Source organism: Citrobacter sp. LST-B2, assembly GCF_057983045.1.
Genome location: NZ_CP192598.1, coordinates 2,417,288 through 2,474,958, shown reverse-complemented (window position 1 = coordinate 2,474,958; position 57,671 = coordinate 2,417,288). Strand labels below are relative to the sequence as shown.

General features: G+C 53.2%; 51 protein-coding genes and 1 pseudogene (2 of these 52 running past the window's edge). 20 read left to right on the top strand and 32 right to left on the bottom strand.

Annotated features, from left to right (window positions below; genetic code table 11):
• The 6 genes from catA to ACQ0PY_RS11845 all read left to right on the top strand — a co-directional run.
• Positions 1 to 210, top strand: partial view of a catechol 1,2-dioxygenase gene (catA, locus tag ACQ0PY_RS11870; RefSeq protein ID WP_043000681.1) — the 3' portion only. 717 nt of this gene lie to the left of the window's left edge; only the last 210 of its 927 coding nucleotides appear in the window; its start codon lies beyond the left edge, outside the window; its stop codon occupies positions 208 to 210.
• A gap of 122 nt (positions 211 to 332) precedes the next feature.
• Positions 333 to 1,721: a Rieske 2Fe-2S domain-containing protein gene (locus ACQ0PY_RS11865; RefSeq protein ID WP_109740243.1), complete on the top strand. Its 1,389-nt coding sequence runs from the start codon at positions 333 to 335 to the stop codon at positions 1,719 to 1,721.
• On the top strand, positions 1,715 to 2,200 hold the full coding sequence (gene benB / locus ACQ0PY_RS11860; protein ID WP_044328245.1) for a benzoate 1,2-dioxygenase small subunit: 486 nt from the start codon (positions 1,715 to 1,717) through the stop codon (positions 2,198 to 2,200). Before ACQ0PY_RS11865 ends, benB begins: the two co-directional genes overlap by 7 nt.
• Before the next feature lie 9 nt (positions 2,201 to 2,209).
• Complete coding sequence (benC, locus tag ACQ0PY_RS11855) at positions 2,210 to 3,226, top strand: benzoate 1,2-dioxygenase electron transfer component BenC (RefSeq protein WP_061070112.1); 1,017 nt, start codon at positions 2,210 to 2,212, stop codon at positions 3,224 to 3,226.
• A 9-nt stretch (positions 3,227 to 3,235) separates the two neighbouring features.
• Entirely contained in the window at positions 3,236 to 4,009 is a 774-nt protein-coding gene (locus tag ACQ0PY_RS11850) for a 1,6-dihydroxycyclohexa-2,4-diene-1-carboxylate dehydrogenase (protein WP_043000685.1), read from the top strand.
• Between the two features lie 211 nt (positions 4,010 to 4,220).
• Positions 4,221 to 5,708: an MFS transporter gene (locus tag ACQ0PY_RS11845; protein WP_109740242.1), complete on the top strand. Its 1,488-nt coding sequence runs from the start codon at positions 4,221 to 4,223 to the stop codon at positions 5,706 to 5,708.
• A gap of 1 nt (position 5,709) precedes the next feature.
• Here ACQ0PY_RS11845 and ACQ0PY_RS11840 read toward each other — a convergent pair whose 3' ends face one another.
• From ACQ0PY_RS11840 to yddG, 3 genes are all read right to left on the bottom strand, one after another.
• Positions 5,710 to 6,150 (bottom strand): GFA family protein, encoded by a 441-nt coding sequence (locus ACQ0PY_RS11840; RefSeq protein ID WP_043000687.1) that lies wholly within the window; start codon positions 6,148 to 6,150, stop codon positions 5,710 to 5,712.
• Positions 6,151 to 6,237: 87 nt separating this feature from the next.
• Positions 6,238 to 7,314 (bottom strand): porin OmpC, encoded by a 1,077-nt coding sequence (gene ompC, locus ACQ0PY_RS11835; protein WP_044257932.1) that lies wholly within the window; start codon positions 7,312 to 7,314, stop codon positions 6,238 to 6,240.
• A gap of 546 nt (positions 7,315 to 7,860) precedes the next feature.
• Positions 7,861 to 8,742 carry an aromatic amino acid efflux DMT transporter YddG gene (yddG, locus tag ACQ0PY_RS11830; protein ID WP_044257934.1) on the bottom strand — a complete coding sequence of 294 codons (882 nt, stop codon included), beginning with the start codon at positions 8,740 to 8,742 and terminating at the stop codon, positions 7,861 to 7,863.
• A 235-nt stretch (positions 8,743 to 8,977) separates the two neighbouring features.
• Between yddG and fdnG the strand changes: the two genes are divergently transcribed.
• The 4 genes from fdnG (at position 8,978) to ACQ0PY_RS11810 (ending at position 14,301) form a co-directional block, all read left to right on the top strand.
• Complete coding sequence (gene fdnG / locus ACQ0PY_RS11825; RefSeq protein ID WP_109740241.1) at positions 8,978 to 12,025, top strand: formate dehydrogenase-N subunit alpha; 3,048 nt, start codon at positions 8,978 to 8,980, stop codon at positions 12,023 to 12,025.
• 13 nt (positions 12,026 to 12,038) lie between these two features.
• Positions 12,039 to 12,923: a formate dehydrogenase subunit beta gene (gene fdxH / locus ACQ0PY_RS11820; RefSeq protein WP_043000690.1), complete on the top strand. Its 885-nt coding sequence runs from the start codon at positions 12,039 to 12,041 to the stop codon at positions 12,921 to 12,923.
• On the top strand, positions 12,916 to 13,572 hold the full coding sequence (gene fdnI / locus ACQ0PY_RS11815; protein ID WP_043000691.1) for a formate dehydrogenase-N subunit gamma: 657 nt from the start codon (positions 12,916 to 12,918) through the stop codon (positions 13,570 to 13,572). The genes fdxH and fdnI overlap by 8 nt, the downstream gene beginning before the upstream one ends.
• A gap of 126 nt (positions 13,573 to 13,698) precedes the next feature.
• Positions 13,699 to 14,301: an inorganic diphosphatase gene (locus tag ACQ0PY_RS11810; protein ID WP_109740240.1), complete on the top strand. Its 603-nt coding sequence runs from the start codon at positions 13,699 to 13,701 to the stop codon at positions 14,299 to 14,301.
• Positions 14,302 to 14,345: 44 nt separating this feature from the next.
• Here the strand turns inward: ACQ0PY_RS11810 and ACQ0PY_RS11805 are convergent, their stop codons facing one another.
• The 5 genes from ACQ0PY_RS11805 to sra form a co-directional block, all read right to left on the bottom strand.
• Positions 14,346 to 14,630 (bottom strand): HigA family addiction module antitoxin, encoded by a 285-nt coding sequence (locus ACQ0PY_RS11805; protein WP_043000693.1) that lies wholly within the window; start codon positions 14,628 to 14,630, stop codon positions 14,346 to 14,348.
• Positions 14,630 to 14,908 carry a type II toxin-antitoxin system RelE/ParE family toxin gene (locus tag ACQ0PY_RS11800; RefSeq protein ID WP_044267611.1) on the bottom strand — a complete coding sequence of 93 codons (279 nt, stop codon included), beginning with the start codon at positions 14,906 to 14,908 and terminating at the stop codon, positions 14,630 to 14,632. The genes ACQ0PY_RS11805 and ACQ0PY_RS11800 overlap by 1 nt, the downstream gene beginning before the upstream one ends.
• Positions 14,909 to 15,087: 179 nt before the next feature.
• On the bottom strand, positions 15,088 to 16,803 hold the full coding sequence (locus ACQ0PY_RS11795; protein WP_109740239.1) for an ABC-F family ATP-binding cassette domain-containing protein: 1,716 nt from the start codon (positions 16,801 to 16,803) through the stop codon (positions 15,088 to 15,090).
• Positions 16,804 to 17,111: 308 nt separating this feature from the next.
• Entirely contained in the window at positions 17,112 to 18,809 is a 1,698-nt protein-coding gene (gene maeA / locus ACQ0PY_RS11790; RefSeq protein ID WP_044257943.1) for a malate dehydrogenase, read from the bottom strand.
• 171 nt (positions 18,810 to 18,980) lie between these two features.
• A complete protein-coding gene (sra, locus tag ACQ0PY_RS11785; RefSeq protein ID WP_042319017.1) occupies positions 18,981 to 19,124 on the bottom strand; it encodes a stationary-phase-induced ribosome-associated protein in 144 nt (47 codons plus the stop codon).
• 227 nt (positions 19,125 to 19,351) lie between these two features.
• Here sra and osmC point away from each other — a divergent pair, with 227 nt between their 5' ends.
• On the top strand, positions 19,352 to 19,783 hold the full coding sequence (gene osmC, locus ACQ0PY_RS11780) for a peroxiredoxin OsmC (protein WP_043000697.1): 432 nt from the start codon (positions 19,352 to 19,354) through the stop codon (positions 19,781 to 19,783).
• 75 nt (positions 19,784 to 19,858) lie between these two features.
• Here osmC and ACQ0PY_RS11775 read toward each other — a convergent pair whose 3' ends face one another.
• Genes ACQ0PY_RS11775 through ACQ0PY_RS11745 form a run of 7 tightly spaced genes read right to left on the bottom strand, consistent with a single transcriptional unit; the run spans position 19,859 to position 26,746 of the window.
• Positions 19,859 to 20,782, bottom strand: a complete 924-nt coding sequence (locus tag ACQ0PY_RS11775; RefSeq protein ID WP_043000698.1) for an oligopeptide/dipeptide ABC transporter ATP-binding protein — start codon at positions 20,780 to 20,782, stop codon at positions 19,859 to 19,861.
• Positions 20,775 to 21,761, bottom strand: coding sequence for an ABC transporter ATP-binding protein (locus ACQ0PY_RS11770; protein WP_044257945.1), 987 nt, complete (start codon positions 21,759 to 21,761; stop codon positions 20,775 to 20,777). The genes ACQ0PY_RS11775 and ACQ0PY_RS11770 overlap by 8 nt, the downstream gene beginning before the upstream one ends.
• Entirely contained in the window at positions 21,761 to 22,648 is an 888-nt protein-coding gene (gene ddpC / locus ACQ0PY_RS11765; RefSeq protein ID WP_044267615.1) for a D,D-dipeptide ABC transporter permease, read from the bottom strand. The genes ACQ0PY_RS11770 and ddpC overlap by 1 nt, the downstream gene beginning before the upstream one ends.
• Positions 22,645 to 23,667, bottom strand: a complete 1,023-nt coding sequence (locus ACQ0PY_RS11760; protein WP_044257946.1) for an ABC transporter permease — start codon at positions 23,665 to 23,667, stop codon at positions 22,645 to 22,647. Before ACQ0PY_RS11760 ends, ddpC begins: the two co-directional genes overlap by 4 nt.
• Positions 23,668 to 23,711: 44 nt before the next feature.
• The gene (locus ACQ0PY_RS11755; protein ID WP_109740238.1) at positions 23,712 to 25,262 is read right to left on the bottom strand and encodes an ABC transporter substrate-binding protein; all 1,551 of its coding nucleotides are present in this window, start codon (positions 25,260 to 25,262) and stop codon (positions 23,712 to 23,714) included.
• A 15-nt stretch (positions 25,263 to 25,277) separates the two neighbouring features.
• Positions 25,278 to 25,865, bottom strand: a complete 588-nt coding sequence (gene ddpX / locus ACQ0PY_RS11750) for a D-alanyl-D-alanine dipeptidase (RefSeq protein ID WP_044267621.1) — start codon at positions 25,863 to 25,865, stop codon at positions 25,278 to 25,280.
• A gap of 14 nt (positions 25,866 to 25,879) precedes the next feature.
• Positions 25,880 to 26,746, bottom strand: a complete 867-nt coding sequence (locus tag ACQ0PY_RS11745; RefSeq protein WP_044267623.1) for a MurR/RpiR family transcriptional regulator — start codon at positions 26,744 to 26,746, stop codon at positions 25,880 to 25,882.
• A 402-nt stretch (positions 26,747 to 27,148) separates the two neighbouring features.
• On the opposite strand from ACQ0PY_RS11745, the gene hdeB reads away from it, so the two are divergent.
• Together hdeB and ACQ0PY_RS11735 are read left to right on the top strand one after the other, a co-directional pair.
• The gene (hdeB, locus tag ACQ0PY_RS11740) at positions 27,149 to 27,478 is read left to right on the top strand and encodes an acid-activated periplasmic chaperone HdeB (RefSeq protein ID WP_043000705.1); all 330 of its coding nucleotides are present in this window, start codon (positions 27,149 to 27,151) and stop codon (positions 27,476 to 27,478) included.
• A gap of 157 nt (positions 27,479 to 27,635) precedes the next feature.
• Complete coding sequence (locus ACQ0PY_RS11735; RefSeq protein ID WP_044267627.1) at positions 27,636 to 29,567, top strand: methyl-accepting chemotaxis protein; 1,932 nt, start codon at positions 27,636 to 27,638, stop codon at positions 29,565 to 29,567.
• A gap of 51 nt (positions 29,568 to 29,618) precedes the next feature.
• Here the strand turns inward: ACQ0PY_RS11735 and dosP are convergent, their stop codons facing one another.
• The 3 genes from dosP to ACQ0PY_RS11720 form a co-directional block, all read right to left on the bottom strand.
• Positions 29,619 to 32,024, bottom strand: a complete 2,406-nt coding sequence (dosP, locus tag ACQ0PY_RS11730; RefSeq protein ID WP_043000707.1) for an oxygen-sensing cyclic-di-GMP phosphodiesterase DosP — start codon at positions 32,022 to 32,024, stop codon at positions 29,619 to 29,621.
• A gap of 26 nt (positions 32,025 to 32,050) precedes the next feature.
• Positions 32,051 to 33,433, bottom strand: a complete 1,383-nt coding sequence (locus ACQ0PY_RS11725) for a diguanylate cyclase (RefSeq protein WP_044268086.1) — start codon at positions 33,431 to 33,433, stop codon at positions 32,051 to 32,053.
• A gap of 636 nt (positions 33,434 to 34,069) precedes the next feature.
• A complete protein-coding gene (locus ACQ0PY_RS11720) occupies positions 34,070 to 35,398 on the bottom strand; it encodes a glycoside hydrolase family 10-like protein (RefSeq protein WP_044268084.1) in 1,329 nt (442 codons plus the stop codon).
• A gap of 680 nt (positions 35,399 to 36,078) precedes the next feature.
• Between ACQ0PY_RS11720 and ACQ0PY_RS11715 the strand changes: the two are divergent.
• A pseudogene (locus ACQ0PY_RS11715) lies at positions 36,079 to 36,555 on the top strand (trans-aconitate 2-methyltransferase); the annotation flags it as partial.
• Positions 36,556 to 36,557: 2 nt separating this feature from the next.
• Here ACQ0PY_RS11715 and ACQ0PY_RS11710 read toward each other — a convergent pair.
• From ACQ0PY_RS11710 to sad, 10 genes are all read right to left on the bottom strand, one after another.
• Positions 36,558 to 36,983 carry a CaiF/GrlA family transcriptional regulator gene (locus ACQ0PY_RS11710; RefSeq protein ID WP_081048547.1) on the bottom strand — a complete coding sequence of 142 codons (426 nt, stop codon included), beginning with the start codon at positions 36,981 to 36,983 and terminating at the stop codon, positions 36,558 to 36,560.
• A 321-nt stretch (positions 36,984 to 37,304) separates the two neighbouring features.
• On the bottom strand, positions 37,305 to 40,088 hold the full coding sequence (locus tag ACQ0PY_RS11705) for an autotransporter outer membrane beta-barrel domain-containing protein (protein WP_109740236.1): 2,784 nt from the start codon (positions 40,086 to 40,088) through the stop codon (positions 37,305 to 37,307).
• Positions 40,089 to 40,311: 223 nt separating this feature from the next.
• A complete protein-coding gene (locus ACQ0PY_RS11700) occupies positions 40,312 to 41,226 on the bottom strand; it encodes a bestrophin family protein (RefSeq protein WP_043000713.1) in 915 nt (304 codons plus the stop codon).
• Positions 41,227 to 41,432: 206 nt separating this feature from the next.
• On the bottom strand, positions 41,433 to 42,884 hold the full coding sequence (locus ACQ0PY_RS11695; RefSeq protein ID WP_044258894.1) for a tagaturonate reductase: 1,452 nt from the start codon (positions 42,882 to 42,884) through the stop codon (positions 41,433 to 41,435).
• 106 nt (positions 42,885 to 42,990) lie between these two features.
• Complete coding sequence (locus tag ACQ0PY_RS11690; RefSeq protein ID WP_099434141.1) at positions 42,991 to 43,518, bottom strand: GNAT family N-acetyltransferase; 528 nt, start codon at positions 43,516 to 43,518, stop codon at positions 42,991 to 42,993.
• A 74-nt stretch (positions 43,519 to 43,592) separates the two neighbouring features.
• Positions 43,593 to 45,029: a sensor domain-containing diguanylate cyclase gene (locus ACQ0PY_RS11685; RefSeq protein ID WP_044258890.1), complete on the bottom strand. Its 1,437-nt coding sequence runs from the start codon at positions 45,027 to 45,029 to the stop codon at positions 43,593 to 43,595.
• 183 nt (positions 45,030 to 45,212) lie between these two features.
• Entirely contained in the window at positions 45,213 to 45,572 is a 360-nt protein-coding gene (locus tag ACQ0PY_RS11680; RefSeq protein WP_043000716.1) for a DUF4186 domain-containing protein, read from the bottom strand.
• Positions 45,572 to 46,498: a glutaminase B gene (gene glsB / locus ACQ0PY_RS11675; RefSeq protein ID WP_043000717.1), complete on the bottom strand. Its 927-nt coding sequence runs from the start codon at positions 46,496 to 46,498 to the stop codon at positions 45,572 to 45,574. The genes ACQ0PY_RS11680 and glsB overlap by 1 nt, the downstream gene beginning before the upstream one ends.
• 63 nt (positions 46,499 to 46,561) lie before the next feature.
• A complete protein-coding gene (locus tag ACQ0PY_RS11670) occupies positions 46,562 to 48,151 on the bottom strand; it encodes a methyl-accepting chemotaxis protein (RefSeq protein WP_109740234.1) in 1,590 nt (529 codons plus the stop codon).
• Between the two features lie 101 nt (positions 48,152 to 48,252).
• On the bottom strand, positions 48,253 to 49,641 hold the full coding sequence (sad, locus tag ACQ0PY_RS11665) for a succinate-semialdehyde dehydrogenase (RefSeq protein ID WP_109740233.1): 1,389 nt from the start codon (positions 49,639 to 49,641) through the stop codon (positions 48,253 to 48,255).
• A gap of 99 nt (positions 49,642 to 49,740) precedes the next feature.
• Here sad and ptrR point away from each other — a divergent pair, with 99 nt between their 5' ends.
• The gene (gene ptrR / locus ACQ0PY_RS11660; RefSeq protein WP_044258879.1) at positions 49,741 to 50,601 is read left to right on the top strand and encodes a putrescine utilization regulator PtrR; all 861 of its coding nucleotides are present in this window, start codon (positions 49,741 to 49,743) and stop codon (positions 50,599 to 50,601) included.
• A 93-nt stretch (positions 50,602 to 50,694) separates the two neighbouring features.
• The gene (locus ACQ0PY_RS11655; protein ID WP_043000721.1) at positions 50,695 to 51,891 is read left to right on the top strand and encodes a sugar transporter; all 1,197 of its coding nucleotides are present in this window, start codon (positions 50,695 to 50,697) and stop codon (positions 51,889 to 51,891) included.
• A gap of 34 nt (positions 51,892 to 51,925) precedes the next feature.
• Here ACQ0PY_RS11655 and ACQ0PY_RS11650 read toward each other — a convergent pair whose 3' ends face one another.
• Complete coding sequence (locus ACQ0PY_RS11650; protein WP_043000722.1) at positions 51,926 to 52,588, bottom strand: MarC family NAAT transporter; 663 nt, start codon at positions 52,586 to 52,588, stop codon at positions 51,926 to 51,928.
• 259 nt (positions 52,589 to 52,847) lie between these two features.
• Between ACQ0PY_RS11650 and marR the strand changes: the two genes are divergently transcribed.
• The 3 genes from marR to marB are packed head-to-tail and all read left to right on the top strand — an operon-like array spanning position 52,848 to position 53,934.
• A complete protein-coding gene (marR, locus tag ACQ0PY_RS11645) occupies positions 52,848 to 53,282 on the top strand; it encodes a multiple antibiotic resistance transcriptional regulator MarR (RefSeq protein WP_043000723.1) in 435 nt (144 codons plus the stop codon).
• A gap of 19 nt (positions 53,283 to 53,301) precedes the next feature.
• Complete coding sequence (gene marA / locus ACQ0PY_RS11640) at positions 53,302 to 53,682, top strand: MDR efflux pump AcrAB transcriptional activator MarA (protein WP_139155862.1); 381 nt, start codon at positions 53,302 to 53,304, stop codon at positions 53,680 to 53,682.
• A gap of 33 nt (positions 53,683 to 53,715) precedes the next feature.
• Positions 53,716 to 53,934 (top strand): multiple antibiotic resistance protein MarB, encoded by a 219-nt coding sequence (gene marB / locus ACQ0PY_RS11635; RefSeq protein ID WP_043000725.1) that lies wholly within the window; start codon positions 53,716 to 53,718, stop codon positions 53,932 to 53,934.
• A 105-nt stretch (positions 53,935 to 54,039) separates the two neighbouring features.
• On the opposite strand, the gene ACQ0PY_RS11630 is transcribed toward marB, so the two are convergent.
• On the bottom strand, positions 54,040 to 54,393 hold the full coding sequence (locus ACQ0PY_RS11630) for a nuclear transport factor 2 family protein (protein ID WP_044258874.1): 354 nt from the start codon (positions 54,391 to 54,393) through the stop codon (positions 54,040 to 54,042).
• Positions 54,394 to 54,666: 273 nt separating this feature from the next.
• Entirely contained in the window at positions 54,667 to 55,569 is a 903-nt protein-coding gene (eamA, locus tag ACQ0PY_RS11625; RefSeq protein ID WP_043000727.1) for an O-acetylserine/cysteine exporter, read from the bottom strand.
• A gap of 196 nt (positions 55,570 to 55,765) precedes the next feature.
• On the opposite strand from eamA, the gene ydeE reads away from it, so the two are divergent.
• Entirely contained in the window at positions 55,766 to 56,953 is a 1,188-nt protein-coding gene (gene ydeE, locus ACQ0PY_RS11620) for an efflux MFS transporter YdeE (RefSeq protein WP_043000728.1), read from the top strand.
• A gap of 35 nt (positions 56,954 to 56,988) precedes the next feature.
• On the opposite strand, the gene urtE is transcribed toward ydeE, so the two are convergent.
• Positions 56,989 to 57,671: the 3' portion of an urea ABC transporter ATP-binding subunit UrtE gene (gene urtE / locus ACQ0PY_RS11615; protein ID WP_043000729.1), read on the bottom strand. It continues 16 nt past the right edge of the window; 683 of the gene's 699 nt are visible here — the last part of the coding sequence; its start codon lies off the right edge, out of view — the gene reads right to left on this strand; its stop codon occupies positions 56,989 to 56,991.

Genomic DNA, 57,671 nt, shown 5'->3' with positions numbered 1-57,671 from the left:
CTGAACGGTGACCAGTATCTGTGGGATGATTTCGCCTTCGCTACCCGTGATGGTCTGATTGCCGACCCGGTGAAAATCAGCGATCCGGCGTTGATTCAGCAACGCGACCTTGCCGGTGAACATACAGAAGTTTGTTTCGACTTTACGCTGTGCGCGGCGCAACGTGCTGAAGAAGAACAACGAATTACCCGACTGCGCGCTCAGGAATAATACGCGACGCCTGTCTGACCCATACTGTTTTATACCCTACATAATTTGAGCGCAGCCAACGCAACTGCCACTTAAAGTATGACGGGTATATACATCCTGAATTATGCAGGAGGGATACACTCATGCAAAAAACGCTCTCGGCATTAAAAGATAAAATCACGCAGGCTCTGATTGTGGATCGTGATAATCATATTTATCGCTGCCATCGTTCGATATTTACCGATGAGCAGTTATTTAATCTGGAACTCAAACATATCTTCGAAGGGAACTGGGTATTTCTGGCGCATGAAAGTCAGATCCCGGAACCCGGTGATTATTTTACGCTGACCCTGGGACGTCAACCGGTCATTATTACCCGCGATAAAAAGAACGAACTGCATGCGCTTATTAATAGCTGTGCGCATCGTGGCGCGATGTTATGTCGACGAAAGACGGGAAATAAAAACTCCTTTACCTGTCCGTTTCACGGCTGGACCTTCAGTAATAACGGCAAACTGTTGAAGGCGAAAGATGAAAGTACCGGTGGTTATCCGGAGACATTCAGGTATGACGGGTCGCACGATCTGAAATCGCTTCCGCGCTTTGCCTCGTATCGCGGATTTCTGTTCGGTAGTCTGAGTGAAGATGTGCTGCCGCTGGAAACCTACCTCGGCGAGACAATCAAAATTATCGATCTGATGGTCGATCAGGCTCCCGAGGGGCTGGAAGTCCTGAAAGGTTCGTCCAGCTATGTCTATGAAGGCAACTGGAAACTGGGGGCGGAAAACGGGGCCGACGGCTATCACGTCAGCGTGGTGCACTGGAATTATGCCTCAACCATGTCGCGCCGTAATTACGAAGCGGAAGGCACGCGGACGGTGGATGCCAACGGCTGGTCTAAGAGTCTCGGCGGTGGTTACGGGTTTGAACACGGTCATATGCTGCTGTGGACGCGGGCGATGAACCCTGAAGTCCGCCCGGTTTACGATCATCGTGAGCGGTTAAAGGCGGAATTTGGTGAAAATCGTGCCGACCAGATGGTCAATGAGACACGGAATTTGTGTCTCTATCCCAACGTGTACCTGATGGATCAGTTTTCCACGCAGATCCGCGTGATTCGCCCCATCGCGGTCGATAAAACCGAAGTGACGATCTGGTGCTTTGCGCCTAAAGGCGAATCTGACCAGGCTCGCGCGCTACGCATTCGCCAGTATGAGGATTTCTTTAACGTCAGCGGGATGGGAACCCCCGACGATCTGGAAGAGTTCAGCGCCTGCCAGCGCGGCTATCTGGGAGAAAATCTGGCGTGGAGCGATCTCAGTCGCGGCGCGCTGCACTGGGTAGATGGTCCGGATGAACATGCGCAACAGGCAGGATTCAGACCGCTGTTGAGTGGTGTGAAGTCCGAAGATGAGGCGCTCTACATCGCTCATCATCATCACTGGCAAAACCTGATGCTCGCAGCGGTGGAAAAAGAACAGCAGCAATATGAACAGTCGATTACGCAACGCGTGGAGGTGGGCGGATGTTAACGCTTGAACAGGTTCGCCAGTTTCTCTACTACGAAGCGCGGTTGCTGGACGATCGCCAGTGGGACGCGTGGCTCAACTGCTATAGCCCGAAGGTAGTCTTCTGGATGCCCGCCTGGGGCGATGATGATAAAACCACCCGCGACCCACAGCGGGAGATTTCGCTTATCTATTATCCCAACCGGGACGGACTGGAAGATCGGGTGTACCGCATCAAAACCGAACGTTCCGGCGCCAGCACCCCGGAGCCGCGTACCACGCATATGATCAGCAACATCGAACTGCTGGGCGAGAAAGAAGGCGGCATCGAGGTGCGCTACAACTGGGTCACTTACAGCCACCGTTATCAGCATACCGATGCCTACTTCGGCACCACACACTGCACGCTGGTTGAACAGGACGGCCAGCCGCAAATCACGCGGAAAACTGTGCGACTCAATAACGACTATATCCGTCAGGTGATTGACGTTTACCATATTTAAGAGGTGCTTATGAGTTTTACAATTGCCCTCAATTTTGAGGACGGCATCACCCGTTTTATTCAATGCAACGCCGGTGAAAAGGTGCTGGATGCCGCTTACCGGCAGAAGGTGAACCTGCCGATGGATTGCTCCGACGGCGTTTGCGGCACCTGTAAATGCCACTGCGCCAGCGGCGATTACGCGCTGGGAGAGGACTTTCTGGAAGAGGCGCTGAGCGAGGATGAAGCCACTGCACGACAGGTGCTGACCTGCCAGATGATCCCCGCCAGCGACTGTGTCATTGACGTGCCGGTCGCTGCGGCACAGTGTAAAACCAGCATCACGACGACGCATGCAGATGTGCTGGCGATCAATGCGCTCTCTGACACCGCGATTGAACTGATCGTACGCCCGGATACCGCGCTCCATTTTCTCTCCGGGCAGTACATCAACATTCAGGTTCCGGGGACGACGCAGCAGCGTGCCTACTCATTCAGTTCGCTGCCGGGCAGTAACGAAGGACGCTTTCTGATCCGTAATGTGCCCGGTGGGTTGATGAGTCAGTGGCTGACCCAGCGCGGACAACCCGGTGATACCGTTACGCTTAGCGGTCCGATGGGCAATTTTTATCTGCGCCACGGCGAACGCCCGGTGCTGATGCTGGCTGGCGGTACCGGACTGGCCCCGATGCTGTCCATGCTGGAAACGCTCGCTGCGCAGGGGAGCCAGCGTCAGATCTCGTTACTGTATGGCGTGACCTATGATGTCGACCTGGTCAAAACCGACGCGCTGGACGCCTTTCAGCAGAAACTGGCTGACTTCCGCTGGTTACCGGTTGTCGCCGACGCGCAAAGTGGTTGTCCACAGCGCGGGTTTGTCACCGATCATCTTAGCGAGGCGATGCTCAATCAGGGCGATGTGGATATTTATCTTTGTGGTCCGCCGCCGATGGTCAATGCCATCACCACGGCGTTACGCGAGCGAGGCATTACGCCAGCCGGATTCTGGTACGAAAAATTTATCGCCAGCCAGAGTGCGGCGGCGTAAGGAGCCTCTATGCGATTTAACGATAAAGTTGTGGCCATTACCGGCGCGGCGCAGGGAATTGGTCGCCAGACCGCTATTCAGGCCGCGCAAGAAGGGGCGCGGCTGTTGCTTATCGATCGTTCCCGCCATGTCCATGAACTGGCGGCAACGCTGGCGTCGGGTGGGTGTCAGGTGCTGGCGCTGGAAGCGGACCTGGAACAATGGGAAAGCACCGAACAGGTTTTTGCCGCAGGCGTCGCGCATTTTGGACAACTGGACGTGCTGGTCAATAACGTCGGCGGGACTATCTGGGCCCGACCGTTTGCCGAATACCAGCCGGATCAGATTGAGAAAGAGATCCGTCGTTCGCTGTTTCCGACGCTGTGGGGCTGCCGCGCAGCGCTCCCATGGATGCTGAAACAGGGGCGCGGCAGTATTGTGAATATCTCTTCTGTTGCCACAGGCGGGGTAAACCGCGTGCCATATTCAGCCGCGAAGGGCGGCGTCAACGCGCTAACACGATCGATTGCAATGGAATACAGCGGCTGCGGTATTCGCATCAATGCGGTGGCACCCGGAGGGACCGACGCCCCGGCGCGTCTCGTTCCGCGTAATGACGAAACGCCGTCCGCCCAGGAGCAGGCGTGGTATCAGCAGGTGATTGATCAGACCATCGACAGCAGTCTGATGCACCGCTATGGCACGCTGGCGGAGCAGGCGAATGCGATCCTGTTCCTCGCCAGCGATGACGCCAGCTATATTACCGGCATCATCTTACCGGTTGCCGGAGGCGATCTCGGCTGATGTTGTTCTACCCGTAAGCCGACACGGGAGGTCGGCTTGCTGTTTTATTCCGCTGGATTGCCATCATTCACCGACGTCAAAATCATTCACAGATTCAATAACCCTCATCTTCGATAATCACGTAGCTGAACAAAAAGTTGGACATATGTTCAATTTTTCGTAGGATCGTGGAAGCTGGACATGTGTCCAGTTTGTATTTACAGGGAGCTTTATGTTTCGTCAGTGGTTAACGTTAGTGATTATTGTGCTGGTCTACATTCCTGTTGCGATTGATGCAACGGTGCTGCACGTTGCCGCACCCACGCTGAGTATGACGCTGGGTGCCAGTGGCAACGAGCTGTTGTGGATCATTGATATTTACTCGCTGGTGATGGCAGGGATGGTACTACCGATGGGCGCGCTCGGCGATCGCATCGGCTTTAAGCGCCTGCTGATCCTCGGCGGGACGCTGTTCGGTCTCGCATCACTGGCTGCCGCCTTTGCCCACACCGCCAGCTGGCTGATCGCCACTCGGGCCATTCTGGCAATTGGCGCGGCGATGATCGTACCGGCGACGCTGGCCGGGATCCGCGCCACCTTCTCGCAAGCACGCCATCGCAACATGGCGCTTGGCGTCTGGGCGGCGGTGGGGTCTGGCGGGGCGGCATTCGGCCCACTGGTGGGCGGCATGCTGCTTGAGCACTTCTATTGGGGCTCAGTGTTCTTAATCAATGTGCCGATTGTACTTGTCGTGGTGGCGCTCACCGCGCGCTATGTTCCGCGTCAGGCCGGACGTCGCGATCAGTCGCTCAATCTGGGACATGCCATTATGCTGATTGTCGCGATTCTGCTGCTGGTTTACAGCGCGAAAACGGCGCTGAAAGGGCACATAGCTACCGGCGTTATCGCGCTGGCGCTGGTGAGCGGCGCACTGTTGCTGGCGCAGTTTGTCCGCATTCAGCTGGCGGCGAGTCGTCCCATGATTGATATGCGCCTGTTCACCCATCGTATTATCTTAAGCGGCGTGGTGATGGCGATGACAGCGATGATTACACTGGTCGGTTTTGAGCTGTTAATGGCGCAGGAATTGCAGTTTGTTCATGGCTTAACGCCGTATCAGGCTGGATTGTTTATGCTGCCAGTGATGCTGGCCAGTGGGTTTAGCGGCCCGATTGCCGGGATGCTGGTATCACGACTGGGGCTGCGGAAAGTGGCAACCGGCGGAATGGCGCTAAGCGCATTGAGTTTCTATGGCCTGGCGGCAACGGATTTCAGTACCCAGCAAATTCAGGCCTGGATGTTAATGGCGCTACTGGGATTCAGTGCCGCCAGCGCGCTGTTGGCCTCAACGGCGGCGATCATGGCGGCGGCGCCAGCCGAGAAAGCGGCAGCGGCCGGGGCGATCGAAACGATGGCCTATGAGCTTGGGGCGGGGCTGGGAATTGCTGTCTTTGGTCTGTTGCTCAGCCGCAGTTTCTCTGCGTCGATTGCTCTTCCTGACGGTCTGAACGCCGGAGAAATGGAACGTGCCTCGTCTTCAATGGGTGAAGCGGTACAACTGGCGCAGTCGCTTCCCTCGGCATTGGCGGATCCTGTTCTGCTGGCCGCGAAGCAGGCTTTTACCTGGTCGCATAGCGTGGCATTAAGCAGCGCCGGGAGCATGCTGATTTTGCTGGCAGTTGGCATGTGGTTCAGTCTGGCGAAGGCCGCACGCGAGTAACTCAGTAGGTGAACTGGCAGCGGTTGTCCAGTTCTTCCACTTCCTTGCCGCTCAGACGAGCGTACTGACCCGTCAGCCGCCAGAATGCGGGTTGCGTTTCGGTATAAATCTCAGCGGCGAGGATCAGACGACGACGATCGACCTCGTTAAATTCGAGCAACGTCCAGGGAATGAAGTAGCGCTCAGTGTCGGTCAACTTGATCCACAGCGGACATCCACAGCCGGAACAAAAATACCGTTCCCCGCGTGGCGACGATGCAAAATGCGCCGGGTCGGATGCATCGGCATCCATCATCGGCTGCCCACAGGCTTCCAGATACATCGCGATCCCACCGGACCATTTCTGGCAAATCGTACAGTGACAGGCGTAGACATCGAGGGACTCGAGGTCGACGGTGAAATGGCTCTGCCCGCAGAGACAACGTCCTGTATAGGTTTGCACGGCATTCTCCTTATGACCGATTCGATTTAGGGGGAAAAAAAACCAGCCCATCGTGGGCTGGCTTTTGTACAGCTCAATTCTAAAAAATTAGAACTGATAGGTCAGGCCAACGGCAACGATGTCGTCAGTGCCTACACCAGCAGCACGAGTAAAGTTGCTTTCGTCGATCAGGTTGATTTTGTAATCAACATAGGTAGACATGTTTTTGTTGAAGTAGTAGGTTGCGCCAACATCAACGTATTCAACCAGATCCTGGTCGCCCCATGCACCCAGGTCTTTACCTTTGGATTTCAGGTAAGCCAGGGACGGACGCAGACCGAAGTCGAACTGATACTGAGCAACAACTTCAAAGTTCTGAGTTTTGTTCGCGATGTGATCATCACCGAACGGCGTCATGTTACGAGTTTCAGAGTAGGTAGTTGCCAGGTAGATGTTGTTTGCATCATATTTCAGGCCTGCAGCCCACACTTCAGCGTTGTCGCCGGAAGCATTCAGGCTGTTGTTACCGTAGGCAACCTGGTCATCAGTACGGTCAGATTTCGCATAAGCGGCGCTTGCTGCAAAACCTTCGTACTCATAGCTGGTGGACAGACCGAAGCCGTCACCGTTCGCTTTAACTTCGTCGCCACGATCGTTTTTACCCTGATACTGCAGGGCAAAGTTCCAGCCTTCAACCAGACCGAAGAAGTCGGTGTTACGGTAGGTTGCAACGCCAGTGGTACGGGCAGTCATGAAGTTGTCAGTCTGGGTCCAGGTGTCACCACCGAACTCAGGCAGAACGTCGGTCCATGCGCCAACGTCGTAAGCAACGCCATAGTTACGGCCATAATCGAAAGAACCGAACTCAGCAAATTTCAGACCAGCAAACGCCAGACGAGTTTTGTTGCCTTTGTTGCCATTCGCTTCGTCGTTGTTGCCTTTGAATTCATATTCCCACTGGCCGAAACCGGTCAGCTGATCGTTAATCTGCGTTTCACCTTTGAAACCCAGACGTGCATAAGTTTTGTCGCCATCATCGCCGTCATTGTCGGAGAAGTAGTGCAGAGCGGTCACTTTACCGTACAGATCCAGTTTGTTGCCGTCTTTGTTATACACTTCTGCCGCATTCACGACGCCTGCTGCCAACAGGCTAGTCACTGCCACTGCAACTAATTTAAGTTTCATTGTTAACAATCCTTATAATTTTCTTGGTGTGATTCCTGAACCATTGTCGATCGAATCATTTAATCAATGGCAAGCTATTTTTAAATTACGCAGCAGTATCAATTCAATAATAAGTTTCATGTAATTGCAGATTATTTCTATTTGTGTGATCCAGATCGCCTTAAGTCAAATCTGAGTCGCAGATATTCTTAGAAATTACCTTTCATGCAATATTTTCACAGGGGACTATATACGCGGAATTGGTTATTAATTGAGGTAGTTAACAATGTGTACTATATACGGATTAATAATTGTCACACAATGTAACTCACTGTCTTATTAGCGTCTTGTTAGCATAAATTTAACATAAAGTTAAAGAGTTAACGCTCTTACCAAAGATGAAATAAATAAATCCGATTCCATTGATTAATACAGTTATGGTTGAGTGGGTAGAAAAATAAAATAAGAATTTTCTAACAAAAAATGAATATCCTAAAAATAAACGAGTGACGATTTGTCGCGCGAAGGTGAAGTCCGGGCCAGAAAGCGTACCAACCCGGTAGAGTGTTATGCGCGGCGTGTGGCCCACCAGCAGAGCAGAGAACCGATGCAGACCATAATGGCTCCCTGCCAGAAAGAGAACGATAGCGGGGCGCTCAGCAGCACGGCTGCCAGCGCAGATGACAGCACCGGTGTGAAATACGAACCAACCGCCATGATGGTGACATTCCCGTGCAAAATTCCCACGTTCCAGGCCGCATAGGCAAAGCCCAACGTCAGGGCGGCAGAGACCAGTTTTATCACCACCGGTGTACTGAACACCATTTCAGGTTGCGGCGTCAGAAAATAGTGGACCCACAAACTGAGTGCGGTCAGTAAAACAAAAACCGTGATGCCATTAAATCCACGCGCATATTTATTGGTTACGGTACAGTAGGTCGCCCAGATAAATGCCCCAAGAAAGGCGAGAAAATAGCTCAATGGACTGCTGGTGATATTGCTGATAATTTCCCCTGGATTCAGACCATTTTCGCCCCCCAGCACCCAACAAATACCGGTTATCGCGAGCAGTAATCCAGGAACGATTATCCAGCTGGTTTTTTGACCATTAAACAAAATCGCGAATAAAATAGTCAGACTTGGCCATAAATAATTAACCATACCGACCTCAATCGCCTGATGACGTGTGGCGGCATAGCCCAACGATAACGCCAGACATATTTCATAACTGACAAACAGCACACTACCGGCGATTAAATAACCAACAGGAAAACGACGGATAGTGGGAAATCCCACGGTAAATATCAGTAACAGTCCACTTAATGAATAAATTGCCGCCGCACCACCGACTGGCCCAAGTCCTTCACTGACGCCGCGAATCAGACCTACCATGGTGCTCCACAGCACAATGGCTATAAGTCCAATCAGCGTTGCTTTTTGTTTCGTCATTCCGTTTGCCGTTTCCCATGCCTTATCTAAAAAGAAGTCGAAATATATAGCACTTTTTTAGCGAAATTATCCAGGTGAATCCGAAGAGGGGTTACCACCTTAGTGGTATACAAAACCGACAATTGGGGCTATTTAGTAGCGGAACCGTTTCGTTATTGATTTGACTCAAAAAAAATATGGGTATTGCTGTTAGTTTCCTCGGCGACATGACAACTCTGGAAAAAGAGGGAAAGCAATGAACGTCAGCCGCAGAAAGTTTTTTAAAATCTGCGCGGGCGGTATGGCTGGAACAACGGTTGCTGCGCTGGGATTTACGCCCAAAATGGCACTGGCTCAATCGCGAAATTATAAACTGTTGCGCGCGAAAGAGATCCGAAACACCTGCACATACTGTTCCGTAGGTTGCGGGCTATTAATGTATAGCCTGGGAGATGGAGCAAAAAACGCCAAAGAAGCGCTTTATCATATTGAAGGTGATCCGGATCATCCGGTCAGCCGTGGCGCATTGTGTCCGAAGGGCGCCGGTCTGCTGGATTACATTCATAGCGAAAACCGTCTGCGCTACCCGGAATACCGTGCACCCGGCTCCGACAAATGGCAACGCATTAGCTGGGATGAAGCACTGACCCGCATTGCAAAACTGATGAAAGCCGACCGCGACGCCAACTTTATCGAGAAAAATGAACAGGGCGTAACGGTAAACCGCTGGCTTTCCACGGGGATGCTCTGCGCCTCCGCCGCCAGTAATGAAACCGGCATGCTGACGCAAAAATTTGTGCGCTCACTCGGCATGCTGGCAGTAGACAACCAGGCGCGCGTCTGACACGGACCAACGGTAGCAAGTCTTGCTCCAACATTTGGTCGCGGTGCGATGACCAACCACTGGGTTGATATCAAAAACGCCAACGTCGTGATGGTGATGGGCGGTAACGCCGCTGAAGCCCATCCAGTGGGTTTCCGCTGGGCGATGGAAGCGAAGAACAACAATGACGCCACGCTGATTGTTGTCGATCCCCGTTTTACCCGTACCGCCTCGGTTGCGGATATTTATGCGCCGATTCGCTCCGGCACGGACATTACGTTCCTGTCCGGTGTGCTGCGGTATCTGATTGAAAATAACAAAATTAACGCCGAATATGTCAGGCATTACACCAACGCCAGCCTGCTGGTACGGGATGATTTTACCTTTGATGACGGTTTATTCAGCGGTTATGACGCGAAAAAACGGCAGTACGATAAGTCGTCCTGGAACTACCAGTTCGATGAAAACGGCTATGCCAAACGCGATGACACTCTGTCGCATCCGCGCTGTGTATGGAATTTGCTGAAACAGCACGTTTCCCGCTATACGCCGGACGTCGTCGAGAACATTTGCGGGACGCCGAAGGCTGACTTCCTGAAAGTGTGTGACGTGCTGGCCTCCACCAGTGCGGCGGATCGTACAACCACGTTCCTGTATGCGCTGGGCTGGACCCAACATACGGTCGGGGCGCAGAACATCCGCACGATGGCGATGATCCAGCTGTTGCTCGGCAACATGGGGATGGCCGGCGGCGGCGTGAACGCCCTGCGTGGTCACTCGAATATTCAGGGGCTGACTGACCTCGGACTGCTTTCCACCAGTCTGCCTGGTTATCTGACGCTGCCGTCGGAAAAGCAGAGCGACTGGCAGACCTGGCTGAACGCCAACACGCCGAAAGCCACGCTGGCGGATCAGGTGAACTACTGGAGCAACTATCCGAAGTTTGCCGTCAGCCTGATGAAAGCGTTCTACGGCGATGATGCGCAGAAAGAGAATGACTGGGGCTTTAACTGGTTGCCGAAATGGGATCAGGCCTACGACGTCATAAAATACTTCAACATGATGGATAGCGGGAAAGTCACCGGCTACATCTGTCAGGGCTTCAACCCGGTTGCGTCCTTCCCGGACAAAAACAAAGTGGTTCGCAGCCTGAGCAAGCTGAAGTACATGGTGGTGATCGATCCGCTGGTGACTGAAACCTCAACCTTCTGGCAGAACCACGGCGAGTCGAACGATGTCGATCCGGCGTCCATTCAGACGGAAGTGTTCCGCCTGCCATCCACCTGTTTTGCTGAAGAAGATGGCTCCATTGCCAACTCCGGGCGTTGGCTACAGTGGCACTGGAAAGGTCAGGATGCACCGGGTGAAGCGCGTAACGACGGTGAAATTCTGGCCGGGCTTTTCCATCGTCTGCGCGAAATGTATCGCACAGAAGGTGGTAAAGGTGTGGAACCGCTGCTGAAAATGCGCTGGGACTACAAACAGCCGGATCACCCAGAGTCAGAAGAAGTGGCGAAAGAGAACAACGGCTACGCGTTAGCCGATCTCTATGACGCCAACGGCGTGCTGATTGCGAAGAAAGGGCAACTGCTCACCAGCTTCGCGCAACTGCGTGATGATGGTACGACCTCGTCTTCCTGCTGGATCTACACCGGTAGCTGGACGGAGAAGGGCAACCAGATGGCCAACCGCGATAATGCCGACCCATCAGGGCTGGGCAACACGTTGGGTTGGGCATGGGCATGGCCGCTGAACCGTCGCGTGCTCTATAACCGTGCCTCAGCGGATATCAACGGTAAGCCGTGGGATGCGAAACGCATGCTGATCCAGTGGGACGGTGCGAAATGGACGGGTAACGATATCCCGGACTTCAACACCGCGCCTCCGGGCAGCGCAACCGGCCCGTTTATCATGCAGCCCGAAGGATTGGGGCGCTTGTTTGCCCTTGATAAACTGGCGGAAGGCCCGTTCCCTGAACACTACGAACCAATGGAAACGCCGCTGGGTACTAACCCGCTGCATCCGAACGTGGTGTCCAGCCCGGTCGTGCGCATCTATGAAGATGACGTCTTGCGCTTAGGGAAGAAGGACGCGTTCCCGTATGTCGGAACGACCTATCGTCTGACCGAACACTTCCACACCTGGACCAAGCACGCGCTGTTGAACGCTATCGCGCAGCCGGAACAGTTTGTGGAGATCAGCGAAACGCTGGCCGCCGCCAAAGGCATTGGCAACGGTGACTACGTGAAGGTAAGCAGCAAGCGCGGATTCATTCGTGCGGTTGCGGTGGTGACACGTCGTCTGCGTACGCTGCACGTCAACGGTCAGGAGGTTGAAACCGTCGGGATCCCGCTGCACTGGGGCTTTGAAGGGGTGGCGCGTAAAGGCTATATCGCCAACACCCTGACGCCAAACGTCGGTGACTCAAACTCGCAAACGCCGGAGTACAAAGCGTTTTTAGTTAACATCGAGAAGGCGTAAGGGGGGCGAGCATATGTCTTTGGAAACGCAGGACATCATCAAACGGTCCGCAACAAACACGATTACGCCGCCACCGCAGGCGCGTGATTACAAAGCCGAGGTCGCCAAGCTCATTGACGTCTCCTCCTGTGTGGGCTGCAAAGCCTGCCAGGTGGCTTGCTCTGAGTGGAACGATATCCGTGACGAGGTAGGACATTGTGTCGGGGTGTACGACAACCCCGCCGATCTCAGCGCCAAGTCCTGGACGGTGATGCGTTTTAGCGAAACCGAACAGAACGGCAAACTGGAATGGCTGATTCGTAAAGACGGCTGCATGCACTGTGAAGATCCGGGCTGCCTGAAGGCCTGCCCATCTGCGGGTGCAATCATCCAGTATGCCAACGGGATTGTCGATTTTCAGTCCGAGCACTGCATTGGCTGCGGCTACTGCATCGCCGGGTGTCCGTTTAATATTCCGCGCCTTAATAAAGAGGACAACCGCGTCTATAAATGTACACTCTGCGTCGATCGCGTCAGCGTGGGTCAGGAACCGGCCTGTGTCAAAACCTGTCCGACCGGGGCGATTCATTTCGGCACCAAACAAGAGATGCTGGAAATGGGCGAGCAGCGCGTCGCGAAGCTAAAAGCGCGCGGCTACGAACATGCTGGTGTCTATAATCCGCAGGGCGTTGGCGGTACGCATGTGATGTATGTCCTGCATCACGCGGATCAGCCGGAGCTCTACCACGGTTTACCGAACGAGCCGAAAGTCGACACCTCTATCAATCTGTGGAAAGGGGCGCTGAAGCCACTGGCGGCCGCCGGATTTATCGCCACCTTTGCCGGGCTGATCTATCACTACATCGGTATAGGTCCGAACAAAGAAGTGGACGATGACGAGGAGGACCATCATGAGTAAATCGAAAATGATTGTGCGCACGAAGTTCATCGATCGCGCCTGTCACTGGACGGTGGTGATTTGCTTCTTCCTGGTCGCGCTGTCGGGGATTTCATTTTTCTTCCCGACGCTGCAATGGCTGACGCAAACCTTCGGTACGCCGCAGATGGGACGCATTTTGCACCCGTTCTTTGGCGTGGCGATCTTTATCGCGCTGATGTTCATGTTTGTCCGCTTCGTTCACCACAACATCCCGGACAAGAAAGACATACCGTGGCTGAAAAACATTGTCGAAGTGCTGAAAGGCAACGAACACAAAGTGGCGGATGTCGGCAAATATAATGCCGGGCAGAAGATGATGTTCTGGTCGATCATGAGCATGATTTTTGTGCTGCTGGTGACCGGCGTGATTATCTGGCGTCCGTATTTCGCGCAGTATTTCCCGATGCAGGTGGTGCGTTACAGCCTGCTGATCCACGCAGCGGCAGGGATCATTTTGATCCACGCCATCCTCATTCATATGTACATGGCATTCTGGGTGAAAGGATCGATTAAAGGGATGGTTGAAGGGAAGGTGAGTCGCCGCTGGGCGAAGAAGCACCACCCGCGCTGGTACCGTGATATCGAGAAAGCAGAAGCGAAAAAAGAGAGTGAAGAAGGGCTAAACTAATTCCTTTTTCAGCAGATGAAGGCGCTACGCAGGTAGCGCCTTTTTTTTGCCATAAAAACGTCATGATCCTGTCATTAGCTAAACGTAACGTGTTGTCTTCACTAATAACCGAAGAGTTAACCAACAATGCATCTGGTCAAAAAATTGCTCGCTGTGAGCGTACTTCTTTCCGCGTCAGTTCAGGCGCAGAACATCCTCGAATTCCCACAGCCGGAGAACAATCCGGAAGAATTTTACGCCGTGACGGAAATCCCGGCAGGCGGGATCATTAAATATGAAACCGACGCCAATACCGGCTTTATCGTTGCAGACCGCTTTCAGTCGATGCCGGTGGCCTATCCGGCAAACTACGGTTCGCTGACCCAGTCGCTGGCAGGTGATGGCGATCCACTGGATGTGATTTTCTATACCCGCGCGCCGATGGCTCCGGGTACGCTGATCAAACTGCGTGCGATTGGCGTACTGAAAATGATTGATGGCGGCGAGAAGGATGACAAAATTGTGGCGGTTCCCGCCAGCAAAATTGATCCTACGTATGACAATATCATGGAACTGGCCGACCTGCCGAAAATCGAAGTTCAGCGCCTGGAATCGTTCTTCCGCGTCTACAAAGAATTACCGGAAGGACGCAAGAAAGTGGAGCTGAACGGCTTTAACGACGCGGCGACCGCAAAGCAGGAAATCAAACAGGCATGGGACGCCTGGAAAGCGAAAAAACCACAGCAATAAGCGATTTTGCCGGACGGGGTTTACCCGTCCGGCTGTCAACGCGATTACTGCACCGCCAGACGGCGCAGGCGGGACACGTCCACGCTTTTTTGCGCTTGTGCCAGACTCCAGGTATTTTGCAGATTTAGCCACATTTCCGGGGAGCTGCCGATCACCACCGAGAGTTTGATCGCCATTTCCGGGGTGAGTGCCGCTTTGCCCGTGAGTAAACGGCTGGCGGTTGAGGGCGCAATCTCCATTGCTCTGGCAAATTCACGCAAACTGACGTTCAGTTCGTCCAGCGCTTCCTGAATGATATCCCCTGGGCGGGGATGATTCGCCATTTTCATTAATGATAATCCTCGTCATCCAGAATATACGCATCGCCATTGACGAATTCGAACGTCATACGCCAGTTGCCTGAAACCGATATTGACCAGACGCCATCACGATCGCCGCTCAGAGGATGCAGCCGATAACCGGGCATGTTGATATCGTTCACGCAGCCTGCGGCGTCAATCACGGCGAGGCGGTGTCGCAAACGTTTGACGTGCTTTGCCAGCACGCCTGACGTTTTACCGTGAAGAAACAGGTCGCGTAATCCCTTGTGCCTGAAATTTATGATCATCCTTTTCACCTCGTTCCTTCATGAGGAACATTAGCATTGTGTTCCGTTCGGCGCAACAATTTTCGCCATCGCGTGTGCGATTGTGTGGCGAAATGAACAAAGAGAAAAGGAGAGGGGATGAATACTGGAAAGCGCCACGCAAATTGCCCGGCAAACCTCACGTTGCCGGGCATTGAGGGTTAAAGACGCGCGGTGATGTCGTCTATCTCTTTACGCCACTGAGCCTGCAACTGCGGTTTCTGGTGTCTCGGTTTTCGCGCCAGATCCTCAGCCAGACGCTGTTCGAGTACGAGCAGTTTTTCCAGCAGTTGCTCCTCATCAACCAGCTCCGCGACCAGTGAAGCATTATCCTCCAACACCGCTGGTAAGTGTTCTGTTGCGGACTGTCGGATACGGGCATTGATGGCGTCGACATCGTGCCATTCGCTGAGCTCGCCGTCGTCAACAAACCAAAACCGATTACAGCTCTGGCTGATGAGTTGCCGATCGTGACTGACCAGCAGCACGCCGCCTTCAAAGGTTTGCAGGGTCTGTGCCAGCGCCTCTTTACCTTCCATATCCAGATGGTTGGTCGGTTCATCCAGCATCAGCAGGCTATAGCGCGCCAGCGACAGACCGACAAACAGCAGACGAGAGCGCTCGCCACCGCTTAACGTACTGACCGATTGCGCGTGGCGTATCCACGGGAATCCCGCGCTAATTAGCGCCATTTTACGGATATCCGGCTGCGGGGCGAACGGTTCCAGGGCGTCAAACAGCGACGCGTCATCCGGTAATTGATGCAGCGTTTGATCGTAGTAGCCCAGCGTCACGCGAGGGTGGAGGCGCAGCGAATCTGATTCCTGTTCGGTCTGATAATGTTGCCAGATCAGTTTTAACAGCGACGATTTACCGCAACCGTTGCGCCCGACAATCGCCACCCGATCGCCGCTCTTCAAACGGATGCCCGCAATGGTAAACAGCGTCGGCGCCTCCGGGGCAGGCGTGACCGACAACTGAGACAGTTCCAGCAGACGGTCTGCCCGCAGCGCGTCTCCGCGCAATGTTAGTGACCACTGACTTCCTGCCGTCAGATCCGTTTGCACCTCCTTCAGACGTAATACCTGCTTTTCCATTTGCTTCGCTTTGCGCGACAGATCTTCGTTATCATACACCCGGCCCCAGGTGGCCAGTCGTTTCGCACTGGCGGTGATGCGATCGATCTCTTTTTGTTCCGCCTTATGGCGCAACACGTCGCTGGCGTCGCGTTCAAGCAGTGCCTGGCGTGCCGCGCTACAGGGCAATGCAAAGGCGTGTAGGGTACGATCGCGCAAGATCCACGTGCCGTTTGTGATCGCGTCGAGCAGTTGCGGATCGTGAGACACGACCACAAAACTGCCGGACCAGTTCTGTAGAAACTGCTCCAGCCACAGTAACGTCGGTAAATCCAGGTGGTTTCCCGGTTCGTCAAGCAGCAGCAGATCAGGCTGGCGCATCAGCGCGCGGGCCAGCAGTAAACGTGTATGCTGACCGCCACTCAAGGTTTGTGCCGTTAATTGCCGATCCTGGACACTGAAGCCCATTTGCGCGAGTAACGCCTCGACCTGCCAGAGCTGGCTGGCCCGTTCATGTTCAGGAAGTTGTGCCAGAACGGCTTCCTGTAACGTCAGCGGCAGGATCTCGTCGGGCAGGTGCTGTTCGACACGCGCAAGATGACAGTGGTTCGCCAGCGCCAGGGTGCCGCCAGTCGGGACAATCGAACCGTCGAGAACTTTCAGCAGCGTGCTTTTGCCGCAGCCGTTGTAGCCGATAAGCCCAATGCGATCGCCTTTTTTCAGGGTAAACGTCAGATCGTCGAAAAGCGTGCCGAACGCGGTATCAACGTACAGGGATTGTGCGGTTAGTAATGTGCTCATTGTTGCTTACTCAAGAGTTACAGGCGTCAAAACGCCTCGTCAAACATCGCTGACGATAACCCGGTAAGCCCGAGAGAAGGGGAATTCAGAAGTTAGCTTCGCTCAAGCAGAAGTTATCGCAGCACGATACCGATAACGCTTGAGCACTGGCGATCGCCAAAAGCATGTGAAGCGATGAAGCGTTCACAGTACAACATAAGTATCCTCCTTTTATTTATCCGAATGTTAATCGATGGCGAAAGTGTAATCGCAAGTGATGAGACAGCGCAAGCCTGAAGGCCCGGCAGCGCGTGCTACCGGGCAGTTCGTCAGATAGACGTACGACGATAGTCGCGATATTCCGCCTGCCAGAAGTTCTCTTCGATAGCCTGCAACAGCGCTTCAGCGGAGGTTTTCACCGCCACACCCTGTTGCTGCGCCATCTTCCCGACGGCAAACGCAATGGCGCGCGAGACGGTCTGAATGTCTTTCAGTTCAGGCAACACCAGACCTTCACCGTTAAGCACCAGCGGCGAGTACTGGGCCAGCGTTTCACTGGCGGACATCAGCATCTCATCGGTAATGCGGGAGGCGCCGGAAGCAATCACACCCAGCCCAATCCCCGGGAAAATATAGGCATTGTTACACTGGGCGATGGGATAGACTTTGTCTTTCCAGACCACCGGCATAAACGGGCTACCGGTAGCGACCAGCGCGTTGCCTTCGGTCCAGGCGATGATGTCCTGCGGCGTCGCTTCCACACGCGAGGTGGGGTTAGACAGCGGCATCACGATCGGACGCGGGCAATGCTTGTGCATTTCGCGGATGATTTCTTCGGTGAACAGACCGGTTTGCCCGGAAACCCCAATCAGAATATCAGGCTTAACGTTACGGACCACATCAAGCAGCGACAGCACTTCGTTGTCGCTGTCCCACGCCTGCAGATTTTCACGCTTCTGCACCAGTTTGGTCTGGAAGGAGAGCAGATTCGGCATCTGGTCAGTCAGCAGGCCAAAGCGATCCACCATGAAGACTCTCTCACGCGCGGCTTCTTCACTTAATCCTTCCCGCTGGATTTGAGCAATGATCTGTTCGGCGATACCGCAACCAGCGGAACCCGCGCCAAGGAAAACAATTTTCTGTTCGCTAAGCTGGCTGCCTGCCGCCCGGCTGGCGGCGATCAGCGTACCGACGGTCACCGCGGCGGTGCCCTGAATGTCGTCGTTGAACGAACAGATTTCGTCGCGATAGCGGTTAAGCAGCGGCATGGCGTTTTTCTGCGCGAAGTCTTCAAACTGCAGCAGAACGTCCGGCCAGCGATGCTTAACGGCCTGAATGAATTCATCGACAAACGCATAGTATTCGTCGTCGGTGATGCGCGGATTGCGCCAGCCCATGTATAACGGATCGTTGAGCAGTTGCGGGTTGTTGGTTCCCACATCCAGCACGACGGGCAGGGTGTAGGCCGGGCTGATGCCGCCACAGGCGGTATACAGCGAAAGCTTACCGATGGGAATACCCATCCCGCCGATCCCCTGATCGCCAAGACCAAGAATTCGCTCACCGTCGGTGACCACAATCACTTTGATGTTGTGGTTGGGGACGTTTTGCAGGATGTCATCCATGTTGTGGCGGTTCTGGTAGGAGATGAACACGCCGCGCGCGCGACGATAAATCTCGGAGAAACGTTCACAGGCCGCACCTACCGTTGGGGTATAGATCACTGGCATCATCTCATCGAGATGGTTGTTAACCAGTCGGTAGAACAGGGTTTCGTTGGTATCCTGGATATTGCGCAGGTAGATATGCTTGTCGATTTCCGTTTTGAATCCCTGATACTGGATCCAGGCACGTTCTGCCTGTTCTTCAATCGACTCAACCACTTCCGGCAGTAACCCCAGCAGGTTGAAGTTACGGCGCTCTTCCATGCTGAATGCACTGCCTTTATTCAGTAAGGGGAATTCCAGCAATACAGGGCCAGCGTAAGGAATATAAAGGGAACGCAGTTTTTTACTTTTGGTTTCCATGTCACTCACTCTTTTTTTGAATATCCGTCCCTGGCACTTTTTATAATATGTTGCCATTCCGCCAGGGCATCGGGCACAGAGTATAAAGCATCGTGCATGAATTAAGGCTTTTGTAAGCAAAAACACCATCGCGTTTGCGATGGTGTTTATCGTCATATTCGGACTGTGCGGTTACTTTTTGCTGTCTGCGTGGCGTTTTCTGCCGGTAGGGTTGTTCACCACGCTGGATTTATCACCTTCAGTCACCACTTTGCGCTGATTGGAGATTTTATGGTCCAGTCCAAGAATATGACGGGCCTGACGGTTCGATTTCATTCTAACTCCTTTATCCTGTTACTGGTTTCAAGGATGAGTCCATATGACTGCGGACGAAATATAACCCTTAAGGTCGACGGTACCGATGGATACCGACCTGATTGATAGTCGGACATTTAATCGGAAAGGTCAATGTGTAAGCAGGGAATTAAGAAGTCTCTGCTAACGGCCACGAAATCGGGTGAGCGTCCTATACTTGTTATCCCGACGACAATAAGGAGCGAACGATGACAATCCATAAGAAAGGTCAGGCACACTGGGAAGGCGACATCAAACGCGGAAAAGGCACCGTTTCGACGGAAAGCGGCGTGCTGAACCAGCAGCCTTATGGTTTCAATACCCGTTTTGAAGGGGCGAAAGGCACCAATCCGGAAGAGTTGATCGGCGCAGCGCATGCTGCCTGTTTCTCTATGGCGCTTTCATTGATGCTTGGTGAGGCGGGCTTTACGCCGGAGGCTATCGACACCACGGCTGACGTGTCGCTGGACAAAGTTGATGCCGGTTTTGCGATTACCAAAATCGCGCTGCACAGCGAAGTGAACGTGCCGGGAATCGATGCCGCCACCTTCGACGGTATTATTCAGAAAGCGAAAGCCGGCTGCCCGGTGTCGCAGGTGCTGAAAGCTGAAATCACCCTCGATTATCAACTGAAGTCGTAACGGCAGTATTGCCCGGTCGCGCGATGGTGACCGGGCATAAATACGTTGAATTCGGCCTACGATTCCCGGGCATTATCAGGCACGCCAACAACGTACGTCAGTTCCCGCATCAAGCCTGCGCAGCGCCTGTCGAGTTTCGCAGCCGTGGGTCGCCAACGGGCACCGGTCGCGAAAAAAACAGCCCGTCGGCAGTACCCGGTTGCCAGGTAATTCCGTTTTGCGAATTACCCGTTCTTCAGCCAACGGCACGCCGGTTTTTGGCACGGAATCCAGCAGCAGACGGGTATAAGGATGTGCCGGGGTGGAGAGCACCTGCGCGGTATCGCCGAGTTCGACGATTTGCCCGAGGTACATCACTGCCACCCGGTCGCTCATATGGCGTACAACCGAGACATTATGTGAGATAAGAATGTAGGTCAGATTGCGACTGGCCTGCAACGCAACCAGCAGATTCAGGATCTGCGCCTGGACGGAAATATCCAGCGCGGAGGTCGGCTCATCCAGCACGATCACATCCGGTTCTGACGACAGTGCCCGGGCAATCGCGATACGCTGGCGCTGTCCGCCAGAGAAAGCGTGCGGCAGACGATCGAGATATTCCGGACGTATCCCGACCTGGCTGGCTAAGGTTGCCGCCAGCGCCCGTCGCTCCCGTTCACTGCTGCGTGTTTGAATCCACACCGGTTCGGTGATAATTCGCCACACCGGCAGACGTGGATCCAGTGAGGAGAGCGGGTCCTGAAATACCATCTGCATTTCGGTCGACGATGAATCCTGTTGATACTGCCCCTGGCTGGGCTTTAGCATTCCCATAAGCAACTGCGCCAGTGTGCTTTTCCCACAGCCGGATTCACCGACAATCCCCAGCGTTTCGCCCCGGCGGATCTGTAAATCCATGCCGTTGAGCGCATGCACGCGTTCGGTGACCCGTCCCAGCCAGTTTTTCTTCGCCGGGAAATTGACGTGCACATCGTGTAAAGCCAGTAACGTTTCAGACATGAGGATTCTCCAGATGAGGATACCAGCAGGCCGAGTGCTGGTCGCCAGCGCCATGTGGGCTCATAGCGGGTACCGTTTCACAAAGCGGGCCCGCGGCAAAGCAGCGATCCCGGAACGCGCAGCCGCGCGGCAGACGGGTGAGATCCGGTACGGTGCCAGGGATCGCCGGCAGCGGCTGGCGTGCTTCTCCCTGCTCCGGCGCGCATTTCAGCAGGCCAATCGAATAGGGATGGGTAGGATGGTGGATCACGGCATCGGTCTGACCACTTTCAATCACGCTGCCGGCATACATCACGTACAGCCGATCGCACAGTTGCGATACCACCGCCATGTCATGACTGATAAATAGCACGGCCGTACCGCTGGCGCGGGCCTTGTGTTTCAGCAGGCGCAGCACCTGCAACTGTACGGTGACATCCAGCGCAGTGGTAGGTTCATCAGCGATGATCAGCGCCGGTTCGCAGGAGAAGGCAAGGGCGATCATTACCCGCTGACGCATGCCGCCTGAAAGCTCAAACGGAAAGCGGGTCATCACGCCAGCGGCGTCGGGGATCTGCATCTCCTCCAGCAGGGTAATCGCCTTTTCCCTGGCCTGCGCACGGCTCACCGTCTGATGATGGCGAATCACTTCCACCATCTGCTGGCCGATACGTCGCGTCGGGTTGAGGGCCGTCATCGGCTCCTGGAAGATCATCGCCACGCGCGCGCCGCGCCATTGACGCATTTGTTTCTCGCTGGCGTTCAGCACATCTTCGCCCAGTAGCGAGACGCGCCCCTGATGAATGCGGTAGCTGCCTTCCGGCAGCAGGCGCATGGTGAGCATTGCGGTGACTGACTTCCCTGAACCCGATTCACCCACCACGCCAACAATCTCGCCGCGTTGAATGCGCAGCGACACATGGCTCAGGGCGTGAACGTCGGCCTTGTATCCCGGAAAACTCAAGTGTAAATCGTCTATTTCCAGCACCGGTTGAGTCATTACTGTTTTCCTCCTGCTTTCGGATCCAATAAATCACGGATCCCATCACCGAACAGGTTAAAACCGACGGCCGTGATCAGGATGGCGGCGCCAGGGAAAGCGCAATACCACCACTGATCGAGAACGTAATTACGGCCAATCGCGACCATCGCGCCCCATTCGGCGCTCGGTTGCTGAGCGCCAAGCCCGATAAAGCCCAGCGTGGCCGCCATCAGAATGGCGCTGCCAATATCCAGCGATGCCTGCACAATCAGCGGCGGCAACGAGTTACGCAGGATGTGCCAGCTAATCAAATGCCAGCGGGAAGCGCCATACGTGCGGGCGGCCTGAACATAGGTAAACTGGCGCACGACCAGCGTTTGTCCCCGCGCCAGACGCACGTAAAAGGGAATACGTACAATGGCAATCGCCAGCATCGCGTTAAACAAGCTCGGCCCGAGCGCTGCGGCCAGCGCCATCGTCAGCACCAGCGAGGGGATCGACAGCATAATATCCATCATCCGCATGATGATGGCGTCAGCGCGACCGCCCATGACGCCGGACAGGCAGCCGAGCAGTGAGCCAATACCGCCTGCAATCCCGACCACCACCAGCCCGGCGACAATCGACTGCTGGCTGCCCACCAGCACGCGGCTGAACAGGTCGCGTCCAACCTCATCGGTTCCGAACCAGTGCGCCGCCGTTGGCGGCAGCAGCCGCGCACTTAAATCGATTGCATTCGGATCGTAAGGCGTAATCCACGGCGACAGCACCATCAACAACAGCATCAGGACAATAATCACACCGCCAATCATCGTCAGCGGACTGCTTTTCATCAGCCAGAGCAGTCTGGCCCAGTCAATGTGCCGACGCGTCACGCGTACCGGCGTCTCTTCGGTTAACATCATTCAGCACCTCCACGCCCAATGCGCGGGTCCACCCACAGATAGAGCAGATCCACCACCAGATTGACCAGTACATAGGCAAAAGAGACCACCACGGCGAAGCCCATCACAGCCGGGAAATCGAGCGCCTGAATAGAGGTCACCACCCAGGCGCCCATTCCGGGCCAGGCAAAGACGGTTTCGGTCAGTACCGCGCCATACAACAGATCGCCCAACGCCAGTCCAAGCACGGTAATTGACGGGATCAACGCGTTGGGCAGCGCATAACACAGCACGATGTACCAGCCGGGAAGACCGCTGGCTTTCGCCGTGCGGATATAATCTTCGCTGAGCTGTTCCAGCATCGCGGAGCGGATTTGCCGCGCCACAATTCCCAGGTGAACAAACGCCAGCGTCAACGACGGTAAAATCAGATGCTGTAAGGCATTAAAAAAGACCTCACCGTTGCCTTCCAGCAGGGCATCGATCAGATAAAACCCGGTGACATGCGTTGGCGGATCCAGCCAGTCATCCAGTCGTCCGCCACCCGGCAAAATTTGCAGATGGCCGTAAAACAGCACGATGACGCCCAGCCCCAGCCAGAAGGCTGGCGTCGAAATACCGGTGATTGCCATCAGACGTACCAGGTGATCCAGCCAGCGGTTACGCCAGACGGCGGAAAGAATGCCCAACGGAATACCGATGACCAGCGCCAGCAGCAGTGAACAAAAGGCCAGTTCCAGCGTTGCCGGGAAAAAGACGCGAAGTTCTTCCATCACCGGACGCCCGGTGCGAATGGAAATGCCTAAGTCCCCCTGGAAGATATCACTCACATAGCGCGCGAACTGCACATACAGCGGTTGATTCAGCCCAAGCTGTTGGCGAATGTTTTCGACAATCTCGTCGCTTGCCCGGTCGCCCGCCAGCAGGCGCGCCGGATCGCCGGGGATCAGGTGCGAAATAATAAAGGTGATAACGCAAACGCCGGCCACCACAAGGACAAGTCCCCAGCAGCGCTGGCGCAAAATGCTCCAGAAAGTCATTGGCTTCCCCTTGCGGAGCCTGTACGGCTCCGCATTAACGTGGCTTATTTGCTCATGGTGCCGATATTAAAGACCTGCTCGAGCATCGGGTTGAACACGAAGCCTTTGACCTCTTTGTTCATCGCTAACTGGTAGTTCTTCTGGAACAGGTAGACGTAGGCCGCTTCATCAATGACGATTTTCTGCGCCTGCTGGTAGTCCTTGGTTCTGGCGGCCTGGTCGGTGGTGCTTAGCGCACTGCGCAACAGCTTGTCGACATCGGCGTTTTCATAGAACGAGCGGTTACCGGGTAGTCCTTTCTTGTCAGACTCGAACCAGTAGTTCATGAACATATAGGGGTCAGCGAAATCCGGGCTCCAGTTGCCGATGGCGATGTCATAATCACCTTTGCCTACACGGTCACGCATAGTGGCGTTCGCCAGTTTCTCCAGCTTGACGGTAATTCCCAGTTTGCTGAGGCTGGCCTGAGTGGCAAGGGCGATCGGCTCCCAGTTCGGATCGTTGTCGGAATAGAGGAAGCTCAGGCTGGTGGGTTTGCTGGCAACTTTTTCCCATTCCGCTTTCGCTTTGGCTTCATCAAAGTTGTATTGCAACGCAGAGGCGTCGTAACCCCACATGCCTTCCGGGATCGGCCCGCGCATCTGCTTGCCGTTGCCGCTGAGGATCCCTTTCACCATTCCCTGATAGTCGGTGGACCAGGAAATCGCCCGGCGCAGATCCGCCTGATTCAGCGGTGCTTTGCTGTTGTTCAGATAGAGATAGGTCACGCGCAGTGACGGATAGTCAGCTACGGCGACGTTGCCTTCCTGTTTTAACGCGTTGAGCTGATCCACCGGCAGGGCATCCGCGATGTCGATATCGCCGCGCGACAGTTGCAGACGACGCGACGCGCTCTCGCCGATAATTTTCACCGATACGCGTTTAAAGTTCGGTTTTGGACCGGCGTAATGCGGGTTCGGGACCAGCACCAGCTGTTGGCCTTTCTGCCAGCTTTTCAGCATAAACGGCCCGGAACCTGCGGTGTTTTGCGCCAGAAAACCACGGGCGTCATCTGCGGCATGCGTTTTCAGCACCGCGGGGTTGATGATGGACGCGCCGTCATTGGCCAGCGTGTAAAGGAACGGGGCGAACGGTTGACTGAGGGTAAATTTCACCGTGTGTGCATCGACCGCGTCTATCTTGAGATCTTTAGGAAAGGCTTCTGCCGGACCCTGGCTGATTTTCAGCAGGCGTTCGAAGGACTGTTTCACCGCCTCAGCGGTGACGGGGGAACCATCGGCAAATTTGGCCTGATCGTTAAGCGTAAAAGTCCACTCTTTCTGGTCTTCAGAGGCTTTCCAGCCGCTTGCCAGGTCACCCTCCACCTCGGTTGAGCCTTTATCGCCTTCGGTTTTGTACTTCACCAGACGCTGATAGGACGGGTAGGTCACCGTCCAGTCGTTATTATCGATAGTCACCGCCGGATCAAGGGTTTGCGGATCAGCGGCTTTACCGATCACCAGCATGTCTTTCGGGACGGCAGCCTGGACCGCAGGCAGGGCCATCGCCAGGGAAACGGCAATCAACGCGGGACGAAACAACGAAGTTACTTTCATGACGACGCTCCGGAATCAAAAAGAGGTGTGTGTTGTTGTGGTTGTAACGGGAAAACAGGCAATACAGTCTTCCAGCAGCGGATAGCGACTCGCGGCGGGTAACTCAAAATGCCACCACTCGCTGCTGATGCCGACAAAGCCACCGCCAAACATAATGGCGTTGAGTAACAACCGGTTACGCTGTGCAGCGGCAGGAACAGAAGGGTGATATGCATGTGAACGGTCGTGCATTTCATCAAAACCCGCGCCCATATCGAGGATCTTGCCATTGGCGTCTTTCAGCGTGACGTCGATGGCCGTTCCGCGACTGTGGTTCGAGCCGATGGCTACATCGACCACGTACTGCGGATCGGGGCAGGCATCCCACAGGATTGACTGTGCCTGTTGCGGACGATAGGCGTCATACACCACCAGAGAAAGGCCCGCCAGTTGCGCAATGCTGATGCTTTTCGCCAGCGCGGTGACCGCATCCTGGTGCAGCAGGCAGCGCGATTCGCGATAAATCGGCGCGCCGGTCAGGTTATCGGCGGTCGCATATTTGAGGTCGATATCCAGCGTCGGAAAAATCACCGACAGATCGACCAGTTGCGGAGTTTCAGACATAGCACGTTTCCTGTTTATTGTTCGAATTGACCAAATTCTTGTTGTAACTGGCGGTTGGTCTGTAGCCGCCCGGTAAGTGAATCGCCCAGTTGTTCCGCCACGCCGGAAAGCAGCAGGTTGAACAGGCAGCTCACCGGCGCCAGCGAATCCCAGAAATGTCCGGTGTCCGTTTTCACCTGCAGTAAATCAATGGGGTAATCCCGCGCCCAGGGACACCAGACATCGGTGATCAGCGCCAGCGGAATGTGCCGCTCGCTGGCGACGCGACAGTACTGCCGGGCGATGGCGGAGTAAGCGCGGGTATCGGTCAGCACCACATACGGTTTCTCAAATCCGGAGTTGAGGGATTCCACCCAACTGCCGGAGAGCCCTTCGGAGTAGTTCACCCGAGGACGCAGATATTCGAGATGACTGAAGAAGGCATTGGCGATCCCCCGCGTCGACTGGATCCCCAGGACATACACCGCTTCCGCCTGCGCCAGTTGTCGGGTAATACGCTGGAAAGCGTCCCCTTGCGCCAGTTGATAAACATGGGCGATCGCGTCAATCTCCAGCGATAGCGACTGCCGCGCGCGGTCCGGCAACTGTTGCTGTTGTTGCCAGGAGTCCAGACGTTCGTTCATTCCCCAGGGCTGATAGGGGACAGAAGGCAGTTCACGCAGGCTGGCTTTAGCATCTTCCAGATTGCGATAGCCGATTTTGCGCAGATAGCGCCCAACGGTAATCCCGCTGGTGCCCGTCGCTTTGCCAATGCTGTCGGCGGTTTCAAACGGGATTTGCGCCACGTGGGTCAACAGCCAACTGGCAACCCGCTTTTCACTCGGCGTATGCAGGCTGAAGGTCTGTTCAATTCGGTTCAGTAACTCAGGTTTTGCTGTCATCACCGTCTCGCTGTTACCAGGCTGTCAAATGTCCACTGACTGTTAGTTCATTAACAATGCAGGACGCGTGCCATGTTCAAAAACGCCGCCGCGACGGGCGTTAATTGTTAAATTAATGCCGTATTGGTTAACTTATGATCAACATTTGTGCAGCCTAGTGCAGTTTTGGTGCAACGGTAAGGTGAAAGGGCGGTTATCTGCCGGATACGCAGGCGCGATCACACTCTCGCGACGAAATAAACGGCAAACATCAGGATCGGTACCGGGAAATATCAATAACAGCCATAACCAGTGTGGGTGTATTTATTTCTGTGAGGGGAAGGGTATTATTCTTTTCGTTCTACATTAACGGTTTAAAGCGCTCATGTAGAGGTTATTTATATCATTAACGGAGCCATCATAATGAACAAATTTTCCCTTTCTACAGCAGGTATTTTAGTGGCAGCGCTGTTAACCAGTGTCAGCGTCAATGCAGCAACCACTGACGCGAAAACCGACGTCACTCCTAAAAACATGAGCTGCCAGGAGTTCATTGACCTGAACCCGCAGACAATGGCGCCGGTTGCCTTCTGGGTATTAAACGAAGATGAAGACTTTAAAGGCGGCGACTACGTTACTTTCGATGAAACAGTAACAACGGCGGTTCCTCTGACCGTTGAAATCTGTAAAAAACATCCGCAGAGCGAACTGACTAAAATTAAAGACGAAATCAAAAAAGAATTAAGTAAATAAGATTAAGCATGTATTTAAACCCAGCCAGAGTGCTGGGTTTTGCTATTTGTGACAATGTCACATTATTAATTTAAGTCAATACGGAATTCTGTATAAAGCTCTAAAAATACGTGCCGATACTGAATATAAATTACCCTGAAAATAAAAGGATGTTTATATGGTCTGGTATCCGTCACGTATTTCGACTCGTTTGACACTCGGGGGGATCGCGTTACTTGCCGTAACGACGTTAGTGATTGTTGTCATTATGCTTTGGCGCGGGCAACCCCGCGTCGTTGAAGTCAATACGGCACTGATCGAGGAGACCGGGCATGGCCTGACGCGTCAACTCAGCAGCGTCCTGTCACGTATTGAGGGAGAAACCGTCAGTTTGTCGCGACTGGCTGAAGTCCTGCCAAATGATGAAGCGCTGTACCGCGCTGTCGTGCCGCATATTCTCGGCGAACAAAATAATTCGATCATCACCGGGGGCGGGATCTGGCCTGAGCCGGACGCGTTTACGCCTGGTGTTGCACGGCGCAGCTTTTTCTGGGCGCGCGGTGCTGACGATAAGCTGCTGTATTCCGACGAATACAACGCAGCAGGTGGCAATGGCTACCACAACGAAAGCTGGTATCAGGGCGCGAAGGGCCATTCGCAAGAAAACTGTGTCTGGTCTGATGTTTATCAGGATGCCATTTCCGGAATCAACATGGTGACCTGCAGCATTCCCTATCAACTGGCGGGTAAATTCGCCGGTGTGGCAACCACCGATATTCGACTCGATAACGTCGCCAGCTTTATGCAGCAGCAGGGTGGACGCACCGGAGGATACGCCTTTGTGGTCGACAAACAGGGGCAAATTCTCTATTTCCCACAAAACGATCGGGATCACTACAAGACCGTCGGCGATCTGGTGAAGGCATCAGGCTGGCTGAGTCCTGTCGCTCAACGTTTGCAGAAACTGCGCACTGAAACCACCGATGTCACCTCCGTGGCGCTGGAAAATGATGGCATTCTGAACGCACCATCACGCGTGATGTTGTTCCCGATGGCCGATACCGGTTGGGTGGTGGGACTGGTAACACCGCAAGAACGCATCGTCGGGCTGGCAAAAGTCATGATGCGCGATGTTCTTGAAGTGCTGATCCCGGTCATGACGTTGCTGCTGGTGGGCTCCTGGCTGGTGGTTCGCCGGTTGATTGCCCGTCTGGACGACACGCGGCAGGCACTGGACGATATCGCGCAGGGAGACGGCGATCTGACCCGGCGCTTAGAAGTGAAGGGCAAGGACGAAATTTCAGCGATTGCGGAGGCGTTTAACCTCTTCGTGGACAAAATTGCCGCCATTTTGCTTACGGTGCGTAGCAGCAGTGAAGTGGTGGCGAATAACGCCGTTAGCCTTGCCGACAGTAATACTGAGCTGTCAACACGCGTTACCCAGCAGGCAGCTGCGCTGGAAGAGAGTGCGGCTGCGATGGAACAGCTTAATGCGACCGTTCATCAGAATGCGGGTAATACTCAACTGGCGGATGAACTGTCAGAAAGTACAGCGCAAACGGCCAACCGCTGCGGTGATGTTATGCATGGGGTGATTTCAACCATGGATAACGTCAGCGCCTCTTCGGGCCGCATGGTTGAGATTGTCTCGGTAATTGACAGCATTGCCTTCCAGACCAACATCCTGGCGCTCAATGCTGCTGTGGAAGCGGCTCGCGCCGGGGATGCCGGACGTGGATTTGCGGTGGTGGCGTCTGAAGTGAGAACGCTGGCGCAGCGTAGCGCGACCGCTGCTCAGGAAATCAAAGCGCTCATCGATGAGTCGGTGTCGCACGTCAATGACAGTAGCGAGCAAATTCATCATGCCGGCGATCGTCTACAGGAACTGGTGGGGCATGTTCGTCAGGTGCGTCAGTTAATGGGCGAAATTCGCGTCGCAGGGGAAGAACAGCGTAAAGGCGTAGCCGAAGTGACGCTCGCGGTTACGGAAATGGACAGCACGGTCCAGCAGAACGCGTCGTTGATTGATGATGCCGCGGCGCGGACGCAGATCTTAAAGGCGGAAGCAGAAGAGCTGGCCTTACAGGTGTCATCGTTTAAATTGCCGTAACGCCAGGAAGCCCGGTAAGCGCCAACGCCCCGGGCATTCCGTCACAATGAATCAGATTTTCAATGGCAACGCCGTCTGCATCCAGGCGGCGATCTCATCAGCTGGTATGGGGCGAGAAAAATAATATCCCTGAATCACCGGGCAATTCATCGAGCGCAACAACTCAAATTGTTCTTTCGTTTCAACCCCTTCCGCAATGACAATCAGGTTCAGACTCTGCCCAATAGTGATAATCGCTTCCAGCAAGGACTGAATACGTTTCTCGGTCTGGCAGCGATCGACAAACGTTTTATCGATTTTCAATTCCGTCACGGGCAGGCTGACCAGGCGGGAGAGACCGGAAAAACCAGTGCCGAAGTCATCGATCGACAGTCCCACGCCCATGTTGCGTAAGATCTCAATGCGTCTGAAGATCTCTTCATCCTGCTCCATCATCATGCTTTCGGTGATTTCGACCGTCAGTTGATCGCCCGGAATAGCAAATTCCACCATGGCTTCCGACACCTGGTCCGGCAGTTGGTTGCTGCGAAAGTGCAGGGCAGAGAGGTTCACCGACAGGGTCGGAATGGTCAGCGACAGCTGGCGCCACTCCGACAACTGGCGACACGCTTCTCTGACCACCCAGCGACCAATATTCTCAATTTCACCCGTCTCTTCAGCGAGCGGAATAAAACGGTTCGGGGGGACGTGACCATGCACCGGATCGCTCCAGCGCGCAAGCGCTTCGAAACCATACAGTTCGCCGGTCTGAGCAAAGATCTGCGGCTGGTACACCAGTCGTAGCCGGTTATTGGCAATGGCGTTTTTCAATGCGGCGCCCAGTTGCAGACGCTCTTTCACCGCGAGGTTCATTTCCGGGTTGAAGAACTGCCAGCCGTTGCCGCCCGCTTTACGAATAAAATCCATCGCGTTGTGCGCAGTGGACAGCAGATAGTCACGATTTTTTCCTGCTTCATAGCTAATTCCAATGCTGAGGGTCAGCGGGAAGGGTTTGTCGTCAAACAGGGTGGCTTCACTGCCGATATTGATCAGTTCATCCGCAAACTGGGTAATATTACTCATTTCATTGTCGTCACTGACCAGCACGAACTGCGTGCCTTCAATACGGCTCAAATACTGATCGGGTCTGAGCCGCTCGCGGATTTTATTGATGACCTGTTGCAAGACCTGATCGGCCACAGCATAGCCGAGACTGTCGATAACATCCTGGAAGTGATCGACGCTGATGAGAAACACCACTGGTGAAATCCCTTTCGCGCCGTGAATGAGATCATCGAGATAGGAGTGCAGATGATTGCGGTTGGGCAAACCGGTGAGCGGATCAAATTGCAGGAGATGCTCAATATGCTGTCGGCTTTTTTCCTGTTCGAGCGCCAGGGCCGCCATATGCTGACTGATGTCTGCCACGCGTTCAATAAAGGCGCTGGTCTCTTTTCCTTTCGCTGTTTTAATTAACAGCGTCCCGGCTGGCTCACCATCCCGTTGACGGATGGTGAGCGTCCAGACGTTCACCTCTTTTGCGTCAATCTCTTTCGATGACGACGCCCAGAACTGGCGGACGTTATCTTTTAAGGCATACAGTGAAACATGCGTATCCCGCAGCACCGCCTCAATATTGCGGCAAATAATATCGCCCATTTCGTGAAACGGCGGGCTACTGCACATCGCCGCCAGAATGTTGCCTTCGAGCTGACGAATCTGCCGCTCTTCGGTGATATCGGAAAACGTCATAACCAGATTTTGCAGTGCGTTTCGCCGATCATAAACCTGACTGATAGACACTTTAATCCAGATCTTTTCACCCGCACGGGTGATCACCAGAAACTCATCCTGATCGCGGGTCGTTTTCCAGAGTAACTGTGTGAGTCGCAGGCCATTGTCCGACGGCTCTTCGGGGAGGTTGAGCAGGTTGTCCGGCTGTTGACCCTTTGCATCGGTAATGTCGTAACCAAACATCTCGGTAAAAGCGCGGTTGCACTGCACAACACGCCGCTCAGGGTCGAGTACGATTACCGGGCGGTCCAGGTGGTCTACCGCCAATACCAGGAGGCGTTTCTGTTCCTTTTGCTCCATCTCTACGCTAGCGTCACGCACAAAGGCAAGATAGAAAATTTTGCCTTCAACGTTGACCTTGGAAAGGGCGAAACGGGTCCAGACTTTGGTCCCGTCTTTTCTTTCCAGCAGCAATTCCCGGCTCATGCCTTCAACGCGGGGCTGACCCCCTTCACGGTTATGACGGATAAAATCGGGGTGCGCTGCGCGTAAATCATGCGGGATCAACATCGAAATCCCCTGACCAATCACCTCTTCACGACGGTATCCCCACAGTTTTTCCGCAGCAGAATTGAAAAATAAAACCTCGTCATTGTCATTGATTAGCACGGCACCCATCATGTTCTGCTCAAGAGCAGGAATGAAGATGCTGTCTCCGGTGCTTTTAACGTCGGATAGCTTCATTTATTACCTCTGCTTCCGTATACCCATTAAGAAGCGGGTTTCCACAGTTCAACACAATTTCTGCCCCGTCTTTTTGCGGTATATAACGCTTCGTCTGCTATCTGAATTAAACGTTCATAATCCGGATGACCATTAAACATCGCTGCCCCAATGGACAATGAAAGCGGAATAAAATCCCCCGCAGGCGATTTTATTTTTGTTTTCTCGACGCGACTGCGAATACGCTCCGCAATACGTAGCGTATCGGTTTGTGTCGCTTCAGTAAGAACAATAATAAATTCATCGCCACCGTAGCGAAAAACGTAATCACTGCTGCGAACGTTGTCATAAAAAGCCTGAGACACCCGACGAAGGATCTCATCACCGGTATTGTGCCCCCAGGTATCATTGATCTCTTTAAATTTATCGACATCAATAATAAGAATAGAGAGGGGGGTGCCGGCGCGATTAGCATGGGCGATTTCCCGCTTGAAGATGGTTGGCAGGAAACGTCGGTTGAGTAATTTGGTCAGTACATCCATCCCTACCTCATGGCGGGACACTTCCTCAAACAATTCACGCAGTAGCGTAATGATCTGCGAGACGGTATTGCGGATTTGCAGCAGGAATTTCACCCGTGATGCTTTATTGCTTAACGTTTTCGTTGTCCCACTGGTGTGGTGAAACACGCCGTCAAAGTCCTGAATCAGTCGTGAGATGTGACCGACTTCCGCAATACCACTGAAATAATGACGTCCTTTATGATTAAACCACAAACCAAAATCCGCCTGGCTTAACGGCAGGCTGTTGCCGAGATCGGAGTCGAGTAAGACCTTATAGATAATGTCCATTTCCCACGACAGTAACGCGGCGATTTGGCGCTCTTTCTCTTCTTCTGCGTTTTCCAGCAAAGAAAAAATACGGTAGTTTTCATCTTCTTTTGCTGCGGTACTTTCACTAAAGGAGAAGGCTCTGGACATGACTTCCATCGCCAGATCAATACTGTTAATGGAGAAGTGGTAAACAAGCAGCTTATGTGTCGCTTCATGGTGGCTGTCAATGATGATCGGATAGAGAATTTTCTTCAGTACGCGAAAACCCATTTCAACCAGTTCCACCGGAATACCGATACGCGCATGCACTTCAGCCACCGTATGCTGTATTTTTATCAGTTCATCAATATTGTCGACTTCACTGGAGAGCACATCCACAATCCACTTTTCAAGTGCGCTTTTGAGTTGGCGCTCAACCTGTTCATTACTCAAAAACTCCTCAGCATGCGGATCGGCGAGAACAATACGATAAAACTCAATGCTTAAAGCATGGGCATGGGCGATCGCTATCTCAGAAGCGAGTCTGCGAATGTGAGGGTCGGTCTGTTCAACCAGCGCAACCCATTCGTCTTTCATTCTTTTAAGATACATCTCCATGGTGAAGATCCTTACAGTAGTTAGCGAACAACATTTTGCCTGGCTCAAATGCACAATCTGGATAGTAAGATGAATCTAAAACATAAAACACCTGAAAGCGTGCAGGGTGACATTAATGAAATAGTGTAATGCCTTAAGCCATATTTTCATTCATTCCGGCGAAGTAAGCCTGAAACAATTATGGATATAGCCAAAAGTAGCAAGAAAAATCCTTTTTAAGCGACTTTTTAAACGTATTGACGTCTGAAAAGTATAGTCCATCCGTTTGATCGTTGAGAGGAATCATGTCCCCCTGTAAGGTAGCTCACACTCTCTTTTAATGTCAGCATTTTTTTAATTCATAAAATGATATGAGAGTTTTTTGAGCGATATGGCCATCATTACGTAATAAATCCCGTTTTGACTGCGGGTAATAATAATCACGTATCAGTGGAGTCTTGAATAATCTTTTTCTCTTAGATATCCCATTTAATCATTACACTATCCTGAAGCGTATCACTGGCATAAATAATGCTATCCCGCCTGTTGAGGCGTTAAATGATGACAACGGGCAATGACGGAGCGAGCGCGGGGACTGGAAACGGAACCTAAATGGCGACGCAAAGAGAGATCGATGTCTCTCTTTACGTTACGGTGTCACTTAGACCAGCGATTTCTCAGGTAACTGACAGCCTGCTGGGCCTGCGGTTGGTTGAGATTGTTTTCTCTGAACAAAATCGTGCCGCTGATTTGTGGCATTGATTCATTTAAATCGAGCTGTTTCTTCAGTTCCGGAACGCCGCCGTTGACCGTCCAGTCCGGTTCATTGCGAGAGGGCTCGCCGACCTTATACAACGCAACGCCAATATAGAGTCGTGTTTTTGTCGGTTTCACGACGTCCGCCCACCATTTTGCCAGCACATCATAACGTGCCGCATCACGAGAGAAGGGCCAGTAAATTTGCGGTGCGATATAGTCCAGCAGGCCTTGTTGAACCCAAAGCCGCGTGTCAGCATACGACTCATCATAAGCGGCAGCGCCACGGGTATCCGATCCGGCCGGATCGTGCGAACGGTTCCGCCAGACACCGGCTGGACTGACGCCAAACTCCACGTCCGGATTGATCTGTCTGATCGTCCGCGAAACCTGTTCAATTAATAGTTGAGTGTTATGCCGACGCCAGTCCGCTTTTGAGCTAAAGCCCTGGCCGTAGCGCCGGAAGGTCAGGTTGTCGTTCAGCGCGGAACCGGGGGATTCAGCGTAGAAATAGTCGTCAAACTGGACGCCATCCACCGGATACCGTTTCACGACTTCAGCCACGATACTGGTTATCCAGTCACGGGCCTCCGGGATCCCCGGGTCGAGAACATAGCGGTCACCGGCGGTACGGATCCAGTCGCGATGGAGGACAAACACGCTGGCTGGCTGAAGCGACACGGTACGGTTCAGTTCATTCACCGTTGACGGTTTCACATTGGTGGAGACGCGATAAGGGTTAAACCAGGCGTGAACGCGCATACCACGTTTGTGCGCTTCATCGAGCATGAACTGGAGCGGATCGTAGCCCGGATTTTCACCAATCTTCCCGGTGAGCATGTCCGACCACGGTAAAATGGATGACGGCCAAAGGGCGGTGCCGTCAGGTTTAACCTGGAAGAAGACCGTATTTATACCCAGTGACTGTAAATTATCGAGTTTGTCTGTTAGGGCTTTCTTTTGCATGGCGATCCGCGTGGTGGCGCTACTGACATTCACGGATGCAACCGGCGGCCAGTCAAGCCGGGAAACCGTCGCCAGCCACACGCCGCGAACAGGCACATTCAGTTTTTGCGTCTTATACGGCGATGTCGGCGTCGATTTTGGCGGCGTCACCAGTGAGACAGGCGGCTTTGATGAACAACTCGCCAGAAAGATCGTTGCGACAACCAACGTACTGATTTTTTTAACGCGAGACAGAGAGCAAACGGCACGAGAACAGATATCCATATAGGCCAGTCATCCGGTTAACACAAAAGAGAAATTATTTTGTTCCTAATCGACGTTAAGTCAAGCCGGAGAAGGGTGAGGCGTACAATAAACAGGCTAGCGGAGAGGAATGATTTGTTCAACGGCTTAAAAATGTGTTTACGAATCACCAGAACGCATCTCGCTGAGTATGAGTGAAAACCAGAGCGGTCCTGAAGACCAAAACAGCAGGGAATGACTCAGACACCGGTACAGTGCGGTTGGTAATATTGTATTTAACATAATATACATTATGCGCACCAATAAAGATTAAGACAGAATCTGCCATTTCACGGTCGTCATTGTCCTGCTGATTACAAGCGTTCTCGCCAGTTCCTGATGCCTACAAACAGAATTCGCTGCAGCCTCTCCAATGAATTACATTCACCAGGCCTCTGGCTCTCTTAGCATATGGACAATGTTGCACGGATTCATGATCCAGCCGCCCTTGAAACCGTTGGGTAACGGTTCAACTGCGTCACAACGGACTACGCCACATTGTTCAACGTATTGTTCGGCAGCGCTGAAATTAGGCGTGAATAATTCCAGCCAGAGTTCAGCCTGACTGAGTCCCGGCGCTTCATCAATCCAGAGCCTGTTCGATCCGAATTCGAATCCGACTGCTGGCGGCTTATCGATAGTTTCAACCCGTCACACCGCCCGATGTCATTTATGCCAATGCCTCGCTACAGTGGATCCCCGATCACTATGATCTGTTTCCCCGCCTGGTCACCCTGCTGAATGATAACGGCATTCTGGCCGTGCAAATGCCGGATAACTGGCTGGAACCTACGCACGTGCTGATGCGTGAAGTGGCTTATGAACAGGATTATCCGAATCGCGGTCGTGACGCCCTGCCCGGTGTTCACGCTTACTACGACATTCTGAGCGAAGCGGGATGCGAAGTGGATATCTGGCGCACAACCTATTATCACAGGATGCGTTCCCATCAGGCGATTATTGACTGGGTCAGTGCCACAGGGTTGCGCCCCTGGATGCAGGATCTCAATGAACACGAACAGCAACGGTTCCTGGAGCGTTATCATCAGCTTTTACAAGAGCAATACCCACTTCAGGAAGATGGCCAGATATTACTGGCGTTTCCGCGCTTGTTCGTGATTGCGCGTCGCCAGTCCTGATCTCACTCTCTCAGCGGACAGGCTGCTTTCCAGGCGGCCAGCTTCGCTTCATTATTCCCGGTTGGTCGTGATAATAGCCAGTGTGAAAGCTGACGATCGTCCGTTGCGGTACTCTTCTTTACCTGACGAGTTGCAGGTGCCGCTTTGGCAGGCGGTGCCGTTAAGTTCCCCGCCGTCGCCGGTGAATGTATTTTGACTAATAGCTGACAATGCCCGCCCCGTACTGCCGTTTTGCGAACGCTGAATTCGATGTCGTGTTTATCGTAGCGGTGACAAAGATAATGCAGTATCCCGCTGGCCCGGCGCAGGTCAATATGAAATGCCTGGCTTACGTCATTGCGTGAAAATTCTTTATTGCGCAGAAATCCCCACCAGGCAACGGCTCTGAACAGCGGCATTTCCCCTAAATGCCGGATTTCCTCGGGCATGTGAAAACGGTGCTCCGCGCGTCTTTTCGTTGTGGAGGACGATGAATTAATAAGCATCGCGTTCCCTTAATAACGATTGGCCTGAATATCAGGTGGATTAAAAGTGTCCAATACATTTATCACGCAAATAGAGTGGAATTATTTGATCTCAACGCGCCTGAGATAAATCGCTTTAATTACCTTGTAACGGAGGTTTCCTGCGTTATTCGTCAGGTAATAGAGTGATGCAGTCTATTAATTCACACTTTTCGTTAATAGTTCAGGGAGGTGTTGATGATAGAAACAACCCCGCACATCCTGCAGAATGCGCGGGGTTAAGCGTTAAAAGAGCAGCTTCAGACCAAGCACTGCCTGGGTATCGCTAAATCCCTCACTACCGATCTGCTGACCAATATTTCCCCACAAATGCAGGCGCGAATTTATTTTCGCCTCGACGCCCGTTCTAAGCTCTGCAATATTTTTCGCTCCATCGACCGAGCCGCTGATCTCATTCATTGAGACCGTATCATTACGCGTATTATGCAGCCAGTTCAGCTCAACAAAAGGTTGAAAGAGTCGATCTTTACCTTCATCGCGAATAGGGTAACCCTGCATAAAGGCTTTTACCCCAAGACGACTTTGTAGATTACCCTTCCCTTTATCCCGCACCCATGTGCCGTTATCTTCACGGTGATCGTCGGCAGAGACGTCCATCCAGATAAGCTGCGCTTGCGGTTGCAACCAGTAACTCAGACGCGGTTGTTCAGCCAGTTTAACGGTGTGTCCCATCTCAAGAGATGCGGTCATTCCTTTCGAACGATAGCGTTCTTCCGCCAGAGATTCTCCGCGTACCGTGTTTTCAAACCAGTTGTAGAGCACCCATGCGTCTATCCAGGTTCCCTGCTTCGCGGCATTATCGGCATACCAGGTCGCGTACAAGCCTGCGCTGTAACCTGAAACCGTGCTGTCCGCACGATAATGGGATAATGATGACCGGGTATTGCTCTGACTGTTGGCATAACCCGTCATGACACCAAGATGCCAGCGATCCTCCAGACCGGCACTCCACTGAGCCAGATCGCCACCAATCTGCACCACATAACGATTACTTTGGCTGCTTAGCTGGCCGGAACGGTCATGAAAACGAGTATGCCCGCCAACATTGCGTAACCACAGACTGGTGACACGCGTTTCCCCGGTGATCGGGTCGATATACTGCGTTTCACCTAACCGGTCGTGCAAACGGGTAACAAACAGGGTGTTAGCCGCCCTGCGGTTTGCCAGGTATGCCCCCATTTCCGGGCGCATCACCGCCGCGGATGAGCGCTCGACGCCTGGGGATGGCGTAGGCAAGGGAGTCGGATCATCCTCTTTCGGTTCAATAATCGGGTCATCTATCGGATCGATATCGTCGACGGGTGCCCAGGTATTGACCAGATACCAGTGGTTGGAATCCATGATCCCGTCGTCATTTTCACTTTCAACTCCGCGTAAAAGCGCGTAGTCATACCCCCCGGCAACCAGACGGCTTTGGGCAACAAATTCACCCGCAGAATCCCCTGCAACCTGGACAACTCGCGCACCGTTCAGATCACCAACCGCGACATTGCCTAATTCCTTCAACACGACCCGGGTTGTTCCTGCGGTGTTTCCCAAGACATTAAGCTGGTTAACCACCGGTTTTTGTTGCACTTGATCCTGTGTGCTGTTCAGGCTCAGTAAGCCATTGTCACTGTTGTAATCGCCCCTGACCGTCAGAACACTGCCTGACAGCGCCAGAGCATCGCGGTTGCCCTGCGGATCGCCAAAGATCAGCCTCCCACCAAGTTGAAGTGACTGAATGGTCTGACTGTAGCCGTTCAGATCGAGCGTGGCGCCCTCCCCGACAGTAAAATCAGAATTCGGGCTAAAACTTGTGACACTTCCGGCGCTGAGCGTTCCGCGACTGATGTGAGTATTTCCGGTATAACGATTATCGCCGCTCAGTTGCGTCGTACCCGGTCCGCTATGGTTGACATTACCGTAGCCTTTTATCGCTGCATTAAGAGAATAATCTTCGCTGGTGTGGTTAAAGTTCAGTGTTGCAGTACTATTTTTATGGTTTGTGTCACTCAGTATAATGAGCGGCGTCTCGATAGATCCTGCTTCTTGTGCAGTTTCACCGGGTTTGCCACCTATATTCAGTGTGGCGGTACTTCCTGTCCCTATGCCAAGCCAGATTCCCTCTCCTGTCTTAACTTTGCCGCCATTACTGATATTAAGTTCACCTTTGGCATCATTTGGCGTGGTTCTAAAGCCCCCTAAAATGAGTAATGTACCAACCTCTAAAAGAGAATTTTCGCCGTCGACATTCACGACGCCGTTTCCTTTAAGCGTTGAGTTTAACGTCTTTCCGACATAGCCAATATTCATATGTCTACTAACTGAAAGTTGACCACCGTTCAAAATATCCAGTCGGCCCTCTGCCTGATCGCCCACAACAGCCCAACCGGAACGGATCGACGAATTCTCACCTTCTACCGTGGTCAGTCCTTTTGCATCAGCATAAAATTCACCGATGCGCAGTTCGTTAATATTGGAGATCTGACTTCCCTCTTTAACGGTTAATGTTCCGTCGCCGTTATTTTTGCCGACAAACAGATTCTCGCCACTGAGATCCCATTGCGCACCTTCGGTTAACGTAACAATTCCGACAGCACCATTACCAATCGCGCTTGCAGAGGATTTAATGGTGCGTCCTCTTATTGTGAGTTCACCTTTTGTGCCCTGACCGACGGTCAGGGAGCCAAACTCACGCCAACCAGGCTCGTTATTCACTTCCGCAGATAAAATGACCTGGGCATTTTCGTTAATAAGAACACTACTGTTCGCCGTCGTGGGCGTCCAGGATGCTGTTAATGTCTTTGTCGCTTTGAGTTTTTTCTCAATACACTCTGCGGCCGTTTCACTTTCGCAGCGTATTTCCTCTGCCAACAGACCTGTCGGGGCAAAAAGACCGGTGGTGGCAAGCAGCAGTCCTGGAATAACCGGCAACGGAGAGAGAGACTTTATTGATACCAGTGATGGCGTCGACGCCTTTGCATCGACACGCGGGGTGTCATTCATTCCTGATTGATTTGCGTTCATAGATAATCCTCCTGATCATCGTTTAACATCCTGATATGCACTGATGGCATGCCGATGTTTTAAGAACGCCTTACGACCCTTATCAAGAGTTATTTTTAATCGCGCAGAAAATATGCGGACATTATCTGAAATTCAATCATCGGTGATAAGTTAATCCTGAAAACCGATGTTAGCGCATTGACACACCCAGCCTGTCGTTCATTTACTGGAATATTCCCTTCCTTTACGTCAACTGGTAGTGCTTATCCGGCATCAGTTTCGCTGGAATGGTCGATTCATCATTCATCTCCAGCAGGTCAATTTCGATGGCATTACAGATAGCATCCAGGGGCAAATCGTTATTCTCTGTTCCAAACGGATCCTCCAGTTCTTCCGCCAGTGCATCCAGAGAGATGAAGGTATAGGAGATGAGGACCGAAATAAAAGGCGTCATGTAATGCAGATCGACCACCAGGGCGAAAGGCAGCATGATGCAAAACAGATAAACGGTGCGATGGAGGATCAGCGTATAGGCAAACGGGACCGGCGTATTGGCGATTCTTTCGCAACCGGCAAGAACGGCGGACATGTCATTTAAGCGATTGTTTAAACTATGAAACAGGATATCCGAGAGTTGCCCGTCTCGACGACGTGTCGCCAGCCATTCACCCATTATCAGTAAAATGCGGTTTGCCGGAGAGTGAGAGGCAAATACACGTTGCAGATCTGCCGTGCCAAGATACTTCGCCAGCGGCTCAGCCTGCGGTTTACGCCGCAGCGTCATGCGCAGACAGTGAGCGAAGGCGATTTGCAGCCGGACAAACTGCCCTAACTCGCGGTCATCCGGTAAGACCGTTTTGACTTCCCGCAGCAGTGAACGAGAAGCGATCATCAGTTGTCCCCAGAGTTGACGCGCCTCAACATAACGGGAATAACAGGCGTTATTACGAAAACCCAAAAAGATAGCGATTGCCACACCGAGGATGCTGAACGGTGCAAGGGTAAATTTGATACCCAGCATCGTATACCACGGCAGCAGGACGATCACGACAATAGACAGCAGAAAATTAAGCAGCAAGCGGGAAGAGATTTTTGCCAGTACAGAGCCGTGCCAGACGAATATCAGGCGTAACCAGTGCTGTTGCGGACGAACGATCATGACGGTTTTCTGGAAAGAAACGAATCCTGCTATTAAACGTGATCTGGATCAAACATTCAAGCATGTCCAACGTGACGTTGTCACCTGCCTTATGCTAAGAGACCTGTTCATGCACAAGGCTAACAGAGGGGAATAGTTATTAAATACATTGTATGTTGTAACTATAGTGCTTGTATAAGAAACCCGGCCTTAGCCGGGTCACTGCTTTAGCAAAGCGGTTTCACCGCTTCTCGCATTCCTTTTGACAGAATGGCATCGAGATCGGCAGCCACCTGCTCAACCAGCCCCGCCACTTTCGTCAGGTCTTGCTCCCAGTGTTCTTCTACCGCCAGCACGTCACTCACCAGTTGCTGAGTCGTCATCTGGCGATCGCCATGCTGGCTCCAGAGTTGCTGAAAACGGGTGATCCAGTGCGCATCGTCCTGAACCGGGTAAGCTTCCCCATTACGCTCACCGCGATAGAACGCAATCAGGGCGGCTAACGCGAAGGTCAGACGAGCCGGGAGTTGGCCGTTCGCCTTCTGCCCTGCCAACAACTGGGGAAGAATGCGGGTGCGGAATTTAGTCATCCCGTTCAACGCAATCGACAGCAACTGGTGCTTAATATAGGGGTTACGGAAACGTCCGGTAACCGCACTGGCAAATGACTCCAGTTCATCACGCGGCAGATCGAGAACCGGGATGATCTCCTCATAAATCGCTTTTTCCACAAAGGCGCAGATTTCGGTGTCATTCATCGCCTCGCCGACCGTATCCAGTCCTGCCTGGAATGCCACCGGTACCAGCGCCGTGTGCGCACCGTTAAGGATGGCCACTTTACGCTCTTTGTACGGCTTGATATCCTTAACAATCAGAACGTTAAGCGGATATTTATCGAGACGCAGTTCTGCTGCCAGTGATTTCGGTCCCTGGATCACAAACAGATAAAAGTGTTCGGCTGTATCGAGGAAACCATCGTGATAGCCCAGTTCGCTCTCCAGTTGCGCCGCTTCATCGCGCGGATAACCCGTGACAATACGGTCCACCAGCGTGGAACAGAAGACGTTTGCCTGATCCAGCCAGGTGATAAATGCCGCTGGCAGTGACCACTCCTGCGCATAGCGCAGCACCAGCTCACGTAAGGCATCACCATTATAATCAATCAGTTCGCAAGGGATGATGATCCAGCCTTTATCCGACGCGCCGTTGAAATGGCTGTAGCGTTCAAACAGCAGACGCGTCAGCTTCGCCGGATAACTTACCGCTGGCGCATCATCAAATTTATCACCTGCGTGATAACTGATACCGGCTTCCGTGGTGTTAGAGAACACAAAACGCATCTCAGGATTGTGCGCCAGTTTCAGGAACGCATCGTAATCACCATAAACGCTGATTTCACGATTCACCGAACGAATCAGACGAGCATCGCTGACGGCTTCTCCCTGTTCATTCAGACCGCGAATGATTGTCGTGTAAAGACCATCCTGGGTACTGAGTGAAGGTGGGAATGTACTTTCAATAGGTCGAACAATGACCACACCAGAATTCAGATCGGTATGTTCATTCAGCAGATCAACTTGCCAGTCAATAAAGGCGCGAAGGAAGTTACCTTCACCAAACTGAATGATGCGTTCAGGATAGTGAGCACCGGGAAAATCGCGACGGTTAAGTGTTTTCACAATGGGTTCCCTTTCGATTAGTCATACAACTTGATTAAATTGGTAGAACAGGTTAGCAAAACTTTACGACAGTAAAACCCTGTTTTGATCAATTCATGACAACTATTTATAGAGATTTATAAAAAAGCGTGGTACCGGTCAGCTTTCCATCTGGCATCAGCGCATAATCAGGGATCTCACCGACTTTGCGCCAGCCGCAAGAGTGGTAGAACAACTCAGCATCGCTTCCTGTAGCGGTATCCAGCACCAGCTGCGTTTTTTGCTGCTGTATTGCGCACGTTTCCAGTGCCGTCATCAACTGACGAGCGAATCCCTGACGACGTGCGCTGGAGTGAACTAAAAGTTTCGCCACGTCCGCGCGATGAGGTTGATTTTCCGGCTGCTTGAGAATGAGTTGCACGGTACCGACAATCACGCCTGAGGGGTTGTCGAGCGCAAGAACGACGCGCTCTCCTCTGCCCGCGCTTTGCGCGACGTCATGCCAGAATGCACGTGCTTTTGAACAGGTAAACGGTAATACAAAACTGACTGATGCGCCGCGCGTCACACAGTCGGTCAGGACGTCACAGAGCTCATCAATTCTCGCCTCGATAGCTCCCGCATCCAACACATAACAGGATTTTGCCAGGGTCATGTTGCCTCCGTAATCGAGACAACACCATGCACTTAACATTGTGATAACACAACGTGGAGTTCCATAGGATATTGTTATGCCAGATCGCTTCCAGCAAAGACGGTCTTATCCGTCCGGCGATCGCTGGTCCGATTACGCCCTTCGTTCTTCGAGCGGTACAAACACTCGTCCGCTTCAACCATCAAGGTGTTAAAAACGTCCGTCAGCAAATGGGTGCCGATACTGCCATTCCCAAGGCCAATGCTGACTGTCAGATAGATATTCTGCTGGTTCCAGGTGAAGGGTTGCTGTGCGACCGCCGTACGAATATTTTCCGCCAGCAGCATTCCCTCATCAGGGTGGACTGAGGGAACCACCACGACAAATTCTTCCCCTCCCATACGCGCCACCAGCCCCCGGTCACCGATAATCTCGCGAATACGTTGTGCAAACACGCGGAGTACTACATCGCCGCATTCATGACCGAAGTTGTCATTAATGCTCTTGAAATAGTCGATATCCAACAGCATGACAGTGATATGCTGCGAGCGCGGGTACTCCTGACGCTTCAGCGCTTCATAAAGTCCGGAACGAGAATAAACGTGGGTAAGAAAATCGAAATCAGCGCGCAGGGAAACCTGCTTCATCAGGGAATTAATCGCCGCCACGCTGACTGAAACCATAATGGGGCAAATTGCCATCGTGGCAATTCCCAGTCGGGCAGAGAACATCTGCGGCGTAGACAACGGTGACGCCACCGCGATATTGATTATCGAATTTGCCACCAGCACAATTTCAACGGCGCCGGTAAGAAAAGTCAGCAGACAAGTGACCTGCGGGGTGTAGCGCACCGCACACCAGATCAGCGCCGGCAGCGGAAAGGCCAGGCTTCCGGCGCCGCCAATAATGACCGATGCCAGCACCGAGATAATTAACGCCGCCACCGGCATCAGTTGTTCAGGTTTAAAGCGTTTTACCGCGCCGGGAATACCCAGCGTCAGCATACAGGGCACAATCAGCACCCCGGTTGAGAATTGTTCGCTGAACCAGTCAGCCACCAGTGGCCAGAATGACAGTCGGTCGATACCCACAGATCCCATCGCGCCAATTATGGCGCAGAGCAGTGCCGCAATCAGACAGTAATTAAATAAGCGTAACGCACTGATAGGCTCATATTTATTTTTCCCCAGTCGCTTATCGCGGATCACCAGTTGGGCGACAACCACGATAAACACCATGTTGGAGAGATTAATAATCAGCGATACCCATCCCCACTCGGTGGTGATCGCATCATAACCCAGCATGGCGACGTAGCTAACAGCATAATAATGCAGCTTGTTTAACCAGACATAACGGGCAAAAATCCCGGCGATCACGCCGTTGAGCGGCCAGAACAGCGAGAGTTCATGCACCAGGCGCAGCTCGGCGCCAATAAAGTAGAACAGTGTGGTTAAAGCAAAAATAACGCTGGCGTTACGCAGTGAATGGCCTTCCTGAAACAGCCGGAAAGACGGAATGTGGAGTACGTGCATTAAATATCTATCCATATAATTGCCGTCGGCAATTATCTCTGCGTAATGGTTATAATATTTAAGAGAATAGCATGAATTATTCTCAAAGGTAGTCGTACTCCAGCTGCGTTAACATTTTTATTTGTTAAATTCGCCAGCAATAAACCATGCTTATTTTATGGGATTAACGTAACCATTTAATTATTACGGTGTATTCATTTGAAGCACTAACCAGTGATGGATAACAGCGACCACATACTGCTGTTGCTCATCGCTCAACGGCTGTCCCTGGGCGATATTATGCCATTTAGCAAGACAGCCGCGACAGCAGGTCGCCGTGGCATGTTGGGCGATAAATACCGGATGACCGCGCATCGGCGTTTGTTTGCCGTCATTGACCGGTGCGGCTGGCGCAAGTCGCTTCGCCACAAAATCCGCAGCATGTTGATCGATAACCTCTGCTCCTTTATCCCAGCAATACTGTCTCTCTTTCGTGCCCAGACGAAAACGGGAGCGAAACGGCGAGCGCGACAGACGGGCAAAAAGCGGATCAAACGTGTTCATCAGTAAACTGAACGTCCTAAGCGTTGAGTCAGTTGTTCCAGCGCAGCGATACCCGCGAGCGAATTCCCGGTCGGATCCAGTTCAGGACTCCACACGGCGATCGCCATCTCATGCGGCACTATCGCCACAATTCCCCCGCCTACACCCGATTTCGCGGGCAAGCCAACACGCCACGCAAATTCCCCGGCGTTCTGATACATTCCGCTGGTCGCCATCAGCGCATTGATCTGTCGTGCCTGCATCGGCGTCACCACGGGCTCATCAAGATGAAACGCTTTCCCCTGGTTCGCCAGAAAGACAAACGTCTTCGCCAGTTCCACACAGCTCATTTTCAGCGCACAGTAATGAAAATAGTTTTGCAGGACCGTCGTCACGTCATGATGAAAATTACCGAAGGATTTCATCAGCCAGGCAATGGCGGCATTACGGGCGGAGTGTTCGAACTCTGAACGGGCCACCAGCGCATCATAAGCGATATCCGGCACACCACTCAGCGCACGAACCACTTCCAGCATACGCTGACGCGGTGCGCTGAGTCGCCCCTGTAACATGTCACAGACAACCAGCGCCCCGGCATTAATAAACGGATTCCGCGGAATGCCGTACTCCATTTCTAACTGCACCAGCGAATTAAACGGCGAACCGGACGGATCTTTCCCCACCCGTTGCCAGATCTCATCCTCTGAATAGTGACGCATTGCCACCACCAGACTGAGTACCTTTGAAATTGACTGAATGGAAAAGCGTTCAGTCGCATCCCCGGCCTGCCAGAGCTGACCTTCCACGGTGCAAATCGCAATACCCAGTCGGGACCCGTCAACCGAGGCCAGCGCGGGAATATAGTCCGCAACCTTGCCCTGACCTATCAGCGGGCGAACCTCCGCCAGAATGGCCTCTAAAATTGAATTGTCCAGAGTGATTGCCACACCACGCTCCTTGCCTGCCGGTCTGAAAAGGGCTGCGAGTATAACAGAGCGGAATACCCCACGTCAGGCCGGAAGTCGGAATCTCGCCACGGCGTGAATCAACTGGTGCGATTCATTATGCAACTGCTGCGAGGAAGCCGATGCCGTATCCACCAGTTCGCGGGTATCACGCGCGACCAGGTTCAGCGCCTGCAGCTGACGCGTCATTTGATGGATTCGGGCTCCCTGATGCAGCGTCGCGGCGGAGATATCATTCAGCGAGGCGCCCAGATTTTCCACCAGCGCGATCACCTGCTGTAAGTTCTCTTCCAGATGCGTCACTGCGCTTGACCCTTCTTCTATTCCTTGCAGAGAATGATAGATCAGCGCCTGAATATCCTGCGTGGACTGACTGCTCTTGCGCGCCAGCAATCCCACTTCTCTTGCCACCACCGCAAAGCCGCGTCCCTGCTCACCGGCATGGGCGGCTTCGATAGCCGCGTTCAGCGCCAGAATATTAGTCTGGAAGGCGACGTTATCAATCAGCGCAATAATCCCGCGCATTTCCGCCGAGCGCGTCACAATCGCCTGCATTGAACGATTCACGGTATCCATCATTCGGTCACCGCCTGCCGCAATGGCGCGCGCTTCTTCCGCACGCTGATTCGCCAGTTGGGCATATCCGCTGTTATCTTCAACGTGCGTTTCCAGCACAGAAATATGCGAGGTGACGTTATGCAGTTCTTCACTCTGTTTCGCCGACTGCTGATACAAGCGCGTATTGTTCTGCGCCAGCCTTTCGATATTGTCAGCCATCGCCGTCGTTGCCTCACTGACCTGCTGGACCAGCTCACGTAGCCCCTGCTGCATCGCACCAATTCTTACGTGGAGCTGCGACACTTCCCGGTTAGACCCAGGTACGGCAGGAAGCGGCTGTGAGAGATCGCCTGCCGCCAGAATATCAATATGTGCGATCAGCCGACGCAGCGGAGAAATCACCCAGCGCGACATCCCCCACCAGACCGCGATCGCAATGGCCAGCAGCATTATCGGCAGGAGTAAGAACAGATGCTGAAGATTGAGTAGACGATCCAGCAGTTGTTGTCGTCCACTCTCCCGCTCCTGGGCAGTGACTTTTTGCACTCTGGCATAGTTATCATTGAAGTCAGCCTGAAACGCCTGAATGGGCACCGCAAAGAACGCGTCAATCGACTGCGTCTTACTTAGCCCTGTCACCTGTTCCTGGATACCGCCGCTAAAACGCTGATAGCTGTCGACCAGCCCGTCGTCCGCCTGCGGGTTCATTTCGCGCCATGCCTTCCACGCGGTTGTCGACTGAGTTAACGCCTGCCGGGCTTCGTCAATCAACGGCTGCCAGCTGCCTTCAGAACCCGTGGCGGCATCCTGCATAAAGTAAACACCCGCCCGATTGAGCAGATCGCTGGCGGTCAGAAGCGCAATCCGTGCCTCTTCAACTTTTGTCTGTTGACGCAACGCCTGTTGGTTACGCTGCTCGTTTTCCCGGGCCTGACTGACAGAAAACGACAGCATCAGTGACGACGTCATTTGCAGCACGGAAAACAGCGCAATGATGCAAAAAATCCCGGTTAACAGGCCAAACTGCTGCGGTAGAAAACGGCGCGCAACGCGACGTAAAATTTGAGTTAAGTTCATAATATTCTTCAGTATCAACACGTTAAGCGCGAGTCTACGAAGCGTAAATGACAAAACTATGGCAGAAATGTGACAAGGCGCCCCGCAGAGCGCCGGAAAGATTAGCGTCGGTTCTTCCAGACGGTCTGCACATTACAGAATTCACGCAGACCAAAGTGCGAGAGTTCGCGACCAAAGCCGCTCTTCTTCACGCCGCCAAACGCCACCCGGGCATCGCTGGCGCTAAAGCCGTTGATAAAGACACCGCCGCATTCCAGACGTGCGGCCATCTCCAGTGCCCGGGCTTCATCGGCGGTAAAAAGGGTCGCCGACAGACCAAAGTCACTGTCGTTTGCGAGTTCCAGCGCATGCTCAGCACTCTTCGCTATGGCGATCGCCGCAACCGGCCCGAACAGTTCTTCGCGAAACGCCGTCATCTCAGGGGTTACGTTAGTCAGCACCGTGGCCGGATAAAAGTTACCGGCTCCGGAAGGCATCTCACCGCCAAGTCGTAACTCAGCGCCTTCGGCAATCGTCGCCTGCACCTGCTGATGCAACTCGTCACGCAGATCGGCACGCGCCATCGGTCCGAGTTCGCTCTTCTCCGCCAGCGGATCGCCCTGCTTCAGCGCGGCGGCAGCCGCCACAAAGCGCCCGATAAAACACTCTGCGATCCCCTCTTCGAGAATAAAGCGTTTCGCCGCCGCACAAACCTGCCCACTATTTTGGTAGCGTCCGGCCACCGCCGCCTGCACTGCCAGATCCAGATCGGCATCGTTTAGCACAATAAACGGATCGGAACCTCCCAGTTCCAGCACACATTTTTTCAACGCGGCTCCGGCCTGAGCGCCAATGGCTGCCCCTGCACGCACGCTACCGGTCACCGTCACGGCCGCAATCCGCGCATCGTTTATCAATGTGCTGACGCCCTGATTATCCGCATTCAGCCAGCCGTAGACGCCGACGGGTATCGCTGCATCAGCAAAAACCTGGCGGATGATTTGCGCGCAGCCAATAACGTTCGGCGCAGGCTTAAGCAGATAGCCATTACCGGCCAGCAAAATCGGCACCGCTCCGCGCAGCACCTGCCACAGCGGAAAGTTCCACGGCATGACCGCCAGAATGGTACCTAACGGACGATACTCAATGACCGCCTGTTGGTTTTCCACCTGCGTGGGTTCAGCGTCCAGCATCGCCGGGCCGTGTTCTGCATACCAGTCACACAGTGCCGCCGATTTTGCCACTTCTGCACGCGCCTGTTTAATCGGTTTGCCCATCTCACGGGTAATGCACTGTGCCATCTCTTCGCCACGCACGCGTAAGGCCTGGCCGATGTCACGTAATTTCTGCGCCCGATACGCCACCGTAGTCTGTTTCCAGTCGCGAAATCCCACGGCCGCAAGCTGTAGCGCCTGTTCAATGTCCTGGGCCGTAGACCACGGCAGTGCTGAAAGGCGTTCGCCATTGTACGGGTTGGTGGAAATGGCGTGGGTTGCCGGTGAAATCGTCATACAGTCTCTCCATCGTTCTTGATGCGATCATCATGGACGCATTTACTCTTTCCGAAAAATGAATAATATTAACCAAAATATTCACAATGAGAGAACATCATGGATCTGACCCAACTGGAGATGTTTAACGCAGTTGCCGAAACGGGCAGCATCACCCAGGCAGCGGCGAAGGTGCACCGTGTCCCCTCCAATCTCACCACCCGCATTCGCCAACTGGAGGCCGATCTCGGCGTCGATCTGTTTATTCGCGAGAATCAGCGCCTGCGCCTTTCCCCCGCCGGGCACAACTTTCTGCGCTACAGTCAGCAGATCCTCGCGCTGGTTGACGAGGCGCGAATGGTTGTCGCGGGTGATGAACCTCAGGGGCTGTTCTCACTGGGCGCGCTGGAAAGCACCGCCGCGGTACGCATACCGGCTACGCTTGCTCGCTACAATCAGCGCTACCCCAAAATCCAGTTCTCCCTGGCGACCGGGCCTTCTGGCAACATGCTGGACGGCGTGCTTCAGGGTCATCTCAATGCCGCCTTTGTGGACGGACCGATTACCCACCCCGGTCTTGAAGGGATGCCGGTGTATCAGGAAGAGATGATGGTGGTTACGCCGCACGGTCACCCGCCAGTGACACGCGCCAGCGAGGTCAATGGCAGTCACATTTACGCCTTTCGCGCCAATTGTTCCTATCGCCGCCATTTCGAAAGCTGGTTTCATGCCGATCGGGCAATGCCTGGCACGATCCACGAAATGGAGTCCTATCACGGCATGCTTGCCTGTGTGATTGCCGGTGCCGGTATCGCGTTAATCCCCCGTTCGATGCTGGAAAGTATGCCCGGACATCAGCAGGTTGAGGCCTGGCCGCTGTCCGGTAACTGGCGCTGGCTGACGACCTGGCTGGTCTGGCGGCGCGGGGCGAAGATGCGCCAACTGGAGGCGTTCATTGAGCTGCTGACGGAACAATGCTGAAAACGAGATCTGAATCACAAAACGGTTGTCTTTTCATCAGCAAACGTTTTAAGATCGCATCCTCTCCTTTTCGCAACGAACCGATGCACTCTTATGACAACTCAAACGGTTTCCCGCAAAGTCGCGTGGTTACGGGTCGTTACGCTGGCTATTGCTGCGTTTATTTTCAATACCACAGAATTTGTCCCCGTGGGTCTGCTTTCCGACATCGCACAGAGTTTTAGTATGCAGACCGCACAGGTCGGGATCATGCTGACGATCTACGCCTGGGTAGTCGCGCTGTTGTCCCTGCCGTTCATGTTGCTGACCAGTCAGGTTGAGCGGCGTAAGCTGCTGATATGCTTGTTTGTGCTGTTTATTGCCAGCCATGTGCTCTCGTTCCTGGCGTGGAACTTCACCGTGCTGGTGATTAGCCGTATCGGGATTGCCTTTGCGCACGCGATCTTCTGGTCGATTACCGCTTCACTGGCGATCCGCCTTGCTCCCGCGGGCAAACGCGCTCAGGCATTAAGTTTACTCGCCACCGGAACGGCGCTGGCGATGGTGCTGGGCTTACCGCTTGGTCGTATTGTTGGTCAGTATTTTGGCTGGCGAACCACCTTCTTCGCCATCGGGATGGGGGCATTCATCACCCTGATTTGCCTGATCAAGCTGCTGCCGAAATTACCAAGTGAACATTCCGGCTCGCTGAAAAGTCTGCCACTGCTGTTCCGCCGTCCGGCGCTGATGTGCCTCTATCTGTTGACGGTGGTGGTGGTGACGGCGCACTACACCGCGTACAGCTATATCGAACCGTTTGTGCAGACTGTTGCCGGGTTGAGCGCGAATTTCGCCACCGTACTGTTACTGGTGCTGGGCGGTGCAGGCATTATCGGCAGCATCATCTTTGGCAAGCTCGGCAATCACCATGCCTCGGCGCTCATCAGCATCGCCATCGCGCTGCTGCTGCTCTGCCTGGTATTGCTGTTACCTGCCGCTGACAGTGAATCTCATCTGGCTGTTCTGAGCGTTTTCTGGGGGATTGCCATCATGGTGATTGGCCTCGGGATGCAGGTGAAGGTGCTGGCGCTGGCTCCGGATGCCACGGATGTAGCGATGGCGCTGTTTTCCGGCATTTTCAATATTGGTATTGGTGCGGGCGCGCTGGTGGGAAATCAGGTGAGTCTGCACTGGTCGATGTCAACCATTGGCTACGTGGGGGCCGTTCCGGCACTTGCCGCGCTGATCTGGTCGGTGATTATCTTCCGTAAATGGCCGGTCTCATTAGAAGAACAACCACAGCATTCCTGACAGACAGCCCGGTCATCGCGACCGGGCTTTTTGATCAGTAGGTTTTAATAATTTCCAGCACGCCGTTAATAATAAACTGCACGCCCATACAGACCAGCAGAAAGCCCATCAGCCGGGAAATGGCTTCAATACCGCCCTTGCCCACCAGACGCATAATCGCCCCGGAACTGCGTAAGCATCCCCACAGGATCACCCCCACCAGGGCAAAGATGAGCGGCGGCGCGACGGTAATCACCCAGTCAGGAAAATCCGTGCCGTGACGCACCGTTGAGGCAGAGCTGATAATCATCGCAATGGTCCCCGGCCCCGCCGTGCTTGGCATTGCCAGCGGCACAAACGCGATATTGGCGGTCGGCTCATCTTCCAGCTCTTCCGACTTGCTCCGCGCCTCCGGCGATTCATGCGCTTTTTGCTGCGGAAACAGCATGCGGAAACCGATGAACGCCACAATTAACCCCCCGGCGATACGCAGGCCCGGAATGGAGATACCGAAAGTATTCATCACCAGTTGGCCCGCATAGTAGGCCACCATCATGATGGCAAACACGTAAACCGATGCCATTAACGACTGGTGATTCCGTTCTGCGCTGTTCATGTTCCCGGCAAGGCCGAGAAACAGCGCGACGGTCGTCAACGGATTCGCCAGAGGGAGAATCACTACCAGCCCCAGCCCTATTGCTTTAAACAAATCCATCATATTGGCCGTCATTCCTGTTTCACCCATGTATTAGCGGCAAGTATAAGTGGAAAACCATGAAGTTAGCCATTCTGGTGCTGTAAGCATTCGTTAGCGACCTGAGAGATAACCGCTAATTATCATTAACTAAATAAAATGTGACACAGCGCGTGTCTTTTCGCTTTTAGCAAAACGTGTGATCGGTAAATCCATTCGTTTGACTTATAGTTGCCTGGGCAATATTATCTGCCGTAACTAAATACTTGCCAGGGCAACCATTGTGAAAAGCACCAGTGACTTATTCAATGAAATCATCCCACTGGGGCGCTTGATCCACATGGTCAATCAGAAGAAAGATCGTCTGTTGAACGACTATCTCTCGCCGCTGGATATCACGGCAGCACAGTTTAAGGTGCTCTGCTCTATCCGCTGTGCGGGCTGCATTACCCCGGTTGAACTGAAAAAAGTGTTGTCTGTCGATCTCGGCGCCTTAACGCGCATGCTCGAGCGTCTGGTCTGCAAAGGCTGGATTGACAGACTGCCTAACCCACATGACAAACGCGGTGTGCTGGTGAAACTCACCGAACACGGCGCGGCAATTTGTGAGCAATGTCATCAATTAGTAGGACAAGACCTGCACCAGGAATTAACAAAAAACTTAACGGCGGACGAAGTGGCAACACTTGAGCATTTGCTTAAGAAAGTACTGCCGTAAAACAAGAAGAGGTATGACGATGTCCAGACGCAATACTGACGCTATCACCATTCATAGCATTTTGGACTGGATCGAAGATAACCTGGAATCGCCGCTCTCACTGGAAAAAGTGTCTGAGCGTTCAGGTTACTCCAAATGGCACCTGCAGCGGATGTTCAAAAAAGAGACCGGCCATTCATTAGGCCAGTACATCCGCAGCCGTAAAATGACCGAAATAGCGCAGAAATTAAAAGAGAGTAACGAGCCGATTTTATATCTGGCAGAACGTTACGGTTTCGAGTCGCAGCAGACGCTGACCCGGACATTCAAAAACTATTTCGACGTTCCGCCGCATAAATACCGTATTACCAATATGCGCGGCGAATCGCGGTATTTGCTACCGCTGAACCATTGTAACTAACCATCGCCTGTAAACGACGTAATCGAGGAAATCATGAAACTGTTGTCTTCTGCAATGCTGGCCCTGCTGCTTGTTGTCTCAGGTCAGAGCGTTGCGGAGCAATCCGCGCAGCCCACCACGACAAACAGTCGTGACACGATGATTGTCCCCACTTCGCAGGAACAGTCGCCGTTTGATTTTAATCACATGGGCGCGGGAAGTGACAAGTCCGACGAACTGGGCGTGCCCTATTACAACCGGCACAGCCTGTGATTCGTTTTCGCCCTGCTGAAAAGCGGGGCTTTTTTTATCCCCCTGATCTTTATATTCTTAAAATTTCCCGCAGCGCCGTTTTCGCTCTTCTTTTACGTATTCATTTTATTCAATAGGCAAATTATGCTGCTTCAAGAAAGTTAGCTTATCCCAGTAGCCTCTTTGAAATAAAATTTTATTATTTACTATTTGGAAAAAACCGCAACCTCTCAGACCTAATGGGTCACGCCACTCTAAAATTGCCCATTGTCCATCTTCGAAAATGTTTTCAACGATACAAACCATATCCGTGTAAGAAAAATCTTGCTCAAACATTTTCTTTATCGCCTCTTTACCAATAACTGGCTCATTGGCAACCTGATGATTTATTGCATTCTCATCATATAATTCTGAAATAGTTTCTATATCAGCATTATTAAATGCGTCAACCCATTGGCAAAGTATCTCTTTTGGCGTCATATAATTTACCTCCAACCTGTGAACATTTCCTCGTCGTAACATATCATCAAAAAATTATCAAGTTCAACATTTATTTAAAATATAGCCATCACTTAAAAATAGAGCAGCCTGTGCATGGCTGCTCTATTAAAATATCTGTTACTATTTTTAAATTCATTTCTAAGTATTAAATAACAATGGATGATTGTGATAATATTAACGTCAGTTTCTACCTGCCAGGCCTGATAAGCGCAGCGACATCAGGCAATCCCTGCGCTATTTGCTTTTTCCGCTCTACGATCCCCTCACCTGCGCCGTTCTGCGCCAGCGAAAACCAAACACGTTGATGTACAGACCGGCCATGATCAGCACCGCGCCAAACAGCTGTAATGCGCTCAGCGTTTCGTCGAGCAGCAGCGCCGCGCTGGCCAGTCCCACCACCGGCACCAGCAGGGAGAGCGGCGCAACACGCCAGGTTTCATAACGCCCGAGCAGCGTCCCCCAGATCCCGTAGCCGACTATCGTGGCAACAAAGGCCAGATAGACCAGCGATAAGATCGTGGTCAGATCGATGGCAATCAGGCTTTCAACGATTTGCGTCGCGCCGTCGAGCAACAGCGATGCTGCAAAGAACGGCAGTATCGGAATCAGTGCACTCCAGACCACCAGCGACATTACCGGCGGGCGCGAGGCATGCCCCATTATTTTTTTATTGAAGATATTGCCGCAGGCCCAGCTAAATGCCGCCGCCAGCGTCAGCATAAAGCCGAGCATCCCGACATGCTGTCCGTTGAGGCTGCCTTCAATCAGCACCAGCACACCAAAAATTGCGAGCGCAATTCCGGCAATTTGTTTGCCCTGCAAACGTTCGCCAAAGGCAAATGCGCCCAGCACGATGGTGAAAAAGGCCTGAGCCTGCAATACCAGCGACGCCAGTCCAGCTGGCATGCCAAACTTGATCGCGCAAAACAGAAAGGCAAACTGACCGAAGCTGATTGTCAGGCCGTAACCGAGCAGCAGCGACAGCGGAATACGCGGACGCGCAACAAAAAATATCGCCGGAAACGCCACCAGCAAAAAGCGCAACCCCGCCAGCATCAGCGGTGGCATTGCATGCAGCCCCACCTTAATGACAACAAAGTTCAGCCCCCAAACCACCACCACCAGTAATGCCAACAGCCCGTCTTTGCGCGTCATACCACCGCTCCGCGAAGTTTAAATTTTTGTAAACAAGTTAAAGTAACGGAAATGAGTAGCCCGCAACAGATCATTAATTCTGGTAGGGATAGCAGTGCACAATAGAACAATTTATCCGCTATACATCACACTTTTGCCGTGTTATTTCTTTACATATCTAAAACAAATATAACGAAACGCACTGTCGGGCAGAGAAATGAACAAAACGCTGAGACGATCCACCCTTGCTTTACTCGCCTCCTCACTGTTACTGACGATCGGTCGTGGCGCAACGCTGCCCTTCATGACCATTTATCTGAGTCGCCAGTACGACCTGAGCGTGGATCTGATCGGCTATGCCATGACCATTGCGTTGACCATCGGCGTGGTCTTTAGCCTTGGCTTTGGCATTCTGGCGGACAAATTCGACAAGAAACGCTACATGCTTCTGGCGATTTCCGCCTTTGCCTTTGGCTTTATCGCCATTCCGTTGGTTGATAGCGTGATGCTGGTGGTGCTGCTTTTTGCCCTGATCAACTGCGCTTATTCGGTGTTTGCCACCGTGCTGAAAGCCTGGTTTGCCGACCATCTTTCGCCCGGCGCGAAGGCAAAAATCTTTTCGCTCAACTATACGGTACTGAATATCGGCTGGACCGTTGGCCCGCCGCTCGGCACGCTGCTGGTGATGCAGAGCATCAACTTACCCTTCTGGCTCGCCGCCTTCTGCTCCGCCTTTCCGCTGGTGTTTATCCAGTTTCTGGTCAAGCGTTCTGCCGCCGCCGTTAATAGCGAAAACAGCGTCGCCTGGTCGCCTGCGGTACTGCTGCATGATAAAGCACTGTTCTGGTTTACGCTGTCGGCGTTTCTGGCCTCGTTTGTTTCCGGTGCGTTTGCGTCCTGTCTCTCTCAGTACGTGATGGTCGTCGCCGATGGCAATTTCGCTGAGAAAGTCGTGGCGGTGGTGTTGCCCGTCAACGCCGCGGTGGTCGTCAGCTTGCAGTATGCCGTGGGGCGCAGACTGACGCCGGCTAACATTCGTCCGCTGATGGGCTTTGGCACCGTCTGTTTTGTCATTGGTCTCGGCGGATTCATGATCTCCGGCAACAGCCTGCTGCTCTGGGGCGTATCCGCCGCGATCTTTACGCTTGGCGAAGTGATCTACGCACCAGGTGAATACATGTTGATCGATAACATCGCCCCACCGGGTATGAAGGCCAGTTATTTCTCCGCGCAGTCGCTGGGTTGGTTGGGTGCGGCGTTTAACCCGTTGGCCAGCGGCGTCATTCTGACCTCTTTCCCCGCCTGGACGCTGTTTATCGTCCTGATGGTGGCGATTATTGTCGCGTGGGCGCTGATGCTTAAAGGCATGCGTGTCAGACCCTGGGGCCAACCGGCGTTGTGTTGAGCTGATGTCGTGCAGGTCCAGGGCCTGCACGTCTGTCAGATAGCCACTAAACCGCGTACCCCTTCCGATTCCATATTTTCGCCGCGTCCCCGTTGAATAATGCTACCGCGCGACATCAGCAAATAGTTATCCGCCAGTTCCGCTGCAAAGTCGTAGAACTGCTCAACCAGCAGAATCGCCATATCGCCACGCCGGGCGAGCTGAGCGATCACCTGTCCTATCTCTTTGATCACCGACGGCTGAATCCCCTCCGTCGGTTCATCGAGAATCAATAACTGCGGACGACTCGCCAGCGCGCGGCCAATCGCCAGTTGCTGCTGTTGACCACCGGAGAGATCGCCGCCGCGCCGCTGTTTCATCTCTTTCAGTACCGGGAATAGTGTGTAGATCTCTTCCGGAACCGCTTTCGCTTCGCGTGACGAAAAGCGCGACAGCCCCAGCAACAGGTTTTCTTCCACCGTCAGTCGCGGGAAAATTTCGCGGCCCTGCGGCACATACGCGATGCCCGCCTGTACCCGCTGATGCGGCTTGCGATGGGTGATGTTCTTTTCCTGCCAGGTCACCGTTCCGCTACGCGCCGGTATCAGCCCCATCAGACATTTCAGCAAGGTAGTTTTACCGACGCCGTTGCGACCCAGCAGACAGGTCACTTCACCAGGGCTGGCGTCAAAGGTGACGCCGCGCAGAATATGGCTGCCACCATAATATTGATTCAGTT

Excerpts from the sequence above, each read along its gene's own strand:
- ACQ0PY_RS11800 (WP_044267611.1), bottom strand. The coding sequence starts at position 14,908 with ATGATCATAAATTTCAGGCACAAGGGATTACGCGACCTGTTTCTTCAC.
- ACQ0PY_RS11670 (WP_109740234.1), bottom strand. The coding sequence starts at position 48,151 with ATGAACTTAACTCAAATTTTACGTCGCGTTGCGCGCCGTTTTCTACCG.
- ACQ0PY_RS11760 (WP_044257946.1), bottom strand. The coding sequence starts at position 23,667 with ATGACTTTCTGGAGCATTTTGCGCCAGCGCTGCTGGGGACTTGTCCTT.
- ACQ0PY_RS11700 (WP_043000713.1), bottom strand. The coding sequence starts at position 41,226 with ATGATCGTTCGTCCGCAACAGCACTGGTTACGCCTGATATTCGTCTGG.
- ACQ0PY_RS11805 (WP_043000693.1), bottom strand. The coding sequence starts at position 14,630 with ATGAAAATGGCGAATCATCCCCGCCCAGGGGATATCATTCAGGAAGCG.
- ACQ0PY_RS11850 (WP_043000685.1), top strand. The coding sequence starts at position 3,236 with ATGCGATTTAACGATAAAGTTGTGGCCATTACCGGCGCGGCGCAGGGA.
- fdxH (WP_043000690.1), top strand. The coding sequence starts at position 12,039 with ATGTCTTTGGAAACGCAGGACATCATCAAACGGTCCGCAACAAACACG.
- ACQ0PY_RS11755 (WP_109740238.1), bottom strand. The coding sequence starts at position 25,262 with ATGAAAGTAACTTCGTTGTTTCGTCCCGCGTTGATTGCCGTTTCCCTG.
- ptrR (WP_044258879.1), top strand. The coding sequence starts at position 49,741 with ATGGATCTGACCCAACTGGAGATGTTTAACGCAGTTGCCGAAACGGGC.
- marA (WP_139155862.1), top strand. The coding sequence starts at position 53,302 with ATGTCCAGACGCAATACTGACGCTATCACCATTCATAGCATTTTGGAC.
- ompC (WP_044257932.1), bottom strand. The coding sequence starts at position 7,314 with ATGAAACTTAAATTAGTTGCAGTGGCAGTGACTAGCCTGTTGGCAGCA.
- ACQ0PY_RS11845 (WP_109740242.1), top strand. The coding sequence starts at position 4,221 with ATGTTTCGTCAGTGGTTAACGTTAGTGATTATTGTGCTGGTCTACATT.
- ACQ0PY_RS11655 (WP_043000721.1), top strand. The coding sequence starts at position 50,695 with ATGACAACTCAAACGGTTTCCCGCAAAGTCGCGTGGTTACGGGTCGTT.
- ACQ0PY_RS11685 (WP_044258890.1), bottom strand. The coding sequence starts at position 45,029 with ATGCACGTACTCCACATTCCGTCTTTCCGGCTGTTTCAGGAAGGCCAT.
- dosP (WP_043000707.1), bottom strand. The coding sequence starts at position 32,024 with ATGAAGCTATCCGACGTTAAAAGCACCGGAGACAGCATCTTCATTCCT.
- ACQ0PY_RS11810 (WP_109740240.1), top strand. The coding sequence starts at position 13,699 with ATGCATCTGGTCAAAAAATTGCTCGCTGTGAGCGTACTTCTTTCCGCG.
- ACQ0PY_RS11770 (WP_044257945.1), bottom strand. The coding sequence starts at position 21,761 with ATGACTCAACCGGTGCTGGAAATAGACGATTTACACTTGAGTTTTCCG.
- ACQ0PY_RS11630 (WP_044258874.1), bottom strand. The coding sequence starts at position 54,393 with ATGACGCCAAAAGAGATACTTTGCCAATGGGTTGACGCATTTAATAAT.
- ACQ0PY_RS11775 (WP_043000698.1), bottom strand. The coding sequence starts at position 20,782 with ATGTCTGAAACGTTACTGGCTTTACACGATGTGCACGTCAATTTCCCG.
- ACQ0PY_RS11720 (WP_044268084.1), bottom strand. The coding sequence starts at position 35,398 with ATGGATATCTGTTCTCGTGCCGTTTGCTCTCTGTCTCGCGTTAAAAAA.
- ACQ0PY_RS11690 (WP_099434141.1), bottom strand. The coding sequence starts at position 43,518 with ATGACCCTGGCAAAATCCTGTTATGTGTTGGATGCGGGAGCTATCGAG.
- yddG (WP_044257934.1), bottom strand. The coding sequence starts at position 8,742 with ATGACGAAACAAAAAGCAACGCTGATTGGACTTATAGCCATTGTGCTG.
- ACQ0PY_RS11725 (WP_044268086.1), bottom strand. The coding sequence starts at position 33,433 with ATGGAGATGTATCTTAAAAGAATGAAAGACGAATGGGTTGCGCTGGTT.
- benB (WP_044328245.1), top strand. The coding sequence starts at position 1,715 with ATGTTAACGCTTGAACAGGTTCGCCAGTTTCTCTACTACGAAGCGCGG.
- ACQ0PY_RS11745 (WP_044267623.1), bottom strand. The coding sequence starts at position 26,746 with ATGACAGCAAAACCTGAGTTACTGAACCGAATTGAACAGACCTTCAGC.
- marB (WP_043000725.1), top strand. The coding sequence starts at position 53,716 with ATGAAACTGTTGTCTTCTGCAATGCTGGCCCTGCTGCTTGTTGTCTCA.
- ACQ0PY_RS11710 (WP_081048547.1), bottom strand. The coding sequence starts at position 36,983 with ATGCCCGAGGAAATCCGGCATTTAGGGGAAATGCCGCTGTTCAGAGCC.
- ydeE (WP_043000728.1), top strand. The coding sequence starts at position 55,766 with ATGAACAAAACGCTGAGACGATCCACCCTTGCTTTACTCGCCTCCTCA.
- ACQ0PY_RS11705 (WP_109740236.1), bottom strand. The coding sequence starts at position 40,088 with ATGAACGCAAATCAATCAGGAATGAATGACACCCCGCGTGTCGATGCA.
- ddpC (WP_044267615.1), bottom strand. The coding sequence starts at position 22,648 with ATGATGTTAACCGAAGAGACGCCGGTACGCGTGACGCGTCGGCACATT.
- ACQ0PY_RS11680 (WP_043000716.1), bottom strand. The coding sequence starts at position 45,572 with ATGAACACGTTTGATCCGCTTTTTGCCCGTCTGTCGCGCTCGCCGTTT.
- ddpX (WP_044267621.1), bottom strand. The coding sequence starts at position 25,865 with ATGTCTGAAACTCCGCAACTGGTCGATCTGTCGGTGATTTTTCCGACG.
- ACQ0PY_RS11650 (WP_043000722.1), bottom strand. The coding sequence starts at position 52,588 with ATGATGGATTTGTTTAAAGCAATAGGGCTGGGGCTGGTAGTGATTCTC.
- ACQ0PY_RS11795 (WP_109740239.1), bottom strand. The coding sequence starts at position 16,803 with ATGAGCACATTACTAACCGCACAATCCCTGTACGTTGATACCGCGTTC.
- sra (WP_042319017.1), bottom strand. The coding sequence starts at position 19,124 with ATGAAATCGAACCGTCAGGCCCGTCATATTCTTGGACTGGACCATAAA.
- ACQ0PY_RS11865 (WP_109740243.1), top strand. The coding sequence starts at position 333 with ATGCAAAAAACGCTCTCGGCATTAAAAGATAAAATCACGCAGGCTCTG.
- ACQ0PY_RS11735 (WP_044267627.1), top strand. The coding sequence starts at position 27,636 with ATGGTCTGGTATCCGTCACGTATTTCGACTCGTTTGACACTCGGGGGG.
- benC (WP_061070112.1), top strand. The coding sequence starts at position 2,210 with ATGAGTTTTACAATTGCCCTCAATTTTGAGGACGGCATCACCCGTTTT.
- fdnI (WP_043000691.1), top strand. The coding sequence starts at position 12,916 with ATGAGTAAATCGAAAATGATTGTGCGCACGAAGTTCATCGATCGCGCC.
- osmC (WP_043000697.1), top strand. The coding sequence starts at position 19,352 with ATGACAATCCATAAGAAAGGTCAGGCACACTGGGAAGGCGACATCAAA.
- eamA (WP_043000727.1), bottom strand. The coding sequence starts at position 55,569 with ATGACGCGCAAAGACGGGCTGTTGGCATTACTGGTGGTGGTGGTTTGG.
- maeA (WP_044257943.1), bottom strand. The coding sequence starts at position 18,809 with ATGGAAACCAAAAGTAAAAAACTGCGTTCCCTTTATATTCCTTACGCT.
- hdeB (WP_043000705.1), top strand. The coding sequence starts at position 27,149 with ATGAACAAATTTTCCCTTTCTACAGCAGGTATTTTAGTGGCAGCGCTG.
- sad (WP_109740233.1), bottom strand. The coding sequence starts at position 49,641 with ATGACGATTTCACCGGCAACCCACGCCATTTCCACCAACCCGTACAAT.